46 protein-coding genes, 1 other RNA gene and 1 pseudogene (2 of these 48 only partly in view) are annotated in these 57,671 nt (G+C 57.4%); 29 read left to right on the top strand and 19 right to left on the bottom strand.

The window, feature by feature from the left end; genetic code table 11:
• Positions 1-189 carry the 5' portion of an aminotransferase-like domain-containing protein gene (locus tag C6Y32_RS00900; protein ID WP_105203280.1) on the bottom strand. It extends 1,002 nt beyond the left edge of the window, so the window shows 189 of its 1,191 coding nt (coding positions 1-189); it begins with the start codon at positions 187-189; its stop codon lies off the left edge, out of view.
• 269 nt (positions 190-458) lie between these two features.
• On the opposite strand from C6Y32_RS00900, the gene gltX reads away from it, so the two are divergent.
• The 3 genes from gltX to C6Y32_RS00915 all read left to right on the top strand — a co-directional run bounded on the left by gltX (position 459) and on the right by C6Y32_RS00915 (position 4,051).
• The gene (gene gltX, locus C6Y32_RS00905) at positions 459-1,925 is read left to right on the top strand and encodes a glutamate--tRNA ligase (protein WP_105203281.1); all 1,467 of its coding nucleotides are present in this window, start codon (positions 459-461) and stop codon (positions 1,923-1,925) included.
• Positions 1,926-2,151: 226 nt separating this feature from the next.
• Positions 2,152-3,090, top strand: coding sequence for a nucleoside hydrolase (locus C6Y32_RS00910; protein WP_105203282.1), 939 nt, complete (start codon positions 2,152-2,154; stop codon positions 3,088-3,090).
• Positions 3,091-3,106: 16 nt separating this feature from the next.
• Complete coding sequence (locus C6Y32_RS00915) at positions 3,107-4,051, top strand: nucleoside hydrolase (protein ID WP_105203283.1); 945 nt, start codon at positions 3,107-3,109, stop codon at positions 4,049-4,051.
• A 234-nt stretch (positions 4,052-4,285) separates the two neighbouring features.
• Here C6Y32_RS00915 and C6Y32_RS00920 read toward each other — a convergent pair whose 3' ends face one another.
• The 5 genes from C6Y32_RS00920 to C6Y32_RS00940 all read right to left on the bottom strand — a co-directional run bounded on the left by C6Y32_RS00920 (position 4,286) and on the right by C6Y32_RS00940 (position 14,069).
• Positions 4,286-8,992, bottom strand: a complete 4,707-nt coding sequence (locus tag C6Y32_RS00920) for an InlB B-repeat-containing protein (protein WP_105203284.1) — start codon at positions 8,990-8,992, stop codon at positions 4,286-4,288.
• Positions 8,993-9,512: 520 nt separating this feature from the next.
• Positions 9,513-11,513: an FtsX-like permease family protein gene (locus C6Y32_RS00925; protein WP_105203285.1), complete on the bottom strand. Its 2,001-nt coding sequence runs from the start codon at positions 11,511-11,513 to the stop codon at positions 9,513-9,515.
• Positions 11,506-12,273 carry an ABC transporter ATP-binding protein gene (locus C6Y32_RS00930; protein ID WP_105203286.1) on the bottom strand — a complete coding sequence of 256 codons (768 nt, stop codon included), beginning with the start codon at positions 12,271-12,273 and terminating at the stop codon, positions 11,506-11,508. The genes C6Y32_RS00925 and C6Y32_RS00930 overlap by 8 nt, the downstream gene beginning before the upstream one ends.
• Before the next feature lie 117 nt (positions 12,274-12,390).
• The gene (locus tag C6Y32_RS00935; RefSeq protein WP_207204794.1) at positions 12,391-13,401 is read right to left on the bottom strand and encodes a sensor histidine kinase; all 1,011 of its coding nucleotides are present in this window, start codon (positions 13,399-13,401) and stop codon (positions 12,391-12,393) included.
• Entirely contained in the window at positions 13,398-14,069 is a 672-nt protein-coding gene (locus tag C6Y32_RS00940) for a response regulator transcription factor (RefSeq protein WP_105203287.1), read from the bottom strand. Before C6Y32_RS00940 ends, C6Y32_RS00935 begins: the two co-directional genes overlap by 4 nt.
• 327 nt (positions 14,070-14,396) lie before the next feature.
• Here C6Y32_RS00940 and C6Y32_RS15830 point away from each other — a divergent pair.
• Positions 14,397-14,804 (top strand): annotated as a pseudogene (locus C6Y32_RS15830) (DUF4624 family lipoprotein); the annotation flags it as partial.
• Positions 14,805-14,986: 182 nt separating this feature from the next.
• Here the strand turns inward: C6Y32_RS15830 and C6Y32_RS00945 are convergent.
• Positions 14,987-16,078, bottom strand: a complete 1,092-nt coding sequence (locus tag C6Y32_RS00945; RefSeq protein ID WP_105203288.1) for a nucleoside 2-deoxyribosyltransferase — start codon at positions 16,076-16,078, stop codon at positions 14,987-14,989.
• 520 nt (positions 16,079-16,598) lie between these two features.
• Here C6Y32_RS00945 and C6Y32_RS00950 point away from each other — a divergent pair.
• The 5 genes from C6Y32_RS00950 (at position 16,599) to C6Y32_RS00970 (ending at position 22,495) form a co-directional block, all read left to right on the top strand.
• The gene (locus C6Y32_RS00950) at positions 16,599-18,965 is read left to right on the top strand and encodes a SpoIIE family protein phosphatase (protein WP_105203289.1); all 2,367 of its coding nucleotides are present in this window, start codon (positions 16,599-16,601) and stop codon (positions 18,963-18,965) included.
• Between the two features lie 215 nt (positions 18,966-19,180).
• Entirely contained in the window at positions 19,181-19,720 is a 540-nt protein-coding gene (locus tag C6Y32_RS00955) for a sigma-70 family RNA polymerase sigma factor (protein ID WP_129589355.1), read from the top strand.
• A complete protein-coding gene (locus tag C6Y32_RS00960) occupies positions 19,717-20,775 on the top strand; it encodes a DUF4179 domain-containing protein (protein WP_105203291.1) in 1,059 nt (352 codons plus the stop codon). Before C6Y32_RS00955 ends, C6Y32_RS00960 begins: the two co-directional genes overlap by 4 nt.
• 165 nt (positions 20,776-20,940) lie before the next feature.
• Positions 20,941-21,498, top strand: a complete 558-nt coding sequence (locus C6Y32_RS00965) for an RNA polymerase sigma factor (RefSeq protein WP_129589356.1) — start codon at positions 20,941-20,943, stop codon at positions 21,496-21,498.
• Positions 21,482-22,495 carry a DUF4179 domain-containing protein gene (locus C6Y32_RS00970; RefSeq protein ID WP_105203293.1) on the top strand — a complete coding sequence of 338 codons (1,014 nt, stop codon included), beginning with the start codon at positions 21,482-21,484 and terminating at the stop codon, positions 22,493-22,495. The genes C6Y32_RS00965 and C6Y32_RS00970 overlap by 17 nt, the downstream gene beginning before the upstream one ends.
• 68 nt (positions 22,496-22,563) lie before the next feature.
• On the opposite strand, the gene C6Y32_RS00975 is transcribed toward C6Y32_RS00970, so the two are convergent.
• The 9 genes from C6Y32_RS00975 to C6Y32_RS01010 form a co-directional block, all read right to left on the bottom strand.
• Entirely contained in the window at positions 22,564-23,019 is a 456-nt protein-coding gene (locus tag C6Y32_RS00975; RefSeq protein WP_105203294.1) for a low molecular weight protein-tyrosine-phosphatase, read from the bottom strand.
• Between the two features lie 188 nt (positions 23,020-23,207).
• The gene (gene qatD / locus C6Y32_RS00980; RefSeq protein ID WP_105203295.1) at positions 23,208-23,942 is read right to left on the bottom strand and encodes a Qat anti-phage system TatD family nuclease QatD; all 735 of its coding nucleotides are present in this window, start codon (positions 23,940-23,942) and stop codon (positions 23,208-23,210) included.
• Positions 23,939-25,207 (bottom strand): Qat anti-phage system QueC-like protein QatC, encoded by a 1,269-nt coding sequence (qatC, locus tag C6Y32_RS15035; RefSeq protein ID WP_129589357.1) that lies wholly within the window; start codon positions 25,205-25,207, stop codon positions 23,939-23,941. The genes qatD and qatC overlap by 4 nt, the downstream gene beginning before the upstream one ends.
• Positions 25,204-26,055, bottom strand: a complete 852-nt coding sequence (qatB, locus tag C6Y32_RS15040) for a Qat anti-phage system associated protein QatB (RefSeq protein ID WP_129589358.1) — start codon at positions 26,053-26,055, stop codon at positions 25,204-25,206. The genes qatC and qatB overlap by 4 nt, the downstream gene beginning before the upstream one ends.
• A 12-nt stretch (positions 26,056-26,067) precedes the next feature.
• A complete protein-coding gene (locus C6Y32_RS00995) occupies positions 26,068-27,960 on the bottom strand; it encodes a KAP family P-loop NTPase fold protein (RefSeq protein ID WP_105203298.1) in 1,893 nt (630 codons plus the stop codon).
• 26 nt (positions 27,961-27,986) lie between these two features.
• Positions 27,987-29,045, bottom strand: a complete 1,059-nt coding sequence (locus C6Y32_RS01000) for a PDDEXK nuclease domain-containing protein (protein WP_105203299.1) — start codon at positions 29,043-29,045, stop codon at positions 27,987-27,989.
• Between the two features lie 30 nt (positions 29,046-29,075).
• Complete coding sequence (locus tag C6Y32_RS15210) at positions 29,076-29,228, bottom strand: hypothetical protein (RefSeq protein WP_164998058.1); 153 nt, start codon at positions 29,226-29,228, stop codon at positions 29,076-29,078.
• Between the two features lie 115 nt (positions 29,229-29,343).
• Positions 29,344-30,279: a class II fructose-1,6-bisphosphate aldolase gene (gene fba, locus C6Y32_RS01005; protein ID WP_105203300.1), complete on the bottom strand. Its 936-nt coding sequence runs from the start codon at positions 30,277-30,279 to the stop codon at positions 29,344-29,346.
• Between the two features lie 162 nt (positions 30,280-30,441).
• Positions 30,442-31,386 carry a DNA-3-methyladenine glycosylase family protein gene (locus C6Y32_RS01010; protein WP_105203301.1) on the bottom strand — a complete coding sequence of 315 codons (945 nt, stop codon included), beginning with the start codon at positions 31,384-31,386 and terminating at the stop codon, positions 30,442-30,444.
• Positions 31,387-31,947: 561 nt separating this feature from the next.
• Between C6Y32_RS01010 and C6Y32_RS01015 the strand changes: the two genes are divergently transcribed.
• The 20 genes from C6Y32_RS01015 to C6Y32_RS01110 all read left to right on the top strand — a co-directional run bounded on the left by C6Y32_RS01015 (position 31,948) and on the right by C6Y32_RS01110 (position 56,320).
• Complete coding sequence (locus tag C6Y32_RS01015) at positions 31,948-32,193, top strand: hypothetical protein (protein WP_129589359.1); 246 nt, start codon at positions 31,948-31,950, stop codon at positions 32,191-32,193.
• Positions 32,194-32,488: 295 nt separating this feature from the next.
• Positions 32,489-33,241 carry a 23S rRNA (guanosine(2251)-2'-O)-methyltransferase RlmB gene (gene rlmB / locus C6Y32_RS01020; RefSeq protein WP_105203646.1) on the top strand — a complete coding sequence of 251 codons (753 nt, stop codon included), beginning with the start codon at positions 32,489-32,491 and terminating at the stop codon, positions 33,239-33,241.
• Positions 33,242-36,181 (top strand): HAD family hydrolase, encoded by a 2,940-nt coding sequence (locus C6Y32_RS01025; protein WP_105203303.1) that lies wholly within the window; start codon positions 33,242-33,244, stop codon positions 36,179-36,181. It begins immediately after the preceding gene.
• A gap of 352 nt (positions 36,182-36,533) precedes the next feature.
• Positions 36,534-38,612 (top strand): elongation factor G, encoded by a 2,079-nt coding sequence (locus tag C6Y32_RS01030; RefSeq protein WP_105203304.1) that lies wholly within the window; start codon positions 36,534-36,536, stop codon positions 38,610-38,612.
• Positions 38,613-39,231: 619 nt separating this feature from the next.
• Positions 39,232-40,227, top strand: a complete 996-nt coding sequence (locus tag C6Y32_RS01035; protein WP_105203305.1) for a nucleoside hydrolase — start codon at positions 39,232-39,234, stop codon at positions 40,225-40,227.
• A gap of 398 nt (positions 40,228-40,625) precedes the next feature.
• Positions 40,626-41,279: a Crp/Fnr family transcriptional regulator gene (locus tag C6Y32_RS01040; protein ID WP_164998059.1), complete on the top strand. Its 654-nt coding sequence runs from the start codon at positions 40,626-40,628 to the stop codon at positions 41,277-41,279.
• Positions 41,280-41,459: 180 nt separating this feature from the next.
• Complete coding sequence (locus C6Y32_RS01045) at positions 41,460-42,230, top strand: DUF4830 domain-containing protein (RefSeq protein WP_105203307.1); 771 nt, start codon at positions 41,460-41,462, stop codon at positions 42,228-42,230.
• Between the two features lie 351 nt (positions 42,231-42,581).
• Positions 42,582-43,466 (top strand): ICP22 family protein, encoded by an 885-nt coding sequence (locus C6Y32_RS01050; RefSeq protein ID WP_105203308.1) that lies wholly within the window; start codon positions 42,582-42,584, stop codon positions 43,464-43,466.
• A 409-nt stretch (positions 43,467-43,875) separates the two neighbouring features.
• Positions 43,876-44,961: a PucR family transcriptional regulator gene (locus tag C6Y32_RS01055; RefSeq protein WP_105203309.1), complete on the top strand. Its 1,086-nt coding sequence runs from the start codon at positions 43,876-43,878 to the stop codon at positions 44,959-44,961.
• A 19-nt stretch (positions 44,962-44,980) separates the two neighbouring features.
• Positions 44,981-45,658, top strand: a complete 678-nt coding sequence (ftsE, locus tag C6Y32_RS01060) for a cell division ATP-binding protein FtsE (RefSeq protein ID WP_105203310.1) — start codon at positions 44,981-44,983, stop codon at positions 45,656-45,658.
• A 1-nt stretch (position 45,659) separates the two neighbouring features.
• Positions 45,660-46,571, top strand: coding sequence for a permease-like cell division protein FtsX (ftsX, locus tag C6Y32_RS01065; RefSeq protein ID WP_105203311.1), 912 nt, complete (start codon positions 45,660-45,662; stop codon positions 46,569-46,571).
• 104 nt (positions 46,572-46,675) lie between these two features.
• A complete protein-coding gene (locus C6Y32_RS15705; protein ID WP_105203312.1) occupies positions 46,676-48,028 on the top strand; it encodes a murein hydrolase activator EnvC family protein in 1,353 nt (450 codons plus the stop codon).
• Between the two features lie 305 nt (positions 48,029-48,333).
• The gene (locus tag C6Y32_RS01075; RefSeq protein WP_164998060.1) at positions 48,334-49,530 is read left to right on the top strand and encodes a murein hydrolase activator EnvC family protein; all 1,197 of its coding nucleotides are present in this window, start codon (positions 48,334-48,336) and stop codon (positions 49,528-49,530) included.
• 238 nt (positions 49,531-49,768) lie between these two features.
• Entirely contained in the window at positions 49,769-51,043 is a 1,275-nt protein-coding gene (locus tag C6Y32_RS01080) for a S41 family peptidase (RefSeq protein WP_105203314.1), read from the top strand.
• Between the two features lie 203 nt (positions 51,044-51,246).
• On the top strand, positions 51,247-51,969 hold the full coding sequence (locus C6Y32_RS01085) for a hypothetical protein (RefSeq protein WP_105203315.1): 723 nt from the start codon (positions 51,247-51,249) through the stop codon (positions 51,967-51,969).
• A gap of 212 nt (positions 51,970-52,181) precedes the next feature.
• Complete coding sequence (gene greA / locus C6Y32_RS01090) at positions 52,182-52,658, top strand: transcription elongation factor GreA (RefSeq protein ID WP_105203316.1); 477 nt, start codon at positions 52,182-52,184, stop codon at positions 52,656-52,658.
• A 109-nt stretch (positions 52,659-52,767) separates the two neighbouring features.
• Positions 52,768-54,261 carry a lysine--tRNA ligase gene (lysS, locus tag C6Y32_RS01095; protein ID WP_105203317.1) on the top strand — a complete coding sequence of 498 codons (1,494 nt, stop codon included), beginning with the start codon at positions 52,768-52,770 and terminating at the stop codon, positions 54,259-54,261.
• A gap of 299 nt (positions 54,262-54,560) precedes the next feature.
• A complete protein-coding gene (locus C6Y32_RS01100; RefSeq protein ID WP_164998061.1) occupies positions 54,561-55,220 on the top strand; it encodes a histidine phosphatase family protein in 660 nt (219 codons plus the stop codon).
• Positions 55,221-55,273: 53 nt separating this feature from the next.
• Positions 55,274-55,720, top strand: coding sequence for a Holliday junction resolvase RuvX (gene ruvX / locus C6Y32_RS01105; protein WP_105203319.1), 447 nt, complete (start codon positions 55,274-55,276; stop codon positions 55,718-55,720).
• Between the two features lie 54 nt (positions 55,721-55,774).
• On the top strand, positions 55,775-56,320 hold the full coding sequence (locus C6Y32_RS01110) for a GNAT family N-acetyltransferase (RefSeq protein ID WP_105203320.1): 546 nt from the start codon (positions 55,775-55,777) through the stop codon (positions 56,318-56,320).
• 75 nt (positions 56,321-56,395) lie between these two features.
• Here C6Y32_RS01110 and C6Y32_RS01115 read toward each other — a convergent pair whose 3' ends face one another.
• The 3 genes from C6Y32_RS01115 to C6Y32_RS01125 all read right to left on the bottom strand — a co-directional run.
• Positions 56,396-57,109, bottom strand: coding sequence for a tRNA threonylcarbamoyladenosine dehydratase (locus C6Y32_RS01115; RefSeq protein ID WP_105203321.1), 714 nt, complete (start codon positions 57,107-57,109; stop codon positions 56,396-56,398).
• Positions 57,110-57,161: 52 nt separating this feature from the next.
• Positions 57,162-57,356, bottom strand: a non-coding RNA gene (gene ssrS, locus C6Y32_RS01120) — 6S RNA.
• A 26-nt stretch (positions 57,357-57,382) separates the two neighbouring features.
• Positions 57,383-57,671: the 3' portion of a DUF1292 domain-containing protein gene (locus tag C6Y32_RS01125; protein ID WP_105203322.1), read on the bottom strand. 38 nt of this gene lie beyond the right edge of the window; 289 of the gene's 327 nt are visible here — the last part of the coding sequence; the start codon falls outside the window, past its right edge — the gene reads right to left on this strand; the stop codon is at positions 57,383-57,385.

Below are 57,671 nucleotides of genomic sequence, written 5' to 3' on the forward strand. Positions count from 1 at the left end.
CAGACACTTGACCGGATCGACGGCTAAGGCGTCGGCGGTGATGGCGGCGATCTTTTCGGTGGGGAAGGTCTCGCTGGCGGGATTGCCCGCCGAGAACGAGATGACCGACGGGTCGGACGAGAGCTTTAAGATCTCGCGGATGACCGAGGGTTTCATGGTGGACATTTTTTGAGAAAATCGATAGTCCATGCCGATACTCCTTTCTGGCCCGTGCACCGACTGGCAGGACGGGCGCGGTTTGGGGACAGGCGGCACTTGGCCGCTTTATAATATTTACTATTTTAGCACAGATCCGGCCGCAAGAAAATAAGGAGCGGCCAGAAGCACACGGTTTTTGGCTAAATACTTGCCGTACAGCCCAAAATAAATTGAGTTTATCTGTAAAATATGCTAAACTATCTACCTAGAGAAGACCGCCCGGATCGGGGCGGCCGATTACGACAAAAGGTGGTAAAAAAATGAGCAGAGAAGTGAGGACGAGATTTGCCCCCAGCCCCACGGGCTATATGCATGTGGGCAACTTGAGGACGGCGCTGTACGCGTATTTGGTGGCTAAGGGCCAAGACGGCACCTTTATTTTGCGCATCGAGGACACCGATCAGCAGCGCCAGGTAGAGGGCGCCACCGACATCATTTACAATACCCTGCGCGAGACCGGCCTTTTGTGGGACGAGGGACCGGATATCGGCGGCCCGGTGGGGCCGTACATCCAGTCACAGCGTATGGGCATGTTTATCGACTACGCCAAAGAGCTGGTGGAAAAGGGAGAGGCCTACTACTGTTTTTGCGACAAGGAGCGGCTGGAGGAGGTAAAGACCATCCAGAAAGCCAGCGGCCAGCCCCCAAAATACGACGGCCACTGCCGGGACCTGAGCCCCGAAGAGGTGCAGGAAAAACTGGACGCGGGCATCCCCTGGGTGATCCGCCAGAAGATGCCCACCGAGGGCAAGACCTCTTTTCACGACGAGATCTACGGCGATATCGTGGTGGACAACTCGGTGCTCGACGACCAGATCCTCATCAAGGCTGACGGGATGCCCACCTATAACTTCGCCAACGTGGTGGACGACCACCTGATGGGCATCACCCATGTCATCCGCGGCAGCGAGTACCTGTCCTCGGCCCCCAAGTACAATTTGCTGTACCGGGCTTTTGGGTGGGAGGTTCCGGTGTACATCCACTGCCCGCCGGTGATGAAAGACGCCACCCACAAGCTCTCTAAGCGCAACGGCGACGCCTCGTTCCAAGACCTGGTGGCCAAGGGCTATCTAAAAGAGGCGGTGCTCAACTACATTGCCCTGCTGGGGTGGAGCCCCCGCGGCGAGCAGAGCGAGCAGGAGATCTTTACTCTGCCCGAGCTGGTGGAGTCGTTCTCGATCGAGGGCATCTCGAAATCGCCGGCCATTTTTGACATTCAAAAGCTGCGCTACATCAACAGTGAGTACCTGCGCCGTATGAGCCCGGAGGAGTTTTACCAGGTGGCACTGCCCTGGGTAAAACAGGGGGTACAGCGCGCGGATATCGATTTTAAGCTGCTGTGCCAGGTGCTGCAGGCCCGCACCGAGGTGCTGGGCGAGATCCCGGCGCAGCTGGACTTTATCGACCAGCTGCCGGCCTATGAAAACGACCTGTACACCCACAAGAAGATGAAGACCAACCCCGAGACGGCACTGGCGGCGCTGCAGGCGGCGCTGCCGGTACTGGAAGCGCTGGAGGATTTTTCGGCCGACAGCGTGCACGAGGCACTGTTTGGCCTGATCGGCCAGCTGGGGGTAAAGAACGGCTATATGCTGTGGCCGGTGCGGGTGGCGCTGACCGGCAAATCGTTTACACCCGGCGGCGGCATTGAGATGGCGGCCATTTTGGGCAAAGACGAGACCATCGCCCGCCTGAAAAAGGGTATCGCCCAGCTGGAAGCCCAGTAGATAGCGTACTTTTGTGAACTTATACGAGCACACCGCCCGATACCGGGCAGTGTGCTCGTTTGCTTATAAAAAACTGTTACCGGGCAGATAGCCGAGTTTTAGCGGCATTTTTGGTGGAGCCCGCCAATGGTCAAGCCCAGTGGCACTGCCGTACAATAGGGAGTAAGCAAGTGATACCGGGCCGCGATCGGCCCGACGACAGACGAGAAAATGAGGTGGAGTACTGTTGAAGAGGATACTCATCGATACCGATACCGGCTCGGATGACGCGATGGCCATCGTTATGGCGCTGCGGGACGAGCGTGTAAAAGTGGAGGCCATCACCACGGTGGCGGGCAATGTAGACCTGTGCTATGCCACCAAAAACGTGCTGCTCTCGATCGACTATGCCGGCACCTACGCCCCACCGGTGTACGAGGGGTGCAGCCACCCGATCGTGGAGAAGTCGCTGATACGGGCGCCCATGGCCCACGGGGTGAACGGCTTGGCGGACATGGATTTTGGCGAACCCAAAGGCAAGGTGCAAAAGGAGCACGCAGTGGATGCGCTGCTGCGCATTCTGCGCCACAGTGAGGACCAGGCGCTGGAGCTGGTGACTCTGGGCCCGCTGACCAATATTGCCGTGGCTATCATGCGGGCGCCGGAGCTGGTGAAAAAGCTGCGCCAGATCACCATTATGGGCGGCGCTTTTGCCGAGACCGGAGTGTTTACGGCGCCTATTGCCGAGTTTAATATAAAAGGCGATGTGGAGGCGGCCAATGTGGTGTGCGGCTGTGGGGTTCCGCTTTTGTTTGCGCCCATCAACGCCTGCCACGGCGAGGCCTTTATGACCGGCGAAGAGGTGGAGATGCTGCTGGCCACCGGCACCGAGCGGGCGCGGTTCTGCGTGCAGTCGAACACGCTGCTCATCGAGGGCAACAAGGAGCGCTTTGGCATGCGCGGCTTTGACCCGGCCGACCCGGTAGCTATGGCCTGCGCCACTGCGCCGGAGACCATTGGCGTAAAGGAGCGGGCTTTTGTGACCTTTGAGCAGGAGGGCGAGATCACCCGCGGTATGATGATCTTTGACACCAAGGGGCACTACGGCCAGGAGCCCAACGCCGAGATCGTCATCTCGATGGACGGGCCGGCGTACAAGAAATACTGTTACGAAAAGATCGTGTAGGGGAGGTTTTGCTGGTATGGACAAGAGGAAGATACTCATCGACACCGATACCGGCTCGGACGATGCGGTGGCCATGCTGCTGGCCCTGCGAGACCCGAGCGTAGAGGTGGTGGCGGTGACCACCGTGGCGGGCAATGTGCCGCTGGAACAGGCCACCAAGAACGCCCTGATCACCATCCACATGGCCGGCACCTATGCCCCGCCGGTGTATCAGGGACTGGCAAAGCCCATCTGCAGCCAGATGCAGCACGCCTTTGGCGCCCACGGCAAGGACGGCATGGGCGATATTGGACTGGTGCCGCCGGCGGACATGCAGCCAAAAACCGAGCACGCAGTGGACGCGCTGATGCGCATTCTGAAACAGCACCCCGCCGGTGAACTGGAGCTGGTGACGCTGGGGCCCACCTGCAACATCGGCACTCTGATCATGCGGGCGCCGGACCTGGTGAAAAAGCTGCGCCGGATCACCGTGATGGGGGGCGCCTGGATGGAGCCGGGTGATTACTGGGTACCGCCGGCCGAGAGCAACATCCGCAACGATGTGGAGAGCGCCAACTTGATATTGGGATGCGGCGTGCCGGTGGTGATGGTTCCCATCAACGTGTGCCGGGGCGACATTTTGACCACCGAAGAGGAGATCGAGATGCTGACCGCCTCGGGGCCGGTGGGCAAATTTTCAGTCGACTGCAACCGGACCCTCATCGGCTTTAACAAGCAGCGCTGGGGGCGGGCGGTGATCGACCCGGCCGACCCGGTGGCTATGGCGGTGGCACTGTGCCCCGACTGCGTGGAGGAGAAAAAAGACTGCGTGATGGAGTTTGAGACCCGGGGCAGATACACCCGCGGAGTGATGGTGTACGACTACTGGAACCGCGCGGGCAAGCCGATAAACGCTACTTTGATCACCAAGGTGAGCGAGCGGCGGTACAAAGATTACGCCTATAATCTACTGCGCGGTTAGGGTTTATACAGGGGCAAAAAGAGACACAGGACGGGCATTTATAATGGTGAACGGGCCGGGACGAACGTGTTCCCGGCCCGCTTTTGGCGCGGGGGCAGGCGCCGCCGGATGGGGAAAAAGGCCGCTGGGGGGAAGTTGGGGGAGGTTGGGGAAAGCTGAGGGAAACTGAGGGGAATAAAAAACAGAGCAGACAGGGGAAAAACCCTCTGTCTGCTCTGCTTTGGCCGGGGCCTGCTAGGGGCGGCCCCTCTTTTTAATTGTGAACAATCTGTAAAAAGCGTATGATATCGCCGCAAAACTGCCCAGTAGAGCCCAGATAGGGAGCAGTGGGCGGCGGTCGCCGGTGGCAGCACCCGGGGACTGCCCGGCAGCGCCGTTTGGATCGCCGCCCTGCGAGCTGCTGCCGGGCTGCTGCGTGTCGGCCGGACCGGAGGTGCTGCCCGATTTTTCCCAGCGGGCGTACAGGGTGATGTTTTGCTGTACGGTATCGCCGGCAAACTGCCAGGCGGTATGCGTATCGGGTTCCAGGTACCAGCCGGCGAAGATGTAGCCGGTGCGGTGCGGCGGATCGGGGGCGGGGATGTGCGCCCCCTGCCGGATACCGGTATAGGGGGAGACGCTGCTGCCGCCCTGTGCGTCGAAGGTGACGGTGAGCAGATCGCCGCCGCCGGGCTCATCGGTGTAGGCGATGGCATAGGTGGAGAAGCGGTCGCTGTTTATGGTGATGGTGTCGCTTTGGCTGTCGAGATCGGGCAGGATATCTACCTGGCCACCGTGTGCGCGGAGCATGACGTAACTGCGCCCGGGCGCCCGCAGCGACGGGGGGATGGTCACCGCGATCTGGATGGGGGAGGAAGTGGCGGTGATCGGCTCGGCGGCCTGACCGCCGACCTGCTTGAGGACCGAGATATCCATATACATGCCGATGGTGCGGCCTCCGGCCTGCGCGGGGTCGATCTGGCTGTCGGCGCTTTCGACCGGATCGATGACCAGTTTGAGGGTGATCTTGTTTATCGCCCCCTCTTTGAGCTGACGGGCCTCGTCTAAGGTGACGGTATCGGCCAGTTGATACAGCATCGGGGCATCGACCTCTGTAGCTACGTTGACGTGTTTTTGCATTTCTATCTGTATGCCGTCCAGCTGCGCCAACTGGCTGTTGAGCTGGTGGAGACTGTCGGGAGAGACCTTGCCTTTCTCGTCATCTTCCAGCAGCTCGTAGAGGATCTTGGCGGTGAGCACATCGTCGCTGTGTTGGGAGGCGCTATCTTCCGGCGGGGTGATGGCGCCGACCGCCGCCTCGACATCCTGCGCGACGAGGGGAGAAAAGGAGACCTGCAGGGCGTGCGCCGACTGGATATCGGCCAGTGTATAGCAGTCCTCGGCAGGGACGGGCCTACCGTCGAGCAGTACCTGCTCGACCTTATAACCGCTGTCGGGCGTGAACCGAAAGGAGAGGTCTTCGCCGCTGATGACGGCGGTATCGCCGGCGGGAGAGACGGTACCGTGCCCCCCTGTTACCGAGGCAGTTACCGTGTGGACAGTATCGAGGGACCAAACGGTCTTATCCTGACCGACAGCTTTTTTCAGACCGAGACCGTTTTCGAGATAGGAGAATGTTCCGCTGCTGCTGCCGGCGGTGACGCAGGTCTGCAGGGCGGCGGGGACGCCGGATATTTGCAGGGCGCTGTTTTCACTGACGGCGCCGCCGACATGCAGTACCTGGCCGGCTGAGAGCTGTAGGGTACCGCCGCCGATAAAGTTGCCGGATATGCTCTCGTCGAAAGCGGAGAGCACCAATGTGCCGCCGGTATCGACCTGCAAGTCGGCGGTGTTCCAAAGCAGGCGGTTATCGGCAGAGGTGTGGGTGAGCGTGGCACCGGGATACACGTGGACCTGGCTGATACGGCTCTCGTAGAGATAGCCCACCGCGGCGCTGGTAGGTGTGCTGCCGTCACCGACATATACAGACAGTCCATCGGTGAGCGAGGCGGTATCGACGCTGGTAACGCTGCTCAGCGAGGTATTGCCCAGCAGATACAGCGCTGCGCTTTTGGCTTTGGAATTGCTGTTGCCCGCCGGGTACACGGCGCCGATCACCTCGGCATTTTTGAGGCGTATATCCACATGACCCGCATGGGTATAGTTGGTGGCGGCGCTGTAGTAACCGGTGCCGTAGAGCTGTTTGACGGCAGAGTTTTCGAGCGCGACGGCAGTGTTGCCGTCGACTTCGACATGGCCGCTGCCCACGCCCCAACCGCCGCCGAGCAGATAGGCGCCGCCCAGGTCACAGTTTTTGACCTGGAGCAAAACAGAGCCGTGTACGCGGGCGCTGGCCGAAGCGTCGTTGACGGCATAACCGCCGCCAAAAGTCCAGTTGGATATCTGCGCGTTGTGATCGAGCAGCAGGTCTACCGCCCCCACATCGGCATTGGCCCCGGCGGCGTTGGCCTGCCCGCCGCCGTACAGATATTTATTATACGTGGCGGTGAGGTCTTTCAGCGTGAGCGAGGCAGCGCCGGTGACCCGGGCACTGCCGGCGGCCCCGGCATAACCGCCAGCATAGATGACCTGGTTGGGGAGGACCCCGCTGAATGTGAGGGAGGTATCGCCATAAACGGTGGTGTCGCTATCGGCGATATAGGTGCGCCCAGCCCCCACTACAGAGCCGCTGAAGGCGGCGGTGCCGCCCCCCTGAAAGACGGTGTTGACCGCCCCCGGCGCAGTGCTGCTGCCCACGGTGGCGACAGCGCTGCCGGTGCCGGTGACCCGGCCGGCGGGAGTAAAGTAAGAGCAGGAAAAGTTGCCGCCCAGCATGTTGGTGACCGAGCCGGCCACCGCGGCGCTGCAGCCTGCGTTCTCGGCGTCGCCGCCGCCGATATACTGCTGCGAGATGCTGGCGCCGCTGCCGATGGTGGTAGAGACGCCGCCCTGTACCTCGGCCGTGGTGCCGGCTATTTTGGCCAGGCCGGCGGCAAAGAACCAGTCGTCGCAGTGAAAGTCGTCGCCGATGGTGGTGGCGATATCGCCTTTTACGTCGGCGTGACTGCCGCTGGGGTCGTAGCTGGAGCCGGAGCGGTAGCGGGGATTGCCGCCGCCGATGAACTGGCCGCTGGCGGGGGAGATGCGCCGGCAGGACACGCCGCTGCCGATATGGATGGCGACGCTGCCCACATCGGCGCTGGCGGCACTTTTGATGTTGCAGTTGACCACCCCGCCGCCGATCAGGCCGCCGATGACGGCGCCGTCACCGACGGTGATGGAGACCTGGCCCGCCACCTCGCAGCGGCTGCCGAAACAGGAGCCGCCGCCGATGATGGCGTTATTGAGCGATATGCCCGGGGCGACGGTGATCTGCACCGCACCCAGCACGTCGGAGCGGCAGATGTTCATGCCGTCCTGGGCGTACAGTGAGCCGTCGTTATCGCCGCCGCCGACGATACAGCGGTCGGTGGTGGACTCGGTATTGGCAGAGATATCGGCGTTTACCTGGATATCGACGCCGCCCACCTCGGCGATGGCGGCAATAGGGGCGGTATTGCCGGAACCCATGCCGATCTTGGTGTAGCCGCCGCCGACGATGTAGTCGCCGTCGTAGAAGTCGCTGCTCTGGCTGAGCGCAGTGTCGACGGTGATGTGGGCGGTGCCGATGACGCTGGCCACCGAGCGGGTATCGCGGTCGGTCTCGTCGGCATAGTAGTTGTAGGCGTAGCCGCCGCCATAGACCTTTTTGAGCAGCCTGGAACCGGCGTGAAAGGTGGTGTTGGTATTACCCTGTACGTTGGCGGTGGCGCCGTAATAGGCCTGTCCGCCGCCGACGACCGAGATGACGTCGCCGTAGATGTCGACGTGGGTGCTGCCGCTGACATTGGCTACGGCGCCGATACCTTCGGCGTCGCCGCCGCCGTAGACAGAAAAGAAGTTGCCGTTAGAGGATGCGGCGTTGGTGCTTTGCACGGTGACCTGGGTGGAGCCGTTTACACTGCCGTTGTCGCCGCCGCCGTAGATGGTGGTGCGGTTGTAGGCTTTGGCGGCGCCGTTATAAGTGATACTGGTAGAGCCGCAGTCGGCACCGTGAGAGCCGCCGTAGATGGTGGCCCCCACGCTGACCGGCCCGTCGACGATAAAGGGGATGCCGTTGGCGTAGATCTTGGCCTCTTCGCCCACTGCGCCCCACAGCACGACGGGGGTATCGTCGGTGGCCCCGTCTTTGGTGGTGGTGAGCGTAAAGGAGGTGATCCCCTTATCGGTGGGCAGATCGATAAAGGTGGTGGGGCCGCCGCTGAACTGATTGATATTGACCCGCAGATCGGTAGGATTGAGGATGAGGGTCACGTCGCCGGCGGGCGCATCGGCACTGTAGGGGGCCAGCTGCTGCGTGAGCACCTTTTGCACGTTGAGCTTGGAGACGGCGCTGCCCTCGATGACAATGACGACATTGGCCGCCTGCCGGGCCACGGCGGCGGGGGGCGTATCGATCTGCAGCTCGACACAGGGCAGGTCGGCCGGGGACAGCGCGGGGTCCAGGGTATAGTGGGCGCTGTCCCAGCGGGGGGAAAAGGTGTAGTGTGCCAGATCGGTGGCGGCATAGTCGCTGTCGCAGCACCAGGTGACCGGGGTCGAGACCGGCTCCTGACTGCCGTCGAGATAGACCGGCAGCACATCGGGCAGCCCCAGCTGCTGAGCGGGGACTTTGCCGCCCAGGTGGAGGGTGGTGAGCGGGGAGGGGCCGGGGAAGCCGGTGATGACCTGGGTCTCTGCCGCGGCATCGGTGGCGGCCGGGCAGCCGGGCTGATGGGAAGCGGCGGTACACTGTTCAGTGTGTGTGCAGCCGGCGGTCGTGGCCGGCGGTGTATCCTCGGCTGAGACGGGCAGCCAGGCAGAGGCAACAAGGCCGATGGCGGTGACCAGAGACAGCAGCCGCCGCTTGTATTGGGTGATCATAATGCTCCTCCTGTGTGTGTACCAGATCGTAGACAGAGAGTAACAGGGGGATATATAATGAAAAAAGATGTATTTGGGGTGTTTTTTGCGCCAAAATACAGAAAAATGCCGAAAAAATCGCAGTCACACATAGTCTACATTTTTGGTCAAGTAAATTCAAAAATGTGACCAAATCGGCAGAAGATAGTGACTGCTCTTTATAAATAATATAAAAAAAGACCTCAGAGCTGACGGGTTGGGTGGCGAGAACTGGGGGAGATGTGACTGATCGGCCAGTTGGCGGCACTGGCGACACCGCTTATACGGTGGCAAATGAGCGCTGCCGCCGGTGGCGGGTGCTGGGCCCGTCGACAGGTACCGATGACATGGGAGCCGCGGCGGGGTGGGGCGGCGCCGGAGCGTGTGAGCGGGTGCTGGGCCGCCGGCATAAAAAAGAGACCCGGCACCGAAGAGCCGGATCTCTTTTTTTGGCGCCGGCAGCCGGCGCATTTATGAGAGCAGTATGGGAGCAGGCGGACAGTTACGTGCGCACGATGCGGTAGTACACCTTGGCGGTTAGGCCGTAGATGAGCGCGTACAGCAGACCAAAGGCCAGGAAGGTGCCCACGGTGCACAGGGCGAACAGCCCGACATCGGTGAGGCTGAAGACGGCCAGCAGGCGGGTGATGACCGGAAAGGCAAAGGCGATGTGTATGCCGGCGGTGATGAGCGGCAGGAAAAACACGGTCATGATCTGGGAGTGTATGGAGCGGCGCACCTCGCTGTGGCTCATGCCCACCTGCTGCATGATGACGAAGCGCTCGCGGTCGTCGTACCCCTCGGACACCTGCTTATAGTAGATGATGAGGATGGCGGCCACGGTAAAGAGCAGCCCCAGGAACACGCCGATAAAGAACAGCCCGCCGTACAGAGAGACAAAGCTCTGTTTGGCCTCGGACCGGCATTCCAGCGCGCCCTCGAACTCCCGCTCGTGCAGAGTGGTCTGCAGATCTTCGTAGAAGGCGATCTTCTGCTGCGGGGAACCGGTGAGATCGAAGCCCCAGTAGAGTTTGATATCGGAGGCGTTTTCGCCGTAGGCGGCTTTTTGCCAGCTGTCGAGCTGCTGGATGACCGACAGGTCTTTGACCACCAGAAAGTGACTGCTGGCGATGTTGGCAGCCATAAAGCCGTTGCCGGGGAAGTCGTCGACGCGCTGCTTTACGGTGAAGGTGGTGTCGAACACCCGCAGTGTGTCGTGGGGGTAGGACTCGCGGTTGGAATAGAGCAGTACCTCCCCGTCTTCCAGGCTCTGGTGCTGGCCGGTGACCCGGTTGTAGTCTTCCAGGGTGACAAAAAAGAGGTTGCGCAGGCTGTTCATGCTGCTGAGCATTTTGGCCGAGGAGGTGTCGGCACCACCGGTGGTGAACGTGTCCCCCTGCTCCAGCAGCGAAAAGGTGAGATAGGTGTACTCGAAGGCGTTATTGCTCTGCAGGCCGTGGCTGTCCAGCACCTGCTGGGCGTCGCGGTGCAGGTCGCTGACTGCCTGCTGGCTGTAGTCGCGGCTGGAGATGAGCAATTCGCGGGGGTAGCGGGTGTCGAGGATGCCCTGCATGCCCATCCACATGGAGAGTGTGGAGGAGACCATGACCAGCACGGCGGTGGAGAGGATACAGATATTGGCCAGCCCCACCGCGTTTTGCTTCATGCGGTAGAGCATGCCGGAGACGCTGGTGAAGTGTTTGGAGGTGTAGTAAAAGCGCTTGTTTTTGCGCATGGATTTGAGCAGGGCGATGCTGCCGGCGGTAAAGAGCAGGTAGGTGCCGATGATGACCAGCAGCACCGCCACGAAGAACAGGCCCATGGCGGCGACGGGGTTTTTGGTGGTGACCGAAATATAGTAGCCGGCCCCCAGCGAGATGGCCCCCAGCACGGCCATGATCCAGCGGGTCTTGGGCTCGCGCTCGCCGACGTTGCCGCTGTGCAGCAGCTCGATGGGGCTGGAGACGCGGATCTGCCGCAGGGTGTTTAAAAAGATGAGCAGGAAGATGGCGCCGAAGAGCGCCAGCGTCATGAACACCGCGGACAGCGAGGGCGAAAAGCCCAGAGGGATAGCGGTCTCGAACATTTTGAGCAGGACCAAAAACAGCAGTTTTTCCAGCAGTACGCCCAGGCCCAGGCCCAGTGCCAGGCTGATGACGGCCACGTACAGCGTTTCGAGGGCGATGACTTTGGCCAGGTGCTTTTTCTCCATACCGAGGATGTTAAAGAGGCCGAACTCTTTTTTGCGGCGCTTGATGAGAAAGCTGTTGGTATAAAACAGGAAGATAGCCGAGAAGATGGCGGTGACCCACCCGCCCAGCGACAGCGTGTAGCGCAGCACATCGGAGCCGAGCATTTTGTCGAGGCCGGGATTTTGCGACAGCGAGGTGATCATGTAGTACATGGACACGGTGAAGGTGCAGGTGAGCAAGAAGGGCAGGTAGGTGCGCCGGTTCTTTTGGATATTGGTGGCCGCCAGCCGGGAATAAAACAGCTTAGTCACGGCGGTCACCACCTGTCGCGATCACGGTGAGCGTGTCGGAGATCTTCTCGAACATCTGCCGCGAGGTGTTTTCGCCCCGGTACAGCTGGTGGAACACCTGCCCGTCTTTGATGAACAGCACCCGGCCGGCGTGGCTGGCGGCTTTGGTGGAGTGGGTGACCATGAGGATGGTCTGGCCGGCGCGATTTATCTGCCCGAACAGGTCGAGCAGGCTGTCGGCGGCGCGGGAATCCAGCGCGCCGGTGGGCTCGTCGGCCAGCACCAGCTGGGGGCTGGTGATAAGTGCCCGGCAGACTGCCGCCCGCTGTTTTTGGCCGCCCGAGACCTCGTAGGGGTATTTGTGCAGGATACCGGCGATGCCCAGCTGGGCAGCCAGCGGCTGCAGCCGGCGGGCCATCTCGCCGTAGCGCTTGCCGGCCAGCACCAGCGGCAGAAAGATGTTATCTTGCAGGGAGAAGGTGTCGAGCAGATTAAAGTCTTGAAACACAAAGCCCAGATTGTCGCGGCGGAAGGCGGCGATCTCGCGCTCGGAGATGCCGCTCAGGTCGCGGCCGCCCAGCAGTACGGTGCCGCCGCTGGGCTTATCCAGCGCGGCTAAGATGTTGAGCAGGGTGGTCTTGCCGGAGCCCGACTCGCCCATGATGGCCACGTATTCGCCCTGATCGACCGAGAAGGACACGTCGCTGAGGGCCTGGACGCGGCTGCCGCCGAAGCGGGTGGTATATACTTTTTTGAGACCTCGTACCTCTAATACGGACATCGTCTGATACCTCCTATATGTTGTTGGCGATACCCAGTATAACAGGTCGGGCGGCGGCGCTGCCATCGATTTGCCTTACAGCCGGACGCCGTTTCTTACAGTTTTGCAAGGTGCTGTTCACTCCACCTCCAGTGGGGGACGCCCCAGGCCCAGGATGACCCGGGTGCCGGCGCCGGGGGAGGACTCGATGCGCATGGTGTGGCCCAGAGAGTCCAGAATGCGCCGACAGAGGTACAGGCCCAGCCCGGTGGAGCGCTTATACAGGCGGCCGCTGTGGCCGGTATACCCCTTTTCGCAGATGCGGGGGAGGTCGGCGGGGTCGATGCCGATACCGGTGTCGGCGATGACGAGCTCATCGCCATTTTGCACCGCGATGCTGATCTGGCCGCTGGGGGTGTATTTGACGGCGTTGGAGAGCAGCTGTTCGATGACCAGCACCAGCCACTTCTCGTCGGTGAGCACCGAGATATCGAGCGCGCCCAGCTGCAGCGACAGTTTTTGCCGGATGAACAGCGGGGCGTATTTGCGCACCGCCTGGTGCACCAGGTCTTTGAGCGAACAGGTGGTGAGCAGATAGTCGCTGGCGTCGCGGCCCAGGCGCAGGTAGGAGAGCACCAGCTCGGCGTATTGCTCGATCTTAAACAGCTCGGCCGCCAGCGCCTTGGTGGCGGGGGTATCGGGCTGGGCCTGCAGCAGCAGGTGCATGGCGGCGATGGGGGTCTTGATCTGGTGTACCCACAGCGAGTAGTAGTCGACCTGCTCCTGCCGCTCGCTGGCGGCGTGGGTCTCGGCCTGCAGCAGCAGGTGATGCAGCCTGCCGATGAGCGCCTGGTAGTCGCGGCTGATGAGGTCGCGGGAGACGGGCAGCTGCTCGGTGCCGTAGGGCAGCTGTGCCAGCAGAGAGACGAGCGCTAAATGGCGGTGGTAGTAGCGGTAAAAGTCGACCGCGCCGCAGACCAGCAGCAGTGCGGCGCAGAGCGCACAGGCGTAGAGCACCGCCTCGACCTGCAGCCGGTACAGCGAGAATACGGCGGCGAACAGCAGCCCGCAGGCGGCCATGAGACAGAGGTAGCGCAGCTTTTCTTTCAGGTAGCAAGACAGGGCCGGCCAGAACAGCTTTTGTTTCATACCGCCATGTACCCCATGCCTTTTTTGGTCTGTATCAGGTCATGTACCCCGATCTCGGCCAGCTTTTTGCGCAGGCGGGCGACGTTTACCGACAGCGTGTTCTCGTCGACGAAGGCGTCGCTCTCCCACAGGCGGGCCATGAGCGTCTCGCGGCTGACCAAGCTGCCACCGTGCTCGAGCAGGGTGGCCAGGATGCGATTTTCGTTTTTGGAGAGCTCGATGGATCGGTCGCCGCAGGTGACGATGCAGTCGCCGGTATCGAGCAGCACCCCGCCGTAGCCGATGAGATCGGTCTGACCGGCATAGTCGTAGGTGCGGCGCAGCAGCGCCTGGATCTTGGCCATGAGCACCGACAGATCGAACGGCTTGGCGACAAAGTCGTCGCCGCCGGCGCTGACGGCCATGACGATGTTCATGTTCTCGCTGGCTGAGGAGATGAAGATGATGGGCACTTTGGAGACCTTGCGGATCTCCTCACACCAGTGGTAGCCGTTAAAAAAGGGCAGCGAGATATCCAGCAGCACCAGCTGGGGCGAGAACTGTACGAATTCGGTGAGCACCTGGCGGAAATCGCCGACGCAGTGGGCGGTGAAGCCCCAGCTCTGGATGTGCTGCACGATGGCGGCGGCGATGGTGGCGTCATCCTCGACGACGAGTATCTTATACATAGTGGACCCTCCTGTTGGGGCGGATGGGTGAGCGGTGGCAGGACAGAAAAGAGCGGCGCGGCGGAGCAGCCGACCCGAATAGACGGGGGAACTGGTGGGGGACCGCCGGCAACTGTTTTTAGTATAGCCCAACCGGGGGCGGGGAAGCAAATCACCGCCGTATTTAGAAAGCGGTGTGACAGCGGCCGGTACCGGTGGTACAATGGGAAAAACGGGATGAGCCGCATACCGGGCAAGCGGGCCGATATACAAAAGGGCCTGGACCGATCACCGGCGCCCCGGCGGATGCGGGGCGACAGCGGCACAGACCGCACAGGGGGAATAAACATGAAGGGGAGACGGTTTGTAGCCGGTGTGCTGCTGGTGCTGCTGGCGGCGATCTTATTGACGGCGTGCGGCGGTGATACCGTGATAGAGCTGGAGCTGACAAAGGATTACAGCGATACAGAACCGATGGTGAATGAGAAGCTGTTTTACCTGCCCGGTGAAATAGAGGAGCTGCCGCTGAAAGTGGCGTTTGAGATGAGCGGAGAGAGCTGTCTGGTGGAGATAGCAGATAACGAGAGCGGCCGGGTGTTTTGGCACGAGAGCTGGCGGGGAGAGGTGGAGCGGGAGACCCGGGACGTGGCGCTGCGCGGCCTTGAGAGAGAAAGAGAGTATGTGGTGCGGATCACGGGGACCGGGGTAGACCGCGCGGCGGTCGCGCTGACCGCACATGGGGGACGTATAAAAGAGCGGGAGAGGCCGCGCCGGGAGACACGCACACGCGCCGCCGCAAAGGTGCGGGGCGGACCGGCACCCAGACAGGGCATGAAAAAACACGGGGGACGACCGCAGTCGTCCCCCGTGTTTTTTATACTGTACGCCGCGGGCGGCAGGCAGCGCCCACAGACCGCGGCACACTGCTCGCGATACAGCTATTTTTTTAAAGACGCGGCCATCTGGCGCACCACATCTTCGAAAGTGCCGCCAAAGAGCTCCATCGAGGCGCCGAACATCAGGTTGAGCGGGGCCTCGAAATTCTCGACGTTCATGCCGTTTATGTCGCGGAAACCGCCGGGCTCGCCGCTGTTGGGGATGCGCTCGATCATGGGGCGCACATCGTCCATATAGGCAAACATTTTTTTGCCCAGGCTGTTGGCCATGCCGCACTCGAACGCCACGTCGCTGTTGGGCTCGTAGCCGTGGTAGTCGCTGAGATCGGCCAGAATGATATCGCAGTTGCGCACGTGCTGCTGGTAGCGGTCGAACAGGTTGTAGGCTCTGGCGTAGACATCGTCGGTAGCCAGGTCCTCGACGCCGGGGGCCAGATCGCTGGGGGCGATGGCGTCGAAGCCGTAGCGGTCGAGCACCTCTTTCATGGCCGCGTACTTTTCGGCGGCCTGATCGCTGTAGCGCTCCAGCGTGGCCAGGTAGACGATGGGGCGGCCAGAGCGGGGGATGGTCTGGTCGGGAATGGCGATCTCGGCTTTCAGGTGCATGGCTTTGCGCTTGGACTCCTCCTCGATGTCGAGCATGTACACCTTGAGCGCGTCGCTGAAGCTGCCCTCGACGATCTTGCAGGCACCCACCAGGCAGGCCGAGAAGGGGAGCTTTAAGTCGGGCAGCTGGCGGCCGTCGAGATCGAGCAGAGTATCGCCCACATAGCGGCCGCTCTGGTACTTGACGCCGATGGGGCGCTTGTCGCGGGTGTAGCCGTAGCACTTGAGGCCGCGGCCATAGGCCATGCCCACCTCGTAGATGGTGCCGCCGTCGGGCTCGGCGCCGCGGTAGGTCTCGAAATTGGCGATGATGCCGGTCGAGGCCTTGATGCTGTCGTAGCAGTTTTTAAAGATGGCCGCCGACAGGCTCTTTTTGTCGTCGGGGTCGAAATCCAGTTTGGCATCGTTGGGCAGCGAGACGCCGAAGCCATAGTAGATAGCCTCTTTTTTCCAGGAGTCCCACAGCTCGTTGCCCCGCTCGTAAAAGCAGGCTGGGCCGGCGATGTAGATATTTTCGTCTTTGATCATGATTTGTCCTCCTCGGTACGGCACCCAGAGGCGCCTTTACATAAAATATGGGGATCGCGCGGTGCATGATGCTCTCTTCTATAAAAGAGCACACCTAAAAGAAAAGACACGGAGATGCAGCGGCCCGGCACAGCGGCGCCGACTGTAAAAAATGGGCATGGCGGGACATAAGTCACGGCAGGCCGGCACCATAGGTGCGGCGCGGGGCAGCTGTTTTTTCTATCATAGCACAAAGCCCGGCCCGCTGAAAAGAAACTGAATACACAAAACACCGCCGCAAATCCTGTCTCTTTTCCCCACAATTTTGCGGCGATTGGCAGTGGGGGACAAAACCCGCCGGCTCGTCCTGTTTTTTCTACCGCAAGCTGCAAGTTGCGCCACCGGTCAAGTGACAAACTTCTTGTGGTGGGGCCTGTACAATGCAGATATCCAATATTTTACAGTTTGCCCCTATAGCATATGCGTGTCTGCCCCGCGGCAGAACACTGCCGGGCAAAAAATCAGGAGAGGTGATCTAGGCGTGGGTATTCATTTTAAAGGGTCGGGCTCGGCGGGCTCTGCAGCTGCCGGCGGTGTGCGCACAGCGCCGGGGCGGGCAAAAAAGCGCGGGGGTCTGGCGCGGTTTTTAAAGGACTACAGCTACCTGCTGTCGCAGCTGGCGGTATTTGGGGTATCGGTGCTGGTATCGTCGGCCTCGATCTTAGGGGAACTCAGCCCGTTTGGTATTGCGCTGGCGGCGGCTATGCCCACCACCCACCTGCTGTGGTGCGTGACCGGGGTGGTCAGTGGCTATGTGTTCTTAAATGCCATCGACGTGGGGCTGCTCTACACGGCGGCGGTGCTCATTACAGTGGCGTTTCGCTGGGTGCTGGCGCACAGAGAAGAGGCCAGTGCCCGCTGGCCGGGGGTGATATCGGCCGGGTTTGGCGTGGTGCTCTCGCGGCTGGCGCTGTCGGGGGCCATGGGCCTGACGGGGCTGAACCTGGCGGTGATCGCCAGCGAAGGCATGTTGGCCATGGGCATGTGCTACTTTTTTACCATCACCATCGAGGCCTTTCAAAAACAGAAATCGATCCGCAGTTTTTCGAACCTGCAGCTGGCCAGCCTGCTCATCTGCCTGTCGGTGGGGCTCATCTCGCTGAGCGCAGTGCAGGTGCTGGGGCTGTCGCTGGGGCGGGTGACGGCGGCGGTGCTGACCATTACCGCCGCCTACCTGGGAAAAGAGGCCTACGGGTCGGTCACCGGGGTGCTGACGGCGCTGGCGGTGTCGCTGGCGGCGCCGGAGATGCTGCTGTTTATGGGCGCCTATCCGCTGGGGGGGCTGGTATCCGGCCTGTTTTCGCGGCAGAGCAAGGTGCTGGGCAGCGTGGCTTACGGGGTGTGCTGCACCATGATGGCGACCCTGCTGCCACAGCAGTCGGTGGCGCCGGCCTTTATCATCGAGTGGTTTTTGGGCTGCGCGCTGTTTTTGCTCATCCCCTCGAAGCTGTTGGGGGCGCTGCCGCTGGGGCAGGGAGCCGACAGCATGGTAAAGAGCGAGCGGGTCAAAAAGATCGTGGGCTACAAACTGCGCGCCACCGCCGGTGGACTGGAGACCATCTCGCACAAGATCCAGACCCTGTACAAGCGGCTGGATGAGCTGCAGACGACAGACCCATCCTGCGTGTACCACGCGGCGGCCGACCAGGTGTGCAAAAATTGCGGCCTGTGCCCCTACTGCTGGGACCAGAACTACTCGGAGACCAGCGACTGTTTGGGTAAAGGCGTGCAGCAGCTGCAGGCCACCGGCCGGCTCAACGGCACCGACCTGCCGCTCTATTTTGCCAAGCGGTGTATTCGCCTGGGATCGCTGGTGGACGCCATGACCGACCAGTTTGCCCAGTACCAGAACAACCAGGCGGTGGTGCGTAAGCTCTCGTACGTAAAAGGCGGCGTCATCGGCCAGATGGAGAGCCTGTCAAAGCTCTTGTACAATGTGTCCGAACAGGTGGACGCGCTGGAGGACGTGGACATGCAGTCGTCCAAGCAGATCTACCAGCTGCTAATGGACATGGGCTTTGCCCCGCTGGATGTGCTGTGCACCACCTCGGAGGTAAAGGGGGCCAAGATCGAGCTGAAGCTGGACTGTGATATCACCGAAAAGCAGCGCGCCTATATCGGCAGTGAGCTGTCGGAGTACTGCGACCGCAACTTTGACAGTGGGGTGTGCCGACAGGACGGCGAGGCCACACTGCTGTGCTACAGCGAGCTGCCGCCCATGGTGCTCAAAAAAGGCAGCTGTCAGATCGCCGCCGGACGCGGCCACTGCGGCGACAGCTTTGAGGTGTTTGGCGGTGAGGACGGCTACAGCTACTGCATACTATCTGACGGGATGGGGACCGGCGACTTTGCCGCCATCGACTCGACCATGACCTGCAATGTGGTGTCGACGGTGCTGAAGGCGGGGTTTGACGTGGACGGCTCGATCGACCTGATCAACAGTGCGCTGGCAGTGAAGACCGGCGACGAGACCATCTCCACCATCGATCTACTGCGCTTTGACTGCTTTACCGGCGACTGCCTGCTAGTAAAGGGCGGCAGCCCCAATACCTATGTGCTGCGCGGCGGCAAGGTGCTGCGGCTGGGCAAACCGTCTTTGCCCATCGGCATCTTGCAGTCGGTGACGCTGGACAAGAGCCAGGTGCGGCTGCGGGTGGGCGACGTTTTGCTGATGGTCAGCGATGGGGCGGTGGGCGAGGACGAGACCTTCATCAGCCGCCAGCTGGCACTGCTGCGGGACAAAGAGCCCCAGGAGATCGCCACCGCCATCTGCGAGCTGGCCCGGCACAGCATCGGCTCGAAAGACGATATCACCGCTATCTGCTTTAAGGTGGAAAAAGGCGCCTAGCAGATGGCTGACTGACATACAGGGCTGCTGTGACAAATAGGGCAGCCACCATTTTTCTATTGCTCTCCCTCCTATTTTTTCTCCCTGCTGGGGCGCCGGACGAATGTGTTCGGCGCTCTTTTATTGGCCTAAAATGTGTTGACGGGCAGGACCGGCCGTGTGTAGATTGTGTATAGGAGGGTGAAGAGGACGTTTTGGGCAGGGAGGTGCACTTTATGGGGGAGCAAACACTGATACGCGGCCTCAAAAAGAAAAAGACGGCGGCACTGCGGCAGCTGATCTTGCAGTATAGCGGGTACGTCTATACCATCGTGCAGGGGATATTGGGCGGAGTGATGGCCCGGGAGGATATTGAGGAGGTGGTGAGCGACGTGTTTTTGGCTGTTTGGCAAAGCGGCGAACAGCTGAGCGAGGCGTTTGCGACCATAAAACCCTATGTGGCTGCCACCGCCCGCAACATGGCCAGAAATAAGCTGCGCCAGCTGCGGCCCGATGGCAAGCTGGAATACGATGTGATCGATCTAAAGGCACAAAAACAGCTGGATGACACAGAGGTGCGACAGGTGTTGCTGGAAGCTCTAGACCAGATGCAGCCCGTAGACCGGGAGATATTTGCACGGCACTACTATTTGTGCCAGACTGTGCAGGAGATCGGGGCCGCGATAGATATGAACCCGTCTACGGTAAAAAACCACCTGGTGGCCGGCCGCAGACAGCTGGAGACGATCTTGCGCGAGAGGGGGTATACGCGGTGAAGCAATATATCAGTGACTGGATGGGACTGCTGCTTCCCGAGGAGCTATCGCTGCCGGGTCAAACAGACCTGCCGCAGGCAGATGTCGCCGCGCGGGTATTGAGGCAGGTGGCCCGTACCCGGGTGTACCGCACCACGCGTCAAAAGGCGCTGCGCCGGGCGGTGTGTATCGCCGCACTGCTGTGCGCGCTGGTGGCGACGGTAGCCGCCTCGGCGATATTTGGCTGGGATCAGCGGCTGCTGGACTTTTTGGGCATTACACCGCCGTGGCAGGAAAAACTGACCGATGCCGGCCAGCAGGTGGAAAGATCGGTCACCAGAGACGGTGTTACCGTAGAGGTCAAGCAGGTCGTGGGCGACGAGAATACCGCCTACGTGCTGTGTCAGGTGACTTTTTTAGAAGAGATGCCGCAAAAGCCGCCATATCTGCAGTTTGCCGACCGCAGGATCGAGTTTGCGGTGACGGGCCCCGCGGAGACACAACAGGTAGAGCTGCTCACAGATGAGGACCCGGAAGACAATGTGTATGCGTACCTGTTTTGCCTGCAGAGCGACGAATCGATGCGGGGCCATAAGATGGTGCTGACGTTGGGGGACCTGGGTTACTTTAACCCGGAAACGCTAAAGACAGAATATATGGAGCAAATAGGCAGGGATGATTTTATTATATGGAAAGAGGGACCGTGGGAGATCGCCTGGAACATGGATTACCAAAATGAGAAGAAGTCGCTGGCGGTGGATGAGGTCTGTGCGATCGGACAGGGGCGGGCGCTGGTAAAACAGCTGCAGATATCGAACCTGTCGATGGAGGTGACGCTGGTCAGTGACCGGTACCCGGATATGGCGCCCCAGCTGTCGGAAGAGGAGGTGTACTCGGCGCCGATCACCGTGGCTATGAGAGATGGGACCGTACTGGAGCAGTACCGCGGCCTGGAAGTGGGACAGTATCAAAATGTACGCCGCCTGCAGTATCAGTGCCGCTTTGAGCGGCCGGTGGAGTTTGCGGACATCGAATATGTGCGGGTGGGAGACCTTGAAATACCACTGGGAGAATAGCGGGTCAGTGTGAACATAGGAGACGATATGATAGACAGAGCGGGAGGGCCGCCGGCGAGTGTCGGCAGCCCTCCCGCTCTGTTTATAGAAAATCGTCGAAATGGGCGACCGTTTGGGTTAGACTGGTGTATAGAGAGGTGAGGAGAAGAAAAAGGGGGGAGCGAAGTGGAGGAGCGGCGATTGCTGCAGGAGCTGCGCGCGCAGCGGCGGGGCGCTCTAGAGCAGATGGTGCGCTGCTACAGCGGATATGTGTACACGATCGTGCGGGCGGTACTGGGGGAAGCGGTGACCCGGCAGGACACCGAAGAGGTGGTGGCCGACGTGTTTACAGCTGTGTGGAAGAAGGCGGCGGCGCTGTCGCCGGAGGGAAGTTTGCGGGGCTATTTGGCGGCGACGGCCCGCAATATGGCTAAAAACCGGCTGCGGGTGCGGGGAGGCGAGCTGCCGCTACACGTGGACGTGGCCCAGGACGCCCGTGCCGGGCCGGAGCAGGAGGCCGAGCGACAGGAACAGGCGCAGCTGGTGCGGCAGTTGCTGGCTCAGCTGCCCGAGCGGGACCGGGAGATATTTGTGCGGCACTACTACCTGGGGCAAACACTGGCGGCTATCGCCCAGGTGCTGTGTATGCCGCTGTCTACCGTGAAGAGCAGACTGGCGCGCGGCCGCAAGCGGCTGTTGCGACAGCTGCAGGAGAGGGGGATCAGTGATGAATACCTGGCATGAATGGCTGCAGGTACTGCCGCCGGAGGAGCTGCTACAACAGCTGACGCCGGAGCGGGCCGACACCGGACGCATCCTGGACTTGGTGCGCCGCAAGAGCGGCAGGTACAAGCGGTATCTGCCCCGCCGAGTGATCGCGCTGACGGCGGCGCTGGCAGTGCTGGCCTGTACGGCAGTGGCGGCGGTGGTATTTGAATGGGACCAGAAGTTGCTGGCGTTTTTACAGCCGAGCCAAACGCAGCAGGAGCAGCTGCAGCCGGCGGGCCAGCAGGTGGATAGAAAGGTGACCCAAAACGGGGTGACGGTAGAAGTAGACCAGGTGGTGGGGGACAGCTACAGCGCCTACGCGCTGTGCCGTATCCGGTACCCCCAGAAGTACCAAAATGTAAGTCGACTGAGCTTTTCGCAGCTTGATATGCGCATCGATATGGTCGGCTACAGCGGGGGCGGCGGCCTGGATCGGATAGAAATAGACCCGCAGAGCAAAGAGGCTGTCTGCCTGCTGCGCATGAGCCACGACCAGCCGATACGGGGGCAAAAAGTGACCCTATCTATAGAGGATATCACGCTGACCATGACCGACCCCGAGACCGGTGAAGTGACAGAGATAAAGACCATACTGGGCAGGTGGCAGCTGGACTGGACACTGCACTATCAGGACGTTGCAGACGGCGTGCAAAAACTGGATCTGCCGGGCCAGATAGAGGGCCATCCGGTGTATATCGAGGATTTTTACTACTCGGACTTTATGGTGCGGGCCACGCTGCGGGACGGGAAATATACCGAGATGCATCCACAGGTGCCCGATGGCTCTTATGTGGACGCCATAAAAGTGACCATGAAGGATGGGCGGGTGCTGCAGCCGCGCCGGGACTACCTGGACAGTACGGTGATCTATGGCGGGAGGTGTGCGCAGATTACGGTGCTCTTTACCGAGATGATCGAGCCGGGTCAGATCGCCAGCATAGAGATCGCCGGCCAGCAGATGCCGCTCTCGTAGCCGGCAGATAAAAAAGAGCGGGGAGCCTCCACGGGCTCCCCGCTCTTGCCGGTTTTGCAGGGTATATACTATATGTGGCCCAACGCCTGGAGCAGGCCCTGACAGCCGGCGGTGACGTCGCGATAGGTGGGGGCGAAATCGCCGGTATACCAGGGGTCGGCAATATCGCCGGGGGAACGGGTATAGCAGAGCAGCAGATGGACCTTGTTTTGGATGTCGGGGCCCACGATGCGGCGGATGCCGGAGAGATTTTTTTGCTCCATGGCGATGAGCAGATCGTAGCGGCTGTAGTCTTGCCGCTGCAGCTGACGGGCGCGGTGGGCGGGGACGGGGATGCCGTGTTGGGCCAGTATGCGGCGGGTGCCGGGGTGCACGGGGTTGCCCAGCTCCTCGCGGCTGACGGCGCAGGAGTCGATAGTGAAGTCGCCGGACAGGCCGCGCTCGTTTACCATGTGCTGCAGTACGAACTGGGCCATGGGCGAGCGGCAGATGTTGCCGTGGCAAATAAATAGTATCTTAATCATAATTTTATATTCCTTCATAAGCCTTCAAATGCCTGTAATTACTGGATTTCTGGCGTTTTCTTAATTTTTTGTTTTTGCTCCTCTCTACGCATATCTACATAAATCTGCGTAAATTACCGGGCAAATGGTGTAGTAATATTGAATTATTCTACTCTAACGCCATTAATCTGACTGTCCTGTAGAACTTTTCAAAATGCTATTCCATTACAAATTTCTAGCAAATTACTTTCCATCTGTTTTTCAATCTCAATTACGGATTTCCTATAATATGCTGCCAAAAATTCCATCACTTCCGTATCCCATGGCATATACAGCATTCCATTCTTTTCAGTAAACGGAGCATCTGTTTCTGGTAAGATTTTACTTAATGGTATCTGCATGATTATGTCTCTTCCCACTTTGGAATAGCACATTTGGGGATTAATACTGAACCAACATCCTAATGATAAAGCCTTCTGAAGCTCGTTTATATTCCCAGTAAACCAATGCATTATAGGCACATTCTTATTTAAACTTTTTTCTATACATTCTAATACATCTTTAACAGCGCACCTTGAGTGAATGCTAATGATTCTTCCATGATACTTCTCAGTCTCAGATAAAACATCATGAAAAAACCTTTTCTGTACGGAATAGGAATACCTATTTCTACTAGTACCATCAATACCTATTTCTCCAATATATCTGCATGTTGAAATATTCTCCATAAACAAATCAATTTCATTCTTTCTATCCGCCACCAATTCAGGATGAAATCCTAATGCAACATTCACACTATTAGTATTATTAAAATACTGTGATGTTTTTAGATAGGCTCGTGGACTCGTGGTAACTGCTAACACTTTTACATTTCTTCGCTTGATTTCATCGAATACTGCTAACGGATTTTTATATAAATCCAAATGGCAATGAAAATCTATCATATAACTTTATACTCCCTTAACAATGCTTCCATCTCTAACAACCCACGTTCAATAACACCCAAATACAGATTTCGTTCTTCTCCTTTTGCAAAGGACAAAATCCCTTTTACAAGACTTTCGATGCCATTCTTTTTATATTGAACAACTGCCAATGCTGCAGCTGCCACATCTTTCGAATACGAGTATTGCAAATTTTCTTTGAAATATCCGCCTTCTGTAGTGTCATATAAATTATTTTTCAAGAAAGCTGCTCTCCTTACCAGGCAAGGAACACAAACTCCACAGTGTTGTAGTTTTCTTTGGTATTTTCCACAACTGGTTGATCCAAAAATAAATTTTTTCATTAAATCCTGATTCTTGCACTCCTGCAAAACTTCACCTTTTGTTTTATATTTATATGGCAATACAAAATCAATATTTATTCCCACATCATTCCAAATTTCCTGCATTGATTTCATGTATACTGGATGGGTCGTTTTTGTACTAAGGCTACCTACCCTAAGTGGATCTAATGGCATATTTAAACTAATATACCCATTTTCAGGTACAAACAATTCTTTTTTACCCCGAGAATTGCATTCAATTCCACAAGAAACCAATAATGCAAAAGCAAAAAAAATAATTGATCGTGCTCTGGTCGAAATTTCTGATGTTCCTCTTTTCTTTACGTTATTACTCCATTGACACAAATTATTTGTTCCAAACTGCAAAGCATACTCTCTTTGATGGTCAGCATCACCCCTAACTATTTGAGATACAAATAAAGGATTTCTTCCTTTTTCATGCAAATCAATTGCTCCCACCAGACTATCCATTCCTCCTGACAACAAACATACACAATCCTGTCTCTTTAAATCATATTTTTTCTGAGGAACCAACGATACCGGCAAAGCATTTATATCCAAATCCCAAAAATCTCCACTAAGAAAACGAAGCATATTCTCTAACTTACTTTTTTCTCGTCTCCATTTAGGTGCATCATGCAAATATATGCAAAGCTCTATTTTTCTTGTCCAACCATCAGCACTATTTTTTCTTAATACTGCTTTATCTGCTGCTACTACAGCCATTGCAATAATTGTAAAATCTAAAGCAACTATTGTTGGTGTAATTTCAGACTTTTTCAATTCTTTAAATAATTGTACCCCCACATGTCCTACATTGCTTCTTTTCTGTTCTGGGACTGAAAACATTTCAAAATAATAACAATCATCATTATAGGTTTTGGGAACACAACATCTTGGATAACAAATTACCTTACTCATACTTCTACCTCATACACCTCAAACGTGTTTTTTATAGCTGTTTGAAATAATTTTTGCATATCAATCGTCTGAAGACCAGAATTTCTAAGCCGATTCAGCTGGGCTGATATTTCTGATTGTAAATAATCTTTCATTTCATTCATTCGATCAACACGTTCAACCGCAGACACCTCTTGTCTTTCGAAAGACTGTCCTATGTCCAATTGAATACGACTAAATGCCTCATTTCCAAGAAATGTACTGGTAAGAGACCATATCTGATCATCTGTCAACTTACTAATGTCTGCATCTGGATTTTGATTCATAAACTCACTCAAAGCAAACCTTCCTGAATCTCTACAAGATATTTCATCTAAACTGCCTCCATTTGGACATACATTATCTATTATTGTATCAATAATTTCATTCGCATTAGCACCACGTCCTTGCAGTTCTGACAAAATTTTACTTAAAGCAAAATTATCATTATCCCTTAAAGCCTGAAATGTCTGAAAGAAATTCGCCGCTACTTTTGCAGAAGTTCTCATTCGTTTGGAAAGATTTTTTGCTCCACCCATTCCGGTTTTAGAATAATGCCCAAGCGATCTTTTCAAAGAGTCTTTACTTCCAGAACGTACATACTCACCCATACCTCTCCTGGCATTTGCAAAGCGAGATTTTGGTGCTAGCTCAGATTTTTCATTATCAATCCGTTCTTTTTCGTCAGATTGATCGTCCTCTCCACCCTTATCATCACTTTGACCATCTTGTTGAGTATTTTCTTGGTTTGGTAACTCAATGTCATCTAACCATTCCGGATCCAGAGAAACCCCTGCACCTGGTCCCATACTTGAAGTTGATGTTCCCATATATTTTCACCCCTATTTTCTTTGTGTATTTTGTGATATCGCCCTTTTAACACTCTCCGGTGTTTCTGAATCCCCATACCATTGCTTCAACATATCTTTAGCCCATTCTTTTTCAGCAATAACCGGAATAATTGGAGCTTTTCGGGATTTTGCAGGAATCTCATACAAAGCTGAAACTAAATTACGTCCTAATTCAGAAAAAGCTTCTGTAATATGCACTGCTGCAAACAAAATATTTGCATTCCATTGCTCATTACGCCCCAAACTAATTATTCTTTTCAGTAGTTTTTCAGCTTCTTTTATTCCTACAGACTTAATTGATTCAACAAGGTCTTTCACATATGTACCATTCTTTACTTTCTTTAATGCAGTTAATAATTCTTCCCCTTTAGCAGAAAGTTCATCATACGCAGCGAAAGATAGTACTTTATCTCTGCTAAGATATAGTAATGGGCGCAAATCCATTCCGCTCAGTTTTGGTTCAATCAACAACCAGTTCCACACAAAATCATTATTCCATGCAGCATCTGGAGCTTCGTATTTTTCACCATTTTTCAAGCTATCTTCTAACTTTTGTAGAAATTCTGGTTTTCCATTTACAGCATTTGCAGTTTCCTTAGCCAAATAATCAAATGCCCCTTCTGATGCACATCTTTCAAACAATAACATCTTTACTAGCACGCCTGAGTCTAATGTCATTCCGTTAAATTTTGCAACTTTTTTTCTAATTTCAAGTGCATTCAACAATCGTTTTATAAGCCTTGGATTCCCTTTGATATTATCAGCATTTACCAAAATTCCAGCCAACTGATCTGCGATTAAAACAGATTCTTTCATAAGCGTCTTTGTACTATCATCAAAAACTGCTTCAATTTTATTCACAGTTATATCATCTTCCCAAGCTTTGGACAACATACTACTTAGTTTACTTTGTGCATCGGAAAAGATCTTTTGTTCCAATTTGCCTCTTCTAACTTCCAATTCCATAAATAGAAGAACTATATACACTTTTACTTCCGCAATTCCCAAATGCGGTATTTTTATTGGCACTTGAATCAGTTTATCAAAATAACTTGTAACTAGCCCATCCGATAATTCTACTCCATTAAAATGAGCTCGTACTCCGTTTCTTATCATCTGTTCATCAGCAGCAATAATAAATGCTGTTCTCTTCACAAATAATAGCAATCTCATTGCTTCTAATGTCGAAATTGCTGTTTCTGGCAAACACCGATCTAAATCATCTACTAAAACAACAAGCGTCACTTTTAGTTGTCCAAGTATTTCTTCAAATTCTTCTCGAATTTCTTCAATTTGTTTTGTCACAGGCTCTACTATTTCTTCGTTTTCTTTCAAAAGATTTTCCAATTCTGGAGTCAGTCCTTCAAATGCAGTATTTATTGCTTCTCCATTTTCAGACTTTTTATCACGGTTATTCCAGCTGTTTTTCACCGCATTCGCAAAATTCGCAATAACACCGATTGGTGCTGCCCCCGGAATAAAGCCCGCCAATAAAGGCAATGCTAATTTTGACACTTGAAACCAATTAATACGTTTTAGAAATTTGTTAAATTTCTTTCCAAGTTCATCATCTTTGCCAATTTTCTGTTTCTGCATTTCTTCAGTCAATTTCTGCGTCACTGACTGAAGCAAAGCAGTTTTCGCATCCTCATATCCTTGATACAACCATGCATTAAATTCAAGAAATATATATTTATTATCACCAGACTGCTCGCTCAAATTTTTACCAATCATTTTTATCATGGATGATTTTCCGACACCCCAGCTGCCCGACACCCCTATAGATATAGGATTATCTCCAGATTCAATTATAAAATCTGCAACTGTCTTAGATACAACTGAAAAGTGCAAATAATCTGTTGTAGTTTCAATATCATTCCACATATATTTTTCTCCTAGTATCTATTTCTCTACTCACCATTCTCCTGTAAAACTGGATGCTGCATAGAAAAAATTTCTTTCTGTCTCTCAATCTCTGCTTTCAACTGCTCTTTCGTAGGCAAATAAGTCAAATATTTCGACATAAACAATCTGTCATTATCATGAAGTACCGAATATCTGGCGATATCCTCATCAGTTTCTGAACACAATAAAATCCCGATGGTAGGATTATCTCCCTGTCCTCGCTTTAGATCATCGTACATACGCACATACATATCAATTTGTCCTACATCCTGATGAGTAATTTTTCCCATCTTCAAATCGATTAGGACATAACACTTCAGTTCGATATTGTAAAAAACAAGATCTAAATAGTAGTCCGAAGTTTCCGTTACAATATGTTGCTGACGAGCCACAAACGCAAATCCTCTGCCCAATTCCATCAAAAAATCTCTAATATGTGAAAGAATAGCAGATTCTAAATCTCCCTCTAAGTAAGTATCCTCATTTTTGAAGCCAAGGAATTCTGCAATCACCGGACTTTTGATTAGTTCGAATTGATTTTTTTGAAATTCCGCAGTTTTCCTTTTCATTTCTTCAATTACAGCATCTTTTTTCGGGGTTTGAAGAAGTCTATGATAATATTGTGTACTGATATTGCGGTCTAAGGTTCTTGAACTCCAGTTTTCATCAACTGCTTCTTTCATATACCAATATCGTGCATTTTCATCTGTAACACGAAGAAGACTCCGAATATGTGTCCAATTAAGATTGTGAACGCATGCGTTCACAATCTGCTCATCAGGAAAACACTGATAAAATTTAATATAATAATGCAGATTTCTTTTGGAATAATTTTTACCAAACTCCTTTGTTAAATCTTCCGCTAATGCAGAAATTAAACCTCTACCGTACTCTGCACGTTCACTGCCGCCCAATTCCTGCTCTACAATCCGTTTACCAATATTCCAATAAGTAAGCAGCATTGCCTTACTGGAGGCACTATAGGCTGCTTCTTGTCCAGAAGAAATAATACTTTTAATTTCTGTAATAACTGATTGATATGGTATCAAATGTTTTTCCATCATGTCACCTCGATTTCCCATAATAATTATATTTTAACTTGCTTTTCCTGTCATATCAAGGCTCTTCAGAAATGGTGTAGTAGTGGTGTAGTAAACGCCTTTATCTGCCACGAAACCATTGATTTTATTGGCTTTTTCGGGACTTTTCAAGATACTGCCGTGGCAGATGAAGAGGATGCGGGTCATGGAAGAGGTACCTCCTGTTGGTGTGGGGGATATTCGTTGGGGGGCAGGACCGGGGCGGGGATAAAAAACGGGTGCGGCAGCTGCCGCACCCGTTTTATGAGAACATGATAGGAGTTTAGGCTTTGCCGGCGCAGCCCATCACATCGGTGATCTTGTGTTTGACCATGTCGCGGATGGCGTCGCGGGCCGGAGCCAGGTACTGTCTGGGGTCGAAGTGAGAGGGATTCTCGGCCAGGTACTTTCTGACGGCGGCAGTCATAGCCAGGCGCAGGTCGGAGTCGACGTTGATCTTGCAGACGGCCATGGTAGCTGCCTGGCGCAGCATCTCCTCGGGGATGCCGATTGCGTCGGGCATCTCGCCGCCGTATTTGTTGATCATCTCGACGAACTCGGGCACCACCGAAGAGGCGCCGTGCAGCACGATGGGGAAGCCGGGCAGCCGTTTGGAGACATCCTCTAAGATGTCGAAGCGCAGCTGGGGTTTCTGGCCGGGTTTGAATTTGTAGGCGCCGTGGCTGGTGCCGATGGCGATAGCCAGCGAGTCGACCCCGGTGCGGGTGACGAAGTCCTCGACCTGGGCGGGGTCGGTGAAGGAGGCGTTTTCGGCGTCGACTTTGACGTCGTCCTCGATGCCGGCCAGCTGGCCAAGCTCAGCCTCGACGGTCACGTCGAACTGATGGGCGTAGTCGGCCACTTTTTTGGCCAGAGCCACGTTCTCCTCGTAGGGCAGGTGCGAGCCGTCGATCATGACCGAGGTGAAACCGCCGTCGATGCAGCTCTTGCACAGCTCAAAGCTGTTGCCGTGGTCCAGGTGCAGGGCGATGGGCACGCCGGTCTCGATGACGGCAGCCTCGACCAGTTTGGTGAGGTAGGTGTGGTTGGCGTACTTGCGTGCGCCGGCGGAAACCTGCAGGATGACCGGAGCCTGCAGCTCTTTGCAGGCCTCGGTGATGCCCTGAACGATCTCCATGTTGTTTACATTGAAAGCGCCGATCGCATAGCCGCCTTCATATGCCTTTTTGAACATCTCTCTGGTGTTTACCAGTGGCATAAAGATCACACTCCTAAAATATTGTTGCGCCCCACCACCCCATGGGTATGTAGGCCCGAACTTGTCTTTATTATAACAAACGGGACTGCAAATGAAAAGACAATTTACACCCCTTTTGGCATTTTTGCGGTTTTTGACCGGCGGCCGGGGCGCATTGTATCGCTATCCGCCAATCGACGGGCTGTCTTTTGCCGGGGCGGCCGGCTCCTTTTCTTTAAAAAGGGCGGCGTTTTGACGGGCGTAGTGAAACAAAAACTGCTGGGCGATGCCGGCATAGGGGCGCATATAGCGGGGAAAGCCGCCGGGCAGCAGCTCTTTCATCACCCGTTTCATCCATACATCCATGGGCACGCATTCGGTGCGATACAGGCCGTAGAGCAGGGCGCAGTCGGCCACTTTGGGGCCCACCCCGTAGATCTGCATCAGGTGCTGCCGGGCCTCGTCGATGGGCAGCGTACGGCAGCGCTCGAGATCTACCTGGCCGGCGTGGACCCGGCGGGCGGCATCGAGCAGGTACTTGGCGCGAAAGCCGGCCCGGACCGGCGCCAGATCGGAGACCTCCAGCCCGGCCAGGTCGGCCGGGGCGGGAAAGCGGTAGAAGGTGCGGCCGGGGTAGAGCGGCGAGCAAAACGGCTGACCGGTGAGCTGGCACAGCCGCTGGACCAGCCCCTTGATGCGGGTGATATTGTTATTCTGCGAGAGGATGAAGGTGCAGAGCGCCTCGAAGGCGTTTTGCCGCAGCACCCGGATGCCGGGAAACTGCTCGACAGCCAGCCGCAGCGGGCGGCGCCGGCAAAACAGCTCTTTGAGCGGTGCATAGTCGCAGGACAGGTCGAAGTAGTGATCGATAAAGGCGGCGGTGTCGGCGCTGACTCCGTAGAACTCGACCCGATCTTTGACTGTTTGGGCGCACAGCAGCACGTCGCCGGCCACGCCGTACCACCGGCCCAGGTGGTCCTGGCCAAAGCGAAAGGCCTGGCCGCAATCCAGCGTGAGCGGCAGCGAGAACGGCGGCGCCGTATCGCGGGTATTTTCGATGATATAGGTGTCGCCCTGCAGCCGGGTGCTGAGACCGGGACTGCGGGCGGCCTGGATGACTGGTACCATGCAGACGCCCCTCTCTTGTGCCGCTGCCGGCCGACAGCGGCGATGGTCTCAGTATACCAGAAAAAATAGAGCTTGCGGAACTGTAATTTTTGTAAACAGCTGCCCCGTTACTGGGCAACTGAACAGTTCGCCCAAATCGGACGGTGATTTTTCCCGCAAAAAATGTGGAGGAAAACAGGGAGAAACCTCTTGCTTTTTTAGCGTTATCCTGCTTTGGAATGAAGATGCGAGTTTACATAATTTGAAATTTCCACATATCCATTCCACCGCCGTAAACGGCGCTTTTAACGCGTTGGCAAAATCTTGTGTAACGGGTATTCCACCATTTCAACATAGTTCTCCACACAAATTATGTAAACCAATATCAATACTGTCTGTATAACGGCGGTATGGGCAGTGTCAAAACCTGTACCCGTGCAGTGTGCCCAGCTTTTGCCTGATGGCAGTTTTGGCGGCGGGCGTATAAAGCGGGGCCACAACTGACAAAGATAGTATTAGCCCGAAAAGAGCGCGGGCGGCACAGAATTTTTTTGGCAGGGGGGACCGGATGTGGTGCGGGGTGTGAACAAGAAGGTAGTGGAGATCGTAGGTGGCAAGGAGGACTGTTTTGAGCGGGCCATCGTCATCGTCAAGAGCTCGCGGCTGGGGCTCAGCGACACCCAGCTGCACCGCCAGGCGGGGGGCGCCATTACCGGCATGGTCAGCTGCCGCCCCCGCCGCGACTGGCGCTGGCTGCTGCGCACCGGAGTGCGATACCTGGCGGTGCTGGCTGCCGGGGCCGGGCTGGGGTGGCTGCTGCTGCACTGACCGGTGACCGATTAAGCCGATAAGATACAGACGGCGGTGTGGGACAAAAGGCCCGCGCCGCCGCTTTTTTGCGCGCTAAGAGCGGCGGCAAAAAAAGGAGTGCCCGCTGTGGAGAGCGGTGCCAAAGGACGGGACAGGACCGGTAAAAGTTGCCGTCGCATCTTGTAAAAAAACCGTGTAAACTGCCAAAGATGTATGCTATAATACAAATATCTATGAGTATATATCTGTGTTTGCCGACGGCGCCGATCAGGGCGCGGGGCGGACCACTTTACCTTTTGAGGGGTCAGATACCATGTACGATGAATTTATTGCCGGCAGAAATGCCGTATATGAGGCGCTGGAGGCCGGGCGGGAGATAGACTGTATCTACCTGCAGCGGTCCGGCGCCGGCAAGGGCCTGGGCCGGGTGGTCGCCGCGGCAAAAAAGCGGGGGGTCATCATCAAGGACGCCGACGCCAAAAAGCTGGACGCGCTGTGCCCGGGGCAGAATCATCAGGGCGTTGTCGCCGCTGCCAGCCCGGTGCACTACTACACCCTGCAGGAGGTGCTGCAGCGCGCCAAACAGCGGGGGGAGGCCCCGTTTTTGGTGCTGTGTGACGGCATACTCGACCCCCATAACCTGGGGGCCATCATCCGCACTGCCGAGTGCGCCGGAGCCCACGGGGTGCTGATGCCCAAGCGGCGCAGTGCACCCATCTCGACGACGGTGTACAAGTCTTCGGCCGGGGCCTGTGAGCACCTGCCGCTGTGCCGGGTGGGCAATCTGGTGCAGACCATCGAGCAGCTGAAAGAGGCCGGCGTGTGGGTGTACTGTGCGGACATGGACGGGGTGAATTTTCGCGACCAGGACTTTGGCGGGCCGGTGGCCATTGTGGTGGGCAGCGAAGGTGAAGGCGTGTCGCGGCTGGTGCGCCAGAGCTGTGACGGCGCGGTGAGCCTGCCGCTGCTGGGGCAGATCAGTTCGCTCAACGCCTCGGTGGCGGCGGGCATCGTCCTGTACGAGGTAGCGGGCCAGCGGCTGGCGGCGAAAAAGGGGGCTCAGTAGATGGAGAAAAACAGGAAGTACGACACGCTCACCAAAAATGCCATCGTCGACGAGATCCTCGATCAGGTGCGCAAAAAACACACCGGGCCGACCGCGACAGCCGACCGGGCCAAGGTGAGCCGGGCCGACGCGCTGCTGCAGGAGCTGCAGCAGGAGCGGGCGGCGAAAAAGGCCCCTGCCGCCGTACATATTGCCCCCGCCGACCAGCCGCCGGCTGCCGGGACAAAAGAAGAAGGGCAGAGACCCAAACCGGTGATGCAGGCGGTGGCGGAGAAGGTGGCCCTGCGGGAGCAGGAGACCGCGCTGCTGCCCAAGGCGGCCGCTTTTTTTGGCGGCGGCGAGGACAAGCTGCAGGAGACCATCCACCACGATATCGTGCCGCGCAAGGTGCAAAAGCGCGAGATCACCGACACCGAGCAGATACGCATCCAGAAGATGGCCAGCTTTTTTAAAGAGAGCGAGACGCCCGACGACATCGTGCCCGAGATCGCCGCGGAGATGCCGCGCCAGGAGCGGGTGACCAGCCCCGACCTGGGGAAAAAGGCGGCCGCCGGCCCTGCTTTAGAGAAAAAGGGGCTGTTTGGCCGCGTTAAAAAAAGCGCTGAGAAGTCGCACCAGCAGGTGATCGACGAGACCCGCCGGCAGGCGCAGCAGAGCGAGCTGACGCCGGCGGAAAAAGGGGCGGCCCCAAAGGAGACGGCGCGCGCTGAGAGCGGTGAGTCTGCACGCGGGGCGACAGCGCCTGCCGCGCCGGCGCCCGCAATGGACCAGGCGCCCGCCGCGCGGGCTGCTGAGCCGGTGGGCGGAGGACAGCCAGCTCAGCCGGAGGCCGCCGCACCCGAGATGGCGGCGGCAGAAAGACCGCCGGTGGCCGGGCCGCACCAGCAAAAGGGGGCGGTGCCCATCAACTTTTTTGCCACCGACGAGATGCTCATCCGCGCCGATGACAAGCCGGTGAGCCAGCTGGTGGCCGACGAGGCCTCGGGCACCTTTGAGATGGGCCGGCGGCTGGAGGAGAAGATCGAGCCGCTGGTGGAGGAGACCATGCACCTGGGCGACCGGGAGCTGCTCAAGCGGGCCCGGGCCAGCAAGGTGAAGAACTTCCAGATCGACCGCCAGCAGATCGAGGGGGAGTTTGAACCGGGCATCGGCCCCGACGAGGCGTTTACCGAGCAGGACGAGCCGGACCTGTACACCGACGCCGACGACGAGGAGGATGTGTACCAGGCCGATGACGAGCACGCGGCGCTGGAGCGGCTGATCTCGCTAAAGGGCAAGCTGCGCATGCGCATATCGGTCACCGGTATCTTGACGCTGCTTTTGCTGTATCACAATTTAGCACCCATCTTGCCGCTGCCGCTGCCGGGCTTTTTGTCGCCGGTAGACGCCCCATTTGTCTATTTGGGTCTGGGGCTGGTACTGCTGTTGGGCGGTGTGCTGTGCTGCACATCTACCGTTATTGGCGGGCTGGGGTACACCTTTACCCTGAAGGGGGACAACGACTCCCCGGTGGGGCTGTGCTTTTTGGGCTGCCTGCTGCAGTACGTGGTGCTGTTTTTTAATGCCGACCAGATGGCCAAGTCGGGGGTGTTTCTCTACTCGGCGGTGGCCATGATGGCGCTGTTTTGCAACTGTATGGGCAAGCTCAATATGGTGTGCCGCATCCTGCGCAACTACAAGTTCATCACCTCGGACATCGAAAAGTACACCTGTGAGCTGGTGGAGCCGGCGAGCTTGGCGGAGAACATCGTGAAAGGCGTGGCGATCCGCGACCCGCAGGTGGCCTACCGCCGGCCCTGCCGGGAGCTATCGGGCTTTATCAGCCACAGCTTTTCGGAGGACTTTTCGGATAAGTGCGCCCGGGTGTTGGGCGTGCTGGGGGCGGTGGTAGCGCTGCTGGTGGGCTGCTTTTTGTTCATTACCCGTGGCGACGTGGTAGCGGTGAGCTCCACCGTGGCGCTGATACTCTGCGCGGTGTGCCCCTTCTCGCTGATGCTGTGCTTCAACATCCCGTTTTCACGTATCTGCAAGTATCTCAACCGCTTTGGCGGGGTGCTGTCGGGCTACTCGGCGGTGGAGAAGCTGCAGGACCTCAATGCGGTGGTGGTGTCGGACGCCGACCTGTTCCCCCGCGGCAGCGTGCTGCTGCACGGCATCAAGACTTTTGGCGGCGAGCGCATCGACGAGGCCATCCTCAAGACCGCCAGCGTGGTGTGTTCCAAGGACTCGGCTATCTCCTCGGTATTTTTAAAGGTCATCGAAAACCGCACCGACATCCTGCTGTCGTTTGACAGTTACGTGTATGAAAACGGGATGGGGTACTCCTGCTGGATCGACAACAAGCGCATTCTGGTGGGAAATCGGGAGCTGATGCTCAACCACGGAGTGGACGTGCCGTCGGCCGATTACGAGAAGAAGTACCGCCGCGACGGGACCCGGGAGCTGTTGTATCTGGCTACCTCGGGCGAGTTGACGGCCATGTTCGTGCTCAGCTATAACCAGAACCCGCAGGTGGCCGAGATGCTGCAAAAATTGGACCCCACCGGGCTGCTGCTGGCTGTAAAGACCAAGGACCCCAACCTGACGGCCCAGCGGGTGGCCCAGGTCTACGATCTGCCAGAGGACATGTTCACCGTCATCCACAGCCATACGGCTGCGCAGCTGGAGGAAAAACCGGCTGACCTGCCGGGCGACTGTGCGCTGTGTACGATGGGTTCGTTCATCTCGTTTGCCCAGGGCATCCTCAGCGCATTTCACGCCAAGAGCCAGGTGACGGCGTCGGTGGTCATCCAGTCGGTGGGGGCGGGTATCGCCCTGCTGTTGGCGGTGCTGTTCTCGATGGTGTTCGGCCAGGGGCTCATCTCTACCTCGGTGCTGTTTTTGTACCAGATGGTATGGCTGGTGCTGTCTATCGGGCTGCCCTGCGCGAAGAGATTGTGAGTGGCGGCCCTATAAGGAAAGTTTGATAGAAGAGAGGCTTTTCGCCGCCCGGCGGCGAAAAGCCTCTCTTTTTTGCTGCCCGGCGGCGTACAGCGTGCGGCGTGGAGCGGCGTTCGTCAAACTGTCTAAGATGTGGCGGCGGATTTGTGACAGGATATGTATATTCTTTATGGCAGTTCCGTGGTAATATAAACTAAAATAAAAAATCAGATGCTGCAAGTATTGGGCAAGGTGTACACAGACAGACCGAAAACTGTTGTGTAATCTGCCCGTTCGGCGGCCGGGCGCGCAGGATATGCGCCCGATCTGGGGCTGCCATGCACCATAGATTTACAGAAAGGTATGTGATTTTGTGAAACAGTATACGCCGGAGAAGATCAGAAACGTCGCTGTCATGGGTCATGGCAATGCGGGAAAGACCTCGCTGGTAGAGGCTATTCTGTGGTGCAAAGGACAGAGTGACCGCCTGGGCAAGGTGGATAACGGGACCTCGGTCAGCGACTATACTGAGGAGGAGATCAAGCGGGGCACCTCGGTGTTCTCGTCGGTGGTGCCGGTAGAGGTGGTGCGCGGCGGGGACGAGCGCAAGATCAACATGGTCGACGCCCCGGGACTGTTTGACTATGAAGGGGCCCAGTGCGAGGCAATGAGCGCCTGTGAGAGCGTATTGATCGTGGTGTCGGGCAAGTCGGGCATGTCGGTAGGCGCTGAGAAAGCCTATAAATCAGCGGTGAAAAACGGCAAATCGCGCATGGTATATGTGTCGAAGATGGACCGCCCCAGCGCCGATTTTTACAAGGTGTTGGAGGAGCTAAAGAGCGCTTTTGGCCCCTCGGTCTGTCCGGTAGTGGTGCCCTGCCGCGACGGCGACAGGAATATCTACATAAACCTGATCACCGACAAGGCCTACACCTATGACGCTGGGGGCAACCCCAGCGAGGTGCCGGTGCCGGATATGGAGCACCGGTTGGAGGGCCTGCGCTCGGCCATGAGCGAGGCGGTGGCCGAGGCTGACGAAGAGCTGTTTGAAAAGTTTTTCTCGGGCGAGCAGTTTACCGAGGAAGAGCTGCGCCGCGGCGTGCAGCAGGGGGTAAAGGACGGGGCCATTACGCCGGTCATCTGCGGCAGTGCCCTGATGCTGGAGGCGGTGGACCTGACTGCCGATATGATGGCCCACCTGCTGCCCAGTGCGGCACACGACGAGTCGAGTGGGGTGGAGGATGAGAGCGGCGAGCCGGTATCGCTGCCCTGCGCCCCCGCCGGCGACCCGGTGGCCTATGTGTTTAAGACCGTCAACGACCCGTTTGTGGGTCGGCTGTCGTTCGTGAAGGTGCTGTCGGGCAAGCTGACCGGCGACTTAAAGCTGTATAACGGCACCCGCGGCGAGGCGGTGAAGATGGGCAAGATGGTATACCTTTGCGGCAAAAAGCAGATCGATACCAAAGAACTGCCGGCCGGCGATATCGGCGCAGTGACCAAGCTGTCGGGGGTGTTTACCGGCGACACGCTGTGCCGTGAGGGAAAGGTGTATAAGGTGCTGGCCCCCAGTTTCCCGGTCCCCACCTATGCTATGGCGGTACAGCCGGTGGATAAGGGCGATGAGTCGAAGATCGGGCAGGGGATCTTAAAGCTGTGCGAGGAGGACCAGACGCTGCATTTTGCCACCGACAAGGAGACCAAGCAGCAGGTGCTCACCGGTATGGGGGAGCAGCACCTGGATGTGGTCATCTCGCGGCTCAAGAGCAAGTACGGCGTAGACGCCAAGCTGGAAAAGCCCATGGTCGCCTACCGGGAGGCCATTGGCAAAAAGGTAAAGGTAGAGGGCAAATACAAAAAACAGACCGGCGGCCACGGGCAGTACGGGCACGTGTGGATCGAGTTCGAGCCCTGCGACGGTGAGGGCCTGGTATTTGAGGAGAAAGTATTTGGCGGTGCGGTACCCAAAAACTATTTCCCGGCGGTAGAAAAGGGATTGCAGGAGAGCATCCAACACGGTGTGGTGGCCGGTTACCCGGTAGTGGGCCTGAAGGCGACACTGCTTGACGGCTCGTACCACCCGGTGGACTCGTCGGAGCTGGCCTTTAAGACGGCGGCCAGCTTGGCCTACAAAGAGGGCATCAAGCAGGCAGGCGCCTATCTGCTGGAGCCCATCGGCACCCTGAATGCGCTGGTACCGGAGCAGAACACCGGCGACATTATGGGCGAGGTGAACAAGCGGCGCGGCCGCGTGCTGGGTATGGACCCGCAGGACGGCGGTTATACCGAGATCGTGGCGGAGATCCCCATGGCGGAGATGAGCGATTTTACCACCACCATGCGCCAGACTACCCAGGGCCGCGGCAGCTTTACCTTTGTGTTTACCCGCTACGAGCCGCTGCCCCCACAGCTGGAGGCCAAAGTGGTGGAAGAGGCTAAAAAGTTTTTTGAGTGATCGGTAGAGAAAAAAAGATGAGCTGAAAAGCAGAGCTGTACCGCGGGGTACGGCTCTGCTTTTTTGTTTAGAGGAAGCCCGCGACTTGGCCGGTGCCCGTATGCAATATTGCAAGAAGGCTTTTTATTGGGGCAGAGAGCAAAGGTGCTGCTGTTGGTACCCCGACGATGAGAGAAGATGGCCGCCCGTGCGGCGCGGACCTGTCTATTGATTTGCGGGCGGTACATGGAAGATCCGGCGCTGATCGGCGATCGGTGCTGGCTCTTAATAGGGCTGACCCGGGTCCGCCGGTTACTGGGTACCCCGGGAAAAGCCGGCAGATAGGGTGGCACCGGCAATGTGGCGGCGCGAGGAGCGGGGGTAACGACATCTTATTTTGGGCGCCATTGGGGAGCAGTGCGGGGAAAAGCTGCGCAGAGGTGGCAGAAAAAGGCGCGGACAGCTGGGCAACAGTGATGAAAGGAGAGGAAGAGTTTTGTACTATACGACAAAAAATGAATGAAAGGACAACGGTCCTTGTGCGGCCAGGTGAAATCCGTATACTGGACGTTGTGAGAAAAAACCGGGATGTGGACGCCCGGTGTGACAATCTGCACCAGCAGTAAAAGGAGACCGTACCATGGAAAAGAAAAAAGTAATTCTAGACGTCGATACCGGCTCGGATGACGCGATCGCCCTGATCGCCGCCATGGCCAACCCCGACTTTGAAGTATTGGGCATCACTACCGTCAACGGCAACCGCGCTGTTCCCATCACCACCGAGAACAGCCTGCGTATCAGCGAGCTGATGGGCGGAACCGTGCCGGTGTACCAGGGGTGCGCGCTGCCCTGGACCTCCTGCATGCTGGGCCTGCGCAAAAATTACCCCCAGTACGAGGCCCCCGCAGACGCAAAATACCGCAACATCCACGGAACCTATATCGACCAGTGCCCCAAGGCCACCAAAAAAGCCGAGGACCAAAATGCGGTCAGCTGGCTGGTAGACACGCTGATGGCCGCCGAGGAGGAGTCGATCACGTTGATCCCCCTGGGGCCGCTGACCAATATCGCCCACGCGATCCGCATTGAGCCCCGCATCGTCTCGAAGATCAAAGAGGTGATGTACATGGGCGGCGGTTTCCGCATCGGCAACAAGTCGGCGCTGGCTGAGTTCAACGTATGGCTGGACCCCGAGGCCGCTCAGGCGGTGCTGGATGCCGGTATCAAGAACTTTACCTTCGTGCCGCTGGACGCCACCCATCAGGCCTACCTGACCAAAGAGGACGCCGCCCGCATCCGCGCCATCGGCACCCGCCCGGCCGAGGTGGTGGCCGATCTGGTGGATCAGCGCATCTTTGGCTACAGCAGCTGGCAAAAAGTCGAGGTGGAGGACGCCGCCCCGATCCACGACCCGCTGTGTGTGGCGGCTCTGGTAGACCCCACCGTGCTGGTGGACGTGATGGACGCCCCCTGTGTGGTGGACTGCGGTCGCGGCTCGGCTTACGGCGTGACTATGTTCGATATCCTCAATGGGCGCATGGAGGCCAAAGAGCCCAACTGCAAAGTGGCCCTGCACGCCGACCGCCAAAAATACGTGGATATCCTCTGCCAGCTGCTGGAGAACACCAAGAAGTAAACAGTTCTCCCGCCTTTGGGCAGTAAAAACAGACCGAGAGAAACGATAGATCATGGCACCCGCAGGGGTGTTTCGCCAGGCAAGCGGCACAGGGGCACGGCTCCTGTGCCGCTGCTTTTTGCAGCAGCGCGCGGCGGTGGCTGAAGGCGGCGCTGATCGAGTGGCAGGCAGTGCTGGCTGCTGGCGCCCCGGCGGGCGGAGACGGCCCTATTTGAGCGGTGAAGGGCTGCGGGCGGGATGACAAATTGAACCCCAGTCGATCACTTTTTGGTATATTGAGCTAAAAAAGCAGCGTAAATTTTGCACAGGGTAGTAGTGCCACAGCCGGAAAAAATTTGCTATACTGAAAAACAGAAGAGAGCGTGCACAGTGGACACATGGGCAGAGGGGTGAAGGAGTTGCAGTCAAAAGAGATCACCGAGCGGTTTTTACACTGTCCGCCGCCGCTGCGGGAACAGATGGAACACTGCCATTTTGCCGCTGGGGAATACCTGATGCGCTGCGGAGACGAGGCCGATACGGTATACCTGCTGCTGGAGGGGGACGTCAAAGTGTTCCACTACGCGCAAAACGGCGAGATCATCATCTCGTATATCGGCTCGAAAAACAGGGAGCTGTTCGGCGAGGTGGAGGCGCTGCGGGACGACGGCTACGCGATCTCGCGCAATGTGCTGGCGGTGACGGCCTGCTCGGCCATGAAGATCCCCAAGGCGCTGTTTTTGCAGTGGGTGCGGCAGGACCCGGACTGGAGCCTGTTTTTGCTGCGCCGCTTTGCCCGCCAGATGGCCGAGGCCTCGGAGTACGGGGTGTCGTCGGCGGTGCGCCCGCTGAAGGTGCGGGCGGCGATGCTGCTGCTGGATCACCTGCAGCCCGGCGGCGAGGTGGATATTGGCAAGGATGAGCTCTCGGGTATATTGGCCACCAGCATGCGCAGCACCAACCGCATTTTAAAGACCATGCGCGAGGAGCGGCTCATTGCCGTGCGGGGCAACCATCTGAAGGTGTTAAACGAGGAGGCACTGCAGCAGCTGGTACAGGAGAGCGAGGAATAGAGACAGAAAGTCAGAGCGCCGCGGGCGGGACCTACCGCCCGGCCGGCGCTTTTTTACTGTCTGCAGATGGATCGTCGGCGGTCTGTTTGCAGGGGGCGGCGCATATAGATGTAGCAACTCTTGTCAAACAAAATCGAGACGGGCGACCGATGTGGCGCGCCTGTGGGGGAGTGGTGCTACGTGTTCAGCTATACCATCAAGGCAAAAAAACTGGCAGTGGGGGTGGGGTGCTTTGCGGTGGCTCTGCTGGCCTGCGCCGGCGGCTTTCGCTTTTATCAGGATCACCGGGATGCACTGCAGACCGAAGCGGTCCCGCCCGCTGCCCAGGCGCCGGTACAGACGCCTGGGCAGCAGGCGGGCGAGCAGGCCGAGCAGCCGGCGGAAGAAGCGGCGCTGCAGGATGAGCAGGCCCAGGCCGAGGTGGCCTCACAGCAGGGGGACGCCGTAGAGCAGACCGGCGAGCTGCAGGCGGCGGTGCAGGCCGAGTCGCAGCAGAAAGCTGAAGCGGCTGAGCAGAGCCAGGCGACCCAGCCCACCGAGGAGGCCCAGTCGGCCACCGCGAAGAAGCAGGACCAGCTGCCCCGGGAGATAGATACCCGCGCCGAGAAACTCTCGCTAAAGGGGGAGACGGCCAAGCAGCGGTCGACCTTTTTAAAGGCGGTGGGCATTGCGGTGGAGAGCGAGCCGCTGGAGGTGCTGCAGGTGCGGCTGCCCAGCGACTTTGACGAGCGCTATACCCAGTATAACGACCTGCAGAAAAAGAGCGGTATGGACCTGGCGAAGTACAAAGGAAAATCAGTCAAGCGCTACCGGTATTTAAAAAAGGCGGCGGACGGTGAGGGAGAGACCTACGTGCACCTGCTGGTGTACAAGGGGAACATTGTGGGTGGCGACATTACGCCGGCGGCCCAGGACACAGCCAGCAGCCCGCTGTTTGTGAAGAAAAAGTAAACTTTCCTGCCCGTTTAAGTGAGCGCCAGGTGACGGCAGCGGGCGAAAAAAGGAAAAAAGAGATGCGCTATAGTAAGCTGCAAAGCCCACTGCCAGGCGGTTTGTGCCCGCCGGATGGCCGGTGAGATGACCGGCCGGTGGCGGCGGCTATGGCGGCGCGTTTTTGCCCGATGTGTGAAGGCGCCGATAAAATCGGCGCTTTTTCGTTTGCGCGGCTGCGGTGCGTTGTGGTAAAATAGCAGGCATGACAGCGCGCCTTGCCTGCCACCTGTGCCAGTAAAGTGGCGGCGGACAGGGCGATAGCACCCGCACCGCGGCGGGGCCAATACCATCGCTTAAGGAGAATTTGCCATGACCAATCAACTCGCAGACAAGCAGCCGCTGCTTCAGAAACTATACCGGGCGCTGGGCCTGTTGGGGACGGTGTTCACCGCTGCCTACCTGTTTAGCGACCTCGTCGTTCGGGTGGCGAAATTTGGGTTTGGGCCGCTGCTCACCAGCATGCCTGACTACTACCTGCCCATGGTGCTGCTGCTGGCGGTATTTGTGCTGATGATCTTGAAACTGGACACGGCGGCGGCTGTGCTGATCGGGGTGACGCTGGTCTACACGGCGGTGGACAACATGTTGATCGCCGGCGCCTACGGGCAGTCGTTCCAGATATTGTTACAGCTGATACTGCCCATTTTGTTTGCGCTGGCGGCGGTGTACCTGGCCGTATTTCGCGGGGCGGTGCCGGCGCTCAATACCGTGGCAGCGGTGCTGGCGGCGGTGTACGGGCTGTTCGTGTTCATCACCAGTGGGCTGCTCAACTGGCTGGGCGGCGGCTATGATATTCTGTATATCCTGTACGCCACCGCCGCCTATCTGCTGCTGCCGCTGGCGCTGGCAGTACTGCTGCTCTACGGCGCCAGCCGCGGGAGCCGCTTTTCCCGCCAGGAGATCGAGGTGCACCGGGCCGCCAAGTCGGGCCACCGGGTGGAGACCCAACTGGGACAGCTCGAAAACCTGCGTAGTCAGGGCGTCCTCAGTGAGGAGGAGTACCGGCAAAAGAGAGAGGCGGTACTGGCCGGCAGCGGCGGCGCTGCCGGAAGCGAGGAGGCGGTGGAACCGGCACCCGCAGAAGAGGACGAGAGTTGGCTGGACGATCTGGTGACCGCCGACGGGGCCGACGAGGACCCGGAGGACGGGGAAGATATCGGCGATGACGGCGAAAACGGACCGGAAGAGAAATAATTTTGGCTGGAAAATGCAGCCAGATATGGCGCCGGGCAGCCGGGCTAGATAAAGTATAAAGGCGCGCCAGCGGCGCGTTAAAAGAGGCCGTGGCCCCGGTGGGGGTCATGGCTTTTTTGACGGATAAATGGCTTAGCTGTGCGGTCTGCGTTGAGCAAGATATACAAAAATTGGAAAATGGCTGTTCATATATTTTTCAAAAATCTGTCACAATATGGCGGTATAATCAGCATAACAGGGCTGTACGCTTGGGGGCTTGTAAAATTTTTGCACAAATACGGAATTATTTTTGCAGAATAATATTGCAAAAATACCAAAGGCTGTGTACAATATAGATAATATGGACTAGCAATATTATCACTTCTTACAAGAACCAACTGGAATACAGGAAAAGAGAGGGTACAGTACTATGTCTAACAGACTATTTCAGGGTATTATTCACCAGATGAAAGATGTGCTCGATCGCACAATCGGCGTGATTGACGACAAGGGCAACGTCATCTCCTGCAGCGAGCTGCAGAAGATCGGCGACGTCTTTGAGGGCTGCAATCTCTCCAGTGCCAACTTGAAAGACTGCTTTGTCAAAGATACCTATACCTTTAAGCCCTTTGGCACCAACGAGAAAGGCGACTACGCCGTTTTCGTGGCCGGCACCGACGAGATCGCCAGCCGTTATGCCGGGCTGCTGACCGTCTCTTTGACCAGCATCAAGCAGTATCACGACGAGAAGTACGACCGCAACAACTTTATCAAGAACGTCATTCTCGATAACATTTTGCCCGGCGACGTGTACGTGAAGGCCAGAGAGCTGCATTTTGGCACCGATGCACACCGCATCGTGCTGCTGGTGCGCACCGTGGGCAAGACCGAGGTATCGGCCTACGATGTGATCGTCAATTTGTTCCCGGACAAGCAGAAAGACTTTATCTTTAACATCTCGGAGACCGATACGGTCATCGTCAAGGAGATCCACCCCGACATCGAGACCAAGGATATCGAGAAACTGGCCCGCTCGATCGTCGACACGCTGTCCAGCGAGTTCTATATCCGCTCGTTCGTGGGCATCGGCACGGTGGTCACCGGCATCAAAGATCTGGCCCGCTCGTTTAAAGAGGCCCAGGTGGCGCTGGAGGTGTCGAAGGTATTCGACGCCGAAAAGTCGATCGTCAGCTTTGACAATCTGGGTATCGCCCGTCTGATCTATCAGCTGCCCACCACCGTGTGTGAGATGTTCTTAAAAGAGGTGTTCAAGAAAGGCTCGATCGAGCTGCTGGACCAGGAGACGCTGTTTACCATCCAGCGCTTCTTTGAAAACAACCTCAATGTGTCGGAGACCTCGCGCGGGCTGTTCGTACACCGCAACACGCTGGTGTACCGGCTGGAGAAGATCAAAAAGCTGACTGGCCTGGACCTGCGGGAGTTCGACCACGCGATCATCTTCAAGGTGGCGCTCATGGTGAAAAAGTACCTCAACTCGAACCCTGTTAAATACTAAGATCTGAGATGAGGAAATCATGATTGAATTTAAAAATGTCTCAAAGGTGTACCCCAACGGCACCTATGGGTTAAAGGATGTGAGCGTAAAGATCGAGCAGGGCGAATTCGTCTTTGTTTTGGGATCTTCGGGCGCCGGCAAATCCACCTTTCTAAAGCTCATTATGCACGAGGAGACGCCCACTTCTGGCGAGATCACCGTAAATGATTTTAAGGTGAGCTCGATGAAGCAAAAAGAGGTGCCGCTCTTGCGGCGCTCGATGGGCATCGTATTCCAGGACTTTCGGCTCATCCCCAACATGAACGTGTACGACAATGTGGCCTTTGCGCTGCGGGTAACCGGCACGCCGACGCGGGAGCTGCGCAAGCGGGTGCCGTTTGTTTTGGATCTGGTGGGGCTGGTGGACAAGGCCAAGAACATGCCCACCGAGCTCTCGGGCGGCGAACAGCAGCGGGTGGCTCTGGCCCGGGCGCTGGTCAACAAGCCGTCACTGATCATTGCCGACGAGCCCACCGGCAACATCGACCCGGAGCTGTCGATGGAGATCGTGGACATGCTCGATTCGATCAACAAGGTGGGCACCACGATCTTGATGGTCACCCACGAGCACGAGCTCATCAGGCGGTATGAGAACCGCATCATCACCATAGAAAACGGCACCATCTTATCGGACAGGCCGGATTGGAGGTCTGTGTGATATGAACAGCAGTTTTTCCTATCTTTTTAAAAAGGGCTGCGAGAGCATATGGCTCAACAAGCTCATGAGCATTGCCTCGGTGGCGGTGCTCTCGGCATGCCTGATTTTGGTGGGCGTGGCCACTCTATTCTCAGCTAATATCGGCAAGGCGCTCGATTATGTAGAGAGCCAGAACGAAGTGGTGGTCTTCGTATACGACACCGCAACCGACGAGCAGAAGGCGGAGATCGAGAACAAGGTCAAGACCCATGACAACATCGCCTCGTACACCTACATATCCAAAGAGCAGGCGCTGGAAGAGGCGCGGGCCGGTTTTGGTGAGGACGCCAGCTTGCTGGACGGTATCGAGGAGGGCGGCAGCGGCAACCCGCTGCCCGCATCGTACCGCATCACCCTGAAAGATCTGGACAAAATGGACGATACGGTAGCGCAGTTCACGGTGACCGAAGGCGTTGAGAAGGTAAATTCCCCCCGGGCGGAGGCTGAGGCCATCGTCTCGCTGAAAAATATCGTCAGCGTTGCCGGGGTGACGCTGGTGGTGGTACTGGTGGCGGTGTCGCTGCTGATCATCGCCAACACGATACGGCTGACGGTGTTCTCGCGCCGCAAAGAGATCAACATCATGAAATACGTGGGCGCTACCAACGGCTTTATCCGCATGCCGTTTGTGATCGAGGGCATGCTCATCGGCCTGATCTCGGCCGTCATCGCCTATGTGGCGATCTACTTTGGCTACGCGACCATCATGGATGGACTGGGGCAGTTTTCTTCCCCGTTCATCACCTCGCTGGCCGACAGCTTCATCCCCTTTAAAGACATCTGGTTTTATGTGCTGGGTGGCTTTGTGGGCGGCGGCATGCTCACCGGCGTGCTGGGCAGCGTGGTCTCGATGCGCAAGCACCTGAAAGTATAAAACTTGTTCTGGCAGTCTATATGAAGTGTGAAAAGACGTATGGCAACGACGAAAAGCCCCAATTGCTGTACGTCTTTTTTGCACCGGTGAGGAGGTAGTGTACTGTGAACAGATCGATCAGCCGGCACAGAGGTCTGGCGCTGCTGATAGCGGCGGCCATGCTGCTGGCCGTGCTCACCGGCAGCGTGACACCGGCGCGCGCCCAAGAAAAAGAAGAGCCCGCCGGCGACAGTATCGGCGCGCTCAACGACAAATACAGCCAGCTGGACCAGCAGATCCAGCAGCTGCAGCAGGAGATAGACGGGCTCTCGGCCGCCAAAGGCGAGGAGGAGCAAAAGCGCGCCCAGCTGTTGGAGCAAAAACAGCTGGTGCAGGAGCAGGTGGATCTGCTGCAGGACAAGATCGAGCAGCTGAACGGACAGGTTGAGGAAAAAGAGGCTTATATAGAGCAAAAACAGCAGAGCATCGAGGAGAATGAGGAACTGTTTCGCCAGCGGCTGAGAGCGCAGTACATGTCGCCGGAGGCCAGCGGGCTCAGCGCAGTGCTGGGGGCCTCATCCTTTAGCGAAATGCTCCTGCGGGCCGACACGATGTCGCGACTGGCGGAACACGACCGGCAGCTCATCGCCACTTTGACCAAGGAAAAAGAGGACATGGAGGCCGCACAGAACGAGCTGTCGGCCAGCAAGAGCGACCTGGACGCCTCGAAGTCGCTGCTGGACCAGAAGAATGCCGTGTTGGCCGGCGAGGCGGACGCCGCCGCGTCGACCATCGATCAGCTGGGTGGGCAGCTGGCCCTCAATGCCCAGCAGCAGGTCCAGTACCGGCAGGAGCGCGACGCGGTGGAGGCCGATATCCTGGCGGCCATCCGCGAAAATGAGAACAAGCACAATAACGAAAACAGCGGCGGCCAGAGCAGCTCTTCCAGCAGCACGCCGACACCGCCGCCGGCACCGGACGGCGGGGGCAGCTCTGACGGTGGTTCGTCGGGGGGAGAGAGCTCCTCTACCCCGGCTCCTGAACCGGAGCCAGAGCCGGAACCGGAACCCGACCCGCCGGTGACCGCCTTTCAGTGGCCGGTGCCGGGCTTCTCCTACATATCGGCGCCGTACGGTTATTCGGCGATCTACGGCAATGAGTGGCACACCGGTATCGATATCGCCGGCGGCGGCATCTACGGCTCGGACATCGTGGCCGCGGCTGACGGCGAGGTCATTTCGGCCATTTACGGCAACTACGGATACGGTTATTACCTGCTGATCTACCACGGCAACAGCCTGTACAGCCTGTATGGCCACTGCAGCAACCTGTATGTGGGCAAAGGCGCTACAGTGCGCCGCGGCCAGACCATCGCCGCGGTCGGCTCGACCGGCAACTCCACCGGGCCGCACCTGCACTTTGAAGTGCGGGAGGGCGGCAACTACGGCAGCGATGTAAACCCCTACAAGTACCTGTGATCGAATCTATATAAGAGCAGGCCCTGTGTTAGCTGCAGGGCCTGCTTTTTGCTGTGTGGGCAGTGTGGGCGCCGGCACCGAAGAAAGCGGCCGGCTTGCTTATTTGTGTCGCAGCTGTGAATTTTTTGTTGGAAATTCGTGTAAGATGTTACAATCTGGTTACAAATTTGGCAGAAGGTGTGCTATAATAAGTTCGGACGCTGCGAATTGCGTGCAGAGAGTACCGGCGCCCGTGGCCCCAGCTGTTTGCGCACATGGGGCTGGGCGCCTATCATAAATACCTGGTGACAGAGGGGGAACTGGTTTTGCTACTTAAAAAACGCGTTGTGGGCATGCTGTCGGTGATGTTGTCTGCAGCTATGGTATTCAATATTGCCGTGATGGGGACGCCCCGGGCAGAGGCCGCCAGCATCGGTGAGCTCAACAGCCAATACAGTGACCTGCAGCAGCAGATAAACGACCTGCAGGGCGACCTGGACAGCATTACCGACGAGACTGCCCGCCAGCAGGCCGAACAGCAGCAGCTGGAGCAGCAGATGGGTATCATCCAGCAGCAGGTAGACCTGTTGCGCACCAAGATCGATACGCTCAACGCGCAGATCGCGGAAAAAGAGCAGTACATAGAGCAAAAAGAGGCGGAGATCGCCGAGAACGAGGAACTGTTTCGCCAGCGGCTGAAAGCGCAGTACATGTCGCCGGACGCCGACGGGCTCAGCGCGGTGCTGGGGGCTTCGACCTTTAGCGAGATGCTCATAAAGGCCGACACCATGACCCGTATCGCCGACCACGACAAGCAGCTCATCGAGACGCTCACCCAGCAGAAAGCCGATCTGGTAGCGGCCAAAGACGAGCTGGCGGCCTCTAAGGCGGATCTGGAGTCGTCCAAATCGGAGCTGGACAGCAAAAATGCCCAGCTGGCGGGGCAGAAGTCGGTGGTAGACGCAAACATCGATCAGCTCAACCAGCAAAAGGCGATGACCGAGAGCCAGTTGGCCCAGCGCCGGGATGAGTTAAAGGTGAACCAGGCGCAGATCGAGGCGGCCATTAAGGAAAACGAGGCCAATAACGGCGGCGGCAGCGGCGGTGGTGGCTTTACCCCCAGCAGCGGCGTGTTCCAGTGGCCGGTACCCAGCTGCTCGAACATCTACGCCCCTTACGGCTACTCGGCCATTTACGGCAGTGAGTGGCACACCGGTATCGATATATCGGGCGGCGGCATCTACGGACAAGCCATCGTGGCCGCCGATGACGGACAGGTCGTATCGGCCATCTACGGCAACTACGGCTACGGCAACTATCTGCTCGTGTACCACGGCAACGGCCTGTACACGCTGTACGGCCACTGCAGCAGCTTGGCGGTGGGCAAAGGCGAGACGGTGCGCCGCGGCCAGACTATCGCCTATGTGGGCTCGACCGGCAACTCGACCGGCCCGCATCTGCACTTTGAGGTGCGGCAGGGCGGCAGCTACGGCAGCGATGTAAATCCGCTCAATTACCTGTAAGACAAAGGCCCGACGGCAACACAGCATTACAGCAAAACAGGGCGCAAAACGGCCGCTGTCGTTACAGCCGGCCGTTTTTTGTGCCCCCGACAAGCTGTTTAAACTGTCGAAATTTTGTTCGGGGACTATGCCGACGGGGCACAGTGTGGTAAAATAATACTGTTCTGTGTAAAAAACGACCTGCAACGGCATATCCAGTATTTCCCCCGCGGGGGCCAGAAAGGTGAGATGACAGGTTATGAATAAAAAGGTATCTGTCGGGGTGCTGGTATCGGTGGCGGCCATGGTCATGGCGCTGACCTTTACCGTCACCATGGTATTTTCGATCGGCCTGTTCGACAACAAGATGTCTTCTACGAAGGGGCGCGAGGCCATGTACTCGAAGATCGCCGAGGTGGACAACTATGTGCGCGCCAGCTACGTGGGCGATATCGACGACAGCCGGATGATGGACAGCGTGCTCAGGGGCTATGTGGCCGGTATGGACGACAAGTACGCCCGCTACTACTCGGTGCAGGAGTGGAAAGATATCCAAAACAGCTTTAACGGCACGGTCACCGGTGTGGGCATTGCCGGCAAGGCCGATACCTCCGGCTATATTCGGGTGACCAAGGTGTACGACAGCTCGCCGGCCGGTGAGGCCGGGCTGGCGGTGGATGACCTGATCATCTCGATCGACGGTAAAGACGTGCTGGAGCTGGGGGCGGCTACCGCCATGAAGCAGATCCAGGGCGACCCGGGCAGCAAGGTGAAGATCGGCTATATGCGCGGCAACGCCGAGAACAGCATCGAGGTGGTGCGCCGCAGCGTGACGGTGCCCACCGTGGAATACCAGAAGGTCGATGACCTGGGCTATATCCGCATTTACGAGTTTAACAACAATACGCTCTCGCAGTTCGATTACGCCATCAACCAGTTGGAGGCCCAGGACGTTAAGGGCTATGTTTTTGACGTGCGGGACAACGGCGGTGGGCTGACCGAGGTGGCGGCCGACATGCTGGACATGCTGGTGCCCAAAGGGACCATCGCCTCGGCCCAGTACCGCGACGGCAAGGTAGAGAAGCTGTACACCTCTGACAAAAAGCAGCTGGCCAAACCCATGGCAGTGCTCACCAACGAGAATACCGCCTCCAGTGCCGAGCTGTTTGCCGCGGTGCTGCGCGACTTTGAAAAGGCCAAGTTGGTGGGTACTGCCACCTATGGCAAAGGCGTGATGCAGGAGTATAAACAGCTCTCTGACGGGTCGGGTGTGGATGTGACGGTGGCCTATCTGCTGCCGCCCAGCGGGGAGATCTTTGACGAGATCGGTCTGAAACCCGATTACGAGGTGGCCCTCACCCAGCAGCAACAGCAGCAGTCTTACCAGCTGACTACTAAGACCGACCCACAGATCAAAAAGGCGATCGAGGTGGTCAAGGCCGAGCTGGACCCCCAGTCGAGCAGTAACGGCGGCGCTGCCGGGCAGGAGAGCGCCGAGCAGGTTCAGCAGGAGCAGGAGCAGCCGGCGGCATAGATCTGCGGCCAGCAGCGGCACTGCGTGGACCGATCACAAACTGAATACAAGAGGGCTCAGCCGTACGGGCTGGGCCCTCTTTTGGGTGAGTGGGGCCAAGATACACATATCCCCGCGCGATGGCACATATGCTGGTAGCGGTATCGTGTAGAGAGACAGCGGCCAGACGCCGCTTTTGACACTTTGTGCAGCGAGGTGTGCCTATGGTCATCAAGTTATGCCCACAGCTTAAAAATCCGCTGGCGGCACTGTTTGCCGGTGTGCAGCTGCACCCGGTGCGTGAAAAGGGATATTTGCTGTACCACCTGTGCTATCCCAGCGATAAGAAGAGAGACCGGTATCTGCAGTCTTTACCGGAGGCGTACACTATTGTAGGCCGGCAGCAGCCAAGTGAGGAATTTATGTTTTTACTGCTGCAGGACACGCTGCGCAGTACCTTTCAAAAGTTGGGGCGCCGGGTGTCGAGCCGACTGCGGCTGACGGTGGTGGACCCGGATATGCGCTATACCAGCCTGGTGCAAAACTGCCTGACCAGAGTGAACACCATTACGGTGGCCACCGATGACGCCGACGGTTACCTGCAGCTGGCGCAAAAAGTGGCCGGGCAGACCGGCGCTGTGATGGCGGTGACCGATATAGGCAGTGCCATGGACGGCCAACGGGAGCCGCTGGTGATAAACCCCAGCGGGGTACCGCTGACCGGCGGAGCGGGCCGCATCGTACTGGGGGGTGGCGGTGGCGTGCCGGTACTGCCCTCGGGCTGTGCGGGCATGGACATAGATACCGCTTACTGCCTGTACTTGGACGGGCAGATGGGACAGGGCTACCTGTTTTGCGACGAATTGCAGGTGGCCGACCGCCGGCGCATGGGGCTGAGCGAGTTTTGCAGCTATGTGCAAAAGCAGTGCGTGGACAGAGTGGTATAGATGGTGCATCTAGGCGGTGTTTTGGCCGCTTTTGCCTTGACATTGAAGGGCTATCTGGCTATAATGATTACTATCTGTTAATGGGTCGGCATATTTGCTGCTGGGGCGCGCGAGCGCCTCGGTGGCATGCTTTTTTGGGAGGTGCTGCGCGGTGGCGCGGTACATCCTGTATTTTTTAGTGTCTGCCGCCCGCGAAAGGAAGGGGAAGACCATTGGAGAAACAGCTGGTTGTCACCGAAGAAGGACTCAAAAAGCTCGAAGACGAGCTGGATATACTCAAAACTGTAAAACGGCAGGAGATCGCCGAGAAGATCAAAGTCGCCCGCGGCTTTGGCGACCTGTCTGAAAACAGCGAGTATGACGAGGCCAAGAACGAGCAGGCAATGGTCGAGGCCAAGATCGCCCAGCTGGAAAAGCAGCTGAAAAATGTAAAAGTCCTCGACGAGAGCGAGATCGCCACCGATGTGGTGAGTGTGGGCCTGATCGTTAAAGTCCACTGCCAGGAAGACGATGAGACCGAGACGTACAGCATCGTCGGCTCGACCGAGGCTGACCCCTTCGCCGGCAAGATCTCTGACGAGTCGCCGGTGGGCAAGGCGCTGATCGGCCGCGGTGTCGGCGAGACCGCCGAAGTCGAGCTGCCCAACGGCAACACGATGCATTACCAGATCCTCGAGATCGGCAAGTAGAGTTGACGTGAGCGGGCCTTGAGGGTCCGCTTACTTTTTTGAGAGGACGAATGAGCAGCAGGGAGAGCGCGTGGCCCGCGCTGCACACCAAAGAGAAAGGCATGGTACTATGAGCGAAGTAGAGAACACGAGCCCCCAGCAGGAGGTAAATGACCAGGTGCGCATTCGCCTGGAAAAGCTGGACCAGCTGCGCCAGAGCGGCAACGACCCCTTTGTGAAGACCCGCTTTGAAGTGAGCGCCTACTCGGAGCAGATACGGGCAAACTTTGAGGAGATGGAGGGCCAGACGGTGACGATGGCCGGCCGGCTGATGGGCCGCCGCGACATGGGCAAAGCCAACTTCATCGACCTGCAGGACACCCAGGGTCGCATTCAGATCTTTGCCAATATCGGCGGGTTGGGCGAGGAAGAATTTAAGGAATTCAAGCGCTGGGATCTGGGCGACATCATCGGCTTAGAGGGCGAGGTGTTTCGCACCCGGCGGGGCGAGATCTCGGTAAAGGCGCACAAGATGGAACTGTTGTCGAAGTCGCTGCAGCCGCTGCCCGAGAAATTCCACGGCCTGACCAACACCGACATGCGCTACCGCCAGCGCTATGTGGACCTGATCATGAACCCCGAGGTAAAGGCGACCTTTATCAAGCGCTCGAAGATCATCAGTGCGATCCGCCGCTTTTTAGACAGCCAGGGCTTTATGGAGGTGGAGACCCCCATGCTGGTCTCGAATGCCGGCGGCGCCGCTGCCCGCCCCTTTGAGACCCACTTCAACGCCTTGGATGAGGACCTGAAGCTGCGCATCTCGCTGGAATTGTACTTAAAGCGGCTGATCGTGGGCGGTATGGACCGAGTATACGAGATCGGCCGGGTATTTCGCAACGAGGGGCTGGACACCCGGCACAACCCCGAGTTTACGCTGATGGAGCTTTACCAGGCCTATACCGATTATCACGGTATGATGGACCTGACGGAAAATATGTACCGCTATGTGGCGCAAGAGGTGCTGGGCACCACCAAGATCACCTATAACGGGGTGGAGATGGATCTGGGCCAGCCGTTTGCCCGCATCACCATGCTGGATGCAGTCAAGCAGTATGCCGGGGTGGACTTTAACGAGATACACACCCTGGAAGAGGCCAGAGCAGCGGCCAAAGAGCACCATGTGGCCTATGAGGAGCGCCACAAGAAGGGCGACATCCTCAACTTGTTCTTTGAGGAATTTGTGGAGGAGCACCTGGTACAGCCCACCTTTGTGATGGACCACCCGGTGGAGATCAGCCCCCTGACCAAGAGAAAGCCCCAGGACCCCGACTACGTGGAGCGGTTCGAGTTCTTTATGAACGGCTGGGAGATGGCCAACGCCTACTCGGAGCTCAACGACCCCATCGACCAGCGGGAGCGCTTTGCCGCCCAGGAAGAGCAGTTCTCGCAGGGTGACGAAGAGGCCAACCACACCGATGAGGACTTCCTCAACGCGCTGGAGATCGGTATGCCCCCGACGGGCGGTATCGGCTACGGTATCGACCGCATGTGCATGCTGTTTACCGACTCGGCAGCCATTCGCGATGTGTTGCTGTTCCCCACGATGAAAAATTTAGATAAGTAATTTGGCGATAGAGGCACCGGTACGACCCGCGATGTGTGTGGGGGGATACCGGCGCCTTTTTCTGTACTGTCGGCGGAGAAAGCGGCGCCGAGCGGGTTTAAAAATACCGGGAGGTCTGGTACAATAGAAAGAGAAATGAGAGCGGGCGGCCGGGCGGCGGTGCCGCCGGTGTTTAGAAATACCGCGGTGCCGCCCGGTGACATGCCTTTACCTGGTGCCGACTATGGGCGGCGGCCGAGAAAAGCGGCCGACCCGGGAGCCGAGCCCGGTGCCGGATGTATAAAAGGGGCGTTTTATCTGTGACTACCATTTATTTTGTTCGCCACGTACAGGCAGCTGGCAACATCCAGCGCACATTTCAGGGAGCCTGTGACACCGATATCAGCGCGCAGGGAGAACTGCAGTGCCAGAACCTGAGCGACTACTTTGCCGATCTTTCGCTGGATGCTATCTACACCTCGCCGCTTAAGCGGGCAGTGCTGACGGCAGAGGCCTGCCGGGCCGGGCGAAAGCAGATCCCCATTTTGACCGATGACCGGCTGCGGGAGATCTGCGCCGGCGTGTGGGAGGGCCAGCCCATCGATGATCTGGAAAAAAATGATCCGGAAAACTTTCGCATCTGGCAGCAGAGCCCCTGGAATTTTGCCGTTGAGGGCTCGGAGACCATGGTGCAGGTGTTCGACCGCTGCCGGGCGGCGCTGGCAGATATTCTGGCCAAAAATGCCGGGCGGTCGCTGGCGGTGGTGTCGCACGGCTGCGCCACCCGCAACCTGATCACCGCGGCCCTGGGCCTGCCCATAGAGGAGATGGGACAGGTGGAGTGGATCCGCAACGGCGGGGTGAGCAAGATGGAATTTGCCGCCGATGCGATACCGGGCATACTGGTATACCACGGCTACACCGGGCACATCGACCCGTCTACGATCTTAAAGGGCGGCACTTTTTACAGCCGCAAGTAAAGGACATTGCGCGCAGAGAGAAATGGGACCGGGCATGGTTGAGGGGGAGAGACATGGTACTATTGGCAGTAGATTACGGCGACGCCCGCACCGGTTTGGCCCTGTGCGATAAGGGTGAGATGCTGGCCCGCCCAGCGGGAGTGATCCACCAACTGGGTATGGATAAGACTGTAAAGCAGGTGGTGGAGTTTGCCCTGCAAAACGGTGTTGAGGGGATCGTGGTGGGGCTGCCTAAAAATATGGACGGCAGCCTGGGCGAGCGGGCGGAAAAGTGCCAGAAGGTGGCCCGCAAAATAGCCGGGCGGCTGAACGCCACCAGCATCAAGGTGGAGATGTTCGATGAGCGCTCCACTACCGTATCGGCGATACAGATACTCAACGAGGCGGATGTGCGGGGAAAAAAGCGCAAAGATACGGTGGACGCGGTGGCGGCGACCATTATTTTAGAGGCCTACATGGCTTGGCGCAAGCGCCAACGGCCAGAAGGAGAGGACCGGTAGACAGGCCTTAGCAGTGCAGCTGCGTGCGAGACGAGCAGAGAGGAGACTGGGGAGATGGGCATTGAGATCAAAAAAGCGACCGCGGCCGATATCGATGAGATCGAGCGCATGTACGATGCGCTCAACGACCATTTGGCCGCTGGTACCAACTGGCCAGGTTGGAAAAAAGGTGTGTATCCAGTGCGGCAAAATGCGCTGGACGGACTGGCCGAAGACGCCCTGTATGTGGCGCGCCTACAGCCGGGCGGCCCGATAGCCGGTTCGGTGGTGCTCAACCATCTGCCCGAAACGCCGCCGGTACACGGCCGGTGGCTGATAGAGGCGACCGACGACGAGGTATTGGCGGTACATGTATTTGTAGTGCACCCGATGTATATGCGGCGGGGCGTGGGCACAGCACTGCTGGCGTTTGCTGAGCGGCTGGCGGCCGACCGGCGTATGAAGAGCCTGCGGCTGGATGTATACGAGAAGAACCTGCCGGCCATACACACCTATGAGCGGTGTGGATACCAGTATATCGATACGGTGGATATCGGGCTGGGCCACTACGGTCTGGACTGGTTTAGGCTGTACGAAAAATTGGTACCGCCACGGCCGTAAAGCCGCGTAGAAAGTGAAAAAGAGCAGCTGCCCATATACGGGCGGCTGCTCTTTTTTGACGGGGATATTTGGCGTTTAAAGGCCGGCCAGCTGGGTGATCACGTGGGCGGCCAGCGTGTAGCCGGCCACCGGCGGCACAAAAGAGACGCTGCCCGGCGCATGGCGGCCCCTGGGTGAGTCGGCGGCAAACCCGCCGGCAGGGGACAGCACCGGCGCGGTGGAGTATACCACCGTGAGATTTTCGATACCGCGCTTGCGGCACTCGCGCCGCATGACCCGCGCCAACGGATCGCCGCAGCCGGCAGTGTCGGCGATATCGCCGATGCGAAAACCGGTGGGATCGAGCCGATTGCCGGTACCCAGACAGCAGACGAGACCGATCTGTTGCTGCCGGCAATACTTGGCCAGAGCCAGCTTGGAGGTGACGGTGTCGATGGCGTCGATGATGTAGCTGGGCTGCTGGGCGCCCAGCAGCGGCAGCGTGTCGTCAGCCACGAAACAGTCGAGCGGGATGATCTGACAGTCGGGGTTTATCTGCTGTAGCCTTCGGGCCATAGCGGCCACCTTTTTTTGGCCGATACAGTCGCGGGTGGCGACGATCTGCCGGTTGAGGTTGGTGAGGTCCACACAGTCGTGGTCGACGAGTATCAGGGTACCCACCCCGGCCCGGCACACCGCCTCGGCAGCGGCGCTGCCCACACCGCCCAGCCCGCAGATACACACCCGGCTGTGCCGCAGCCGCTCACAGGCGTCGGCGCCGATGAGCAGCTGCTGTCTGTTTAACCACATAGGCTCCTCCTAAAAAACGAGCCCACTTCTGGGCCCTTAAAAATAGACATAAAAATGCCCCATCGTGCCGTCTGCAATCAAGTTAAAACCCATCTTAAAGACAGGGTGGATATGACCCCCCCGCAGCCGCACGCTCCCTGCGTCCCCAAAAGGGGGAGGTCTGCAATAGGCAGCGGGAGGAGGCCCTCCAAATTACATACTTGTAGGATTATAAAAGATTGCAACAAATCGAACACCACAGGGCGATCTGGTATGGCTTTTATCGAGAGTGGATCACAGGTCTTCTTCCTGTATCTCGAAGATATCGGACAGACGATCGATGAACAGCTGCGATACGGCGGTAAATTCGGCGTCGTCTTCGATGGTCTCGAACAGGTCCTGCTCCTCGTCTTCCAGGGCGCGCATGATGACCAGCTGGGCGTCGCTCTGCAGCATCTCCTCCGGGTCGTACACCGGGATCATGGCCGCATAGAGACTGCCTTCATACTCCAGCGTGTCGATCATCTCGAACGACTGCTCGTTTCCCTCCTCGTCGGTCATACTGACGATATAGGGGTCATAT

This window comes from Neobittarella massiliensis (ex Bilen et al. 2018), from assembly GCF_900289145.1.
GTDB classification, from domain to species: domain Bacteria; phylum Bacillota; class Clostridia; order Oscillospirales; family Ruminococcaceae; genus Neobittarella; species Neobittarella massiliensis.

Excerpts from the sequence above, each read along its gene's own strand:
- gltX (WP_105203281.1), top strand. The coding sequence starts at position 459 with ATGAGCAGAGAAGTGAGGACGAGATTTGCCCCCAGCCCCACGGGCTAT.
- C6Y32_RS00915 (WP_105203283.1), top strand. The coding sequence starts at position 3,107 with ATGGACAAGAGGAAGATACTCATCGACACCGATACCGGCTCGGACGAT.
- C6Y32_RS00920 (WP_105203284.1), bottom strand. The coding sequence starts at position 8,992 with ATGATCACCCAATACAAGCGGCGGCTGCTGTCTCTGGTCACCGCCATC.
- C6Y32_RS00930 (WP_105203286.1), bottom strand. The coding sequence starts at position 12,273 with ATGTCCGTATTAGAGGTACGAGGTCTCAAAAAAGTATATACCACCCGC.
- C6Y32_RS00935 (WP_207204794.1), bottom strand. The coding sequence starts at position 13,401 with ATGAAACAAAAGCTGTTCTGGCCGGCCCTGTCTTGCTACCTGAAAGAA.
- C6Y32_RS00940 (WP_105203287.1), bottom strand. The coding sequence starts at position 14,069 with ATGTATAAGATACTCGTCGTCGAGGATGACGCCACCATCGCCGCCGCC.
- C6Y32_RS00945 (WP_105203288.1), bottom strand. The coding sequence starts at position 16,078 with ATGATCAAAGACGAAAATATCTACATCGCCGGCCCAGCCTGCTTTTAC.
- C6Y32_RS00955 (WP_129589355.1), top strand. The coding sequence starts at position 19,181 with ATGGGGGAGCAAACACTGATACGCGGCCTCAAAAAGAAAAAGACGGCG.
- C6Y32_RS00970 (WP_105203293.1), top strand. The coding sequence starts at position 21,482 with ATGAATACCTGGCATGAATGGCTGCAGGTACTGCCGCCGGAGGAGCTG.
- C6Y32_RS00975 (WP_105203294.1), bottom strand. The coding sequence starts at position 23,019 with ATGATTAAGATACTATTTATTTGCCACGGCAACATCTGCCGCTCGCCC.
- qatD (WP_105203295.1), bottom strand. The coding sequence starts at position 23,942 with ATGATAGATTTTCATTGCCATTTGGATTTATATAAAAATCCGTTAGCA.
- qatC (WP_129589357.1), bottom strand. The coding sequence starts at position 25,207 with ATGAGTAAGGTAATTTGTTATCCAAGATGTTGTGTTCCCAAAACCTAT.
- qatB (WP_129589358.1), bottom strand. The coding sequence starts at position 26,055 with ATGGGAACATCAACTTCAAGTATGGGACCAGGTGCAGGGGTTTCTCTG.
- C6Y32_RS00995 (WP_105203298.1), bottom strand. The coding sequence starts at position 27,960 with ATGTGGAATGATATTGAAACTACAACAGATTATTTGCACTTTTCAGTT.
- C6Y32_RS01000 (WP_105203299.1), bottom strand. The coding sequence starts at position 29,045 with ATGATGGAAAAACATTTGATACCATATCAATCAGTTATTACAGAAATT.
- C6Y32_RS15210 (WP_164998058.1), bottom strand. The coding sequence starts at position 29,228 with ATGACCCGCATCCTCTTCATCTGCCACGGCAGTATCTTGAAAAGTCCC.
- fba (WP_105203300.1), bottom strand. The coding sequence starts at position 30,279 with ATGCCACTGGTAAACACCAGAGAGATGTTCAAAAAGGCATATGAAGGC.
- C6Y32_RS01010 (WP_105203301.1), bottom strand. The coding sequence starts at position 31,386 with ATGGTACCAGTCATCCAGGCCGCCCGCAGTCCCGGTCTCAGCACCCGG.
- rlmB (WP_105203646.1), top strand. The coding sequence starts at position 32,489 with ATGTACGATGAATTTATTGCCGGCAGAAATGCCGTATATGAGGCGCTG.
- C6Y32_RS01025 (WP_105203303.1), top strand. The coding sequence starts at position 33,242 with ATGGAGAAAAACAGGAAGTACGACACGCTCACCAAAAATGCCATCGTC.
- C6Y32_RS01035 (WP_105203305.1), top strand. The coding sequence starts at position 39,232 with ATGGAAAAGAAAAAAGTAATTCTAGACGTCGATACCGGCTCGGATGAC.
- C6Y32_RS01050 (WP_105203308.1), top strand. The coding sequence starts at position 42,582 with ATGACCAATCAACTCGCAGACAAGCAGCCGCTGCTTCAGAAACTATAC.
- C6Y32_RS01055 (WP_105203309.1), top strand. The coding sequence starts at position 43,876 with ATGTCTAACAGACTATTTCAGGGTATTATTCACCAGATGAAAGATGTG.
- ftsE (WP_105203310.1), top strand. The coding sequence starts at position 44,981 with ATGATTGAATTTAAAAATGTCTCAAAGGTGTACCCCAACGGCACCTAT.
- ftsX (WP_105203311.1), top strand. The coding sequence starts at position 45,660 with ATGAACAGCAGTTTTTCCTATCTTTTTAAAAAGGGCTGCGAGAGCATA.
- C6Y32_RS01080 (WP_105203314.1), top strand. The coding sequence starts at position 49,769 with ATGAATAAAAAGGTATCTGTCGGGGTGCTGGTATCGGTGGCGGCCATG.
- C6Y32_RS01085 (WP_105203315.1), top strand. The coding sequence starts at position 51,247 with ATGGTCATCAAGTTATGCCCACAGCTTAAAAATCCGCTGGCGGCACTG.
- lysS (WP_105203317.1), top strand. The coding sequence starts at position 52,768 with ATGAGCGAAGTAGAGAACACGAGCCCCCAGCAGGAGGTAAATGACCAG.
- ruvX (WP_105203319.1), top strand. The coding sequence starts at position 55,274 with ATGGTACTATTGGCAGTAGATTACGGCGACGCCCGCACCGGTTTGGCC.
- C6Y32_RS01110 (WP_105203320.1), top strand. The coding sequence starts at position 55,775 with ATGGGCATTGAGATCAAAAAAGCGACCGCGGCCGATATCGATGAGATC.
- C6Y32_RS01115 (WP_105203321.1), bottom strand. The coding sequence starts at position 57,109 with ATGTGGTTAAACAGACAGCAGCTGCTCATCGGCGCCGACGCCTGTGAG.